Origin of the sequence: Paenibacillus sp. L3-i20, assembly GCF_022180385.2 — a bacterium.
In the GTDB taxonomy this organism is placed as follows: Bacteria; Bacillota; Bacilli; order Paenibacillales; family Paenibacillaceae; genus Pristimantibacillus.
The window spans coordinates 1,360,318-1,417,988 of record NZ_BQME02000001.1 but is presented as its reverse complement, the minus strand read 5'-3'; the positions used below and the strand labels follow the sequence as shown (position 1 = coordinate 1,417,988).

The following is a 57,671-nucleotide window of genomic DNA, read 5'->3' as shown; positions in this document are numbered from 1 at the left end:
GATACTGACAGTATCAGTTTATATCGAATTCAACCTCAGAGTTATAAATTGCGTCAATAAAGATATAGGAACAATCAAACCATGTTTTGAAATTGTGAGTTCTGGGTAAGGTGTAGTAGGCAAAGTGGAGCAGAAGCAATGTATCCGCGAACAAGTAATTAGTGCAGAAATTAGTAGGACAGTAGATGCAATTGTAGAGGAGTATCTGAGGGATGAAAATGTAACTTTTGAGAATGAAGTAGAGTTACGGTCCCAAAATGGACGTATCATGCGAAGAATATAGTTGCGTACAGTGTCTTCAGTCATTAATTTGTTCAATTTGCTTCTATGAATAATCAATTTTGCTATACCCTTTTCAATGAGAAAAAAGAAGGGAAAACGTATTCGTTAGACGAAATATTAATGAAATACGTTTAGAGGCAGAAATATAATGAGGATAAAGGGTCGTTCGATTATCGATAGAAACCAAGAGCAGCATGGGTCGCACCATCTCGAAGAATATAATGGCTGCGCAAACACGCTGCGCCTTGTGCAAGATAGTGAGCACCTCAACTTACGCAGAGGTGCTCATAGCCTTCGGCTAGCAGCGCGCGGGCAACTACGCCGCGCGCTGCTAGCGCTACTGATCGGGAGCATAGCGCTCGGGGGTCTAACAGCCCCCCTCGCTCCTGCTCCCGCAGCGAAGGCGCCTACGGCGCTAGCGTCCGCCGCATATGCGGACGCAGACGCCGCAGGCGCTTCTTCCGAGCAGCCGCAGAGCTGGCTGCTCAAATGGGCCGCCCCCGCCGAGGCGCATGAGCTGCGCGGGGTGGAAGTGCTTCACCGCCAAGACACTTCGGCGGTGGAGGTCGTGCGCCCCGCCAAGGGCTCTGGCGAGGATGCAGATGCCTGGCTGCGCAGATTGCGTAGCGAGCCAGGCATTGAATACGTACATCCCAATCGATCGGTCAGCATCTTGTCCCAGAATCCGGTAGAAGTTGTGCCGGAATCGTCTCAAGTGCCGACCGAGGAAACGGATGGAGGCTCATCGAAGGTATCATCCCATGAGTCTCCATCCGAATTATTTGTTCCGCCGTCAGCGAAATCGGCAGCCTCTACTGATATCAAATTATCTTTAGCATCCAAAGCACCTAAAGAAACTGCAAAAGCACCTAAAGAAACTGCAAAAGCACCTAAAGAAGCTGCGCAGACGAAGGCCAAAGCTGTTACTGCAAACGATCCAGAGCTAGCTAAACAAACGCACCTCGTTCAAATAGGTGCACTCAAAGCATGGAGTACTGTTCGAGAGCAGAAAGATTTAACAATTGCTCTGATAGACACTGGAGTTGATTTGGATCATCCTGATTTAAAAGATAATCTTGTGCAAGGTGCAAATCTCGTTAATCCGAAAAAAACAGCAGATGACGATAACGGTCATGGTACAAGTGTGGCCGGTGTTATTGCAGCAGCTGGCAATAATAACATCGGAGGTTCAGGCATACTATGGAATGCAAAGATAATGCCTATCAAAGCATTAGACAAGTGGGGTGACGGCACGGAGCTTGATCTCGGAGAAGCTATTTTGTACGCTATCAAACGCGGTGCTAAAATAGTTGTTATGTCTGTCGGTCTACATCGTCATTCTCCGTATATGCAAGACATTGTGAACTATGCGGAAAACAAGGGCGTTTTGCTTGTAGCTGCAACTGGCAATGATGGCGTGAAATCAGGAACAAAAGCGGCTGTAAAATTCCCGGCGGCCTATCCGACTGTACTTGCTGTTGGAGGTGTTCAACCAAACAATCGTCCTGATCGACGTTCTAATCCCGGATCGGAGCTCGATATACTCGCCCCTTGGAATGTCTATACGACAGCTATGGGAGGGACGTACAAGAAGGAAGAGGGCACGTCAATGGCGGCTCCGCAGGTCGCTGCAGCTGCTGCGCTTATAATGGCGAAGCAGCCCAAGCTCAAACCTTATCAAGTACGTGAGTTATTACGGCAAACTGCAAAAGATATCGGTGCTAAAGGTGCCGATAATACTTCTGGTTATGGAGTTCTACAGCTTGACAAGGCTGTCAGTACAGCATTGTCAATGGATGCGCATGAACCAAATGAGAGAAGCCAAGTGGCTAAACCGATCTCGCTGTTTAGTGAGATTACTGCGACGTTAGCTACAAATAGCGACAAAGACTGGTTTGTTGTAGATGTCCCGAGTGATGGAAAGTTGACTTTAAATTACAAGGGGTTCCCTACTAGCGGGAGTATGACGCCTGTCGTTCAAATTTCGCATTATGATGGGAGCGAGCCTGCGCAACTTGAGGATATAAAACTTGCTAGCAAAGTCGTTGAACTCACTGTACGAAAGGGTAAGCAGCTTATTGGTATAGAATTCAGCAGTCCAAATGTAGGGCAACAATGGACCTATTCCTTGACTAATTCTTTTGCCATACTGCCAGATGCTTATGAACCGAATGATCGTTTTAACAGTGCTGTACAACTAGATCCCAAATCACAAACCATCAAAGGAACTTTTCATCAAACGGGTGATCGTGACTGGTATATTGTCGACTTCCCTCATGATGGGAAGCTAGAGTTGTCGCTTGATACGAACTCGGTTCGGATTGATCCAGGTCTTTCGTTGCAGCGTGAAGGACATTCACTTATTCTTTATGATGAGCATGGTGAAGGTATGAATGAACAATCACCGGTCATATCTATTACGCCTGGTAAATACTATATACGTATTCACAATGCAATTGCTCTGGAGGCGAGTCCAACAATTGGCCATTACACGCTTAAGATGCACTTTACTCCTGAGTTAGATGATCCAAATGAACCAAACGATAAATCTTATGAAGCGTTATTAATGAGCCCAGGTACCGAATACCGGGGAGTTATGACCACAGCTTCTGATACGGATTGGTTTCAGTTCCGAGTATCTAGTCAAAGTATTGTCAGTTTAAGCCTGTCAGGGGTTCCGTCAGATGCTGAGCTTAAGCTAGAAGGCTTAGATAAACGAATGAAGATTATAGCTTCAGGAAATTCTGGAACGCTGGGCAATGTTCAGACTACGGAGCAGGTTCTGCAGCCAGGTCTCTATTATGTGAAACTTACAACGAACAAAGCATTTTACAATCAATATTATCGTTTAAGATTACAGGTAGAAGAACTTATTTTCGGGTTCAAGGATATAAAGGAGCATTGGGCCAAAAATGATATTGTGAGCTTATCGAAGCAACAAATCATTAATGGTGTAGGCGGGTATCGATTTGCACCTGAACGGTCGATTACACGAGCTGAAGCCGTAGCGATGATCGTAAAAGCTTACAAACCATTGATTAATCAATCCATTACTAAGCCGTTTACTGACGTTAGCAGTACACATTGGGCAAATGGGGCTATCCAGAAGGCTGTACAGCAAGGTTGGGTGAAGGGTTTCCCTAATAACACCTTCCGACCTGAACAATCGATTACAAGAGCGGAGATGGCCGTAATTATTGGCCATGCCGAAGGTGTGAAAGCGCGCTTTCCTATTTCTCGGCCGTTCACTGATGTAGCGCCAAGTGAATGGTACTCTCCTATGTTATTTGCAATGAAGGTCGATGGAAAGCTGCAAGGCATACAGGCGAATCGTTATGAGCCTTACGGTGTGGCTAGTCGTGCCGAATTTACAACACTGTTATATCGTTATTTTAAGGATTAGCCCAAAGAGGCAGTGGACGGTTTTGAGGAGGAAGTATGGATACGACGGATGCAAATGAACTTTTTAATGAAATGCAGACTTTAACCGGCTTAACCGGACTTTTCTCCATCATCGTACAAATTTTAAGCATATTTTTTGTATGGATATTAATTAAAGAAATGAAGTGGGAGGCGATATTCCGTTTTCCCCGAAGTGTGAAAGCAAGGATGTTTCAAGTTGTTCTTGCTATTTCTATAGGTCATTTGTTTGCCCAGTTCATTTTGCAGTACTGGGATTATTCATCCATGCTGAAGAGTTTTGCCGAATAACATAGTCGAAACATGTTAACAATGGGTAATACATCACTTCATATTTTGTCGAATATAGTCGATAAGTCTATATACGATTAAAATAGTTAGATGGCTTTAAGAACATTTTGAAGCGATTTAGCATAAAAAATACCATAAGGGGGAGACGAATCCACTCTTTTTCAGCCATTTTAATGTGAAAAAAGTGGAAAGAATTTACCCTTGTCGATTATTGCAGCATAATGTTAAGATGAAGTTTAGTAATGTGATCGAATTCTGTCCAGATATACACGCAATAAGAAAATAAATTAGCATGCAATAGAAATTGCTATTCGCGGAGGGAACACAAAGATGACTAAAATTATCGTCCGCGGAGGCCAGCGATTAACGGGCACAGTCCGCGTAAGCGGCGCAAAAAATGCAGTGCTCCCCATTCTTGCTGCCTCATTGTTAGCGACTGAAGGAGATAGCGTCATTTGTGACGTGCCCCTCCTAGACGACGTTATGACGATTCAGAATGTGCTCGCTTCATTAGGAGCCCAAGTAACTTATACGAATGAAACGATGCGCATATCTGCGCCAATCATTACATCTTGTGAAGCACCATACGAGCTGATTCGTAAGATGAGAGCTTCCTTCCTTGTGATGGGACCGTTGCTTGCACGTATTGGTAAGGTTAGAATTTCATTGCCAGGAGGCTGTGCGATCGGGACTCGTCCTATCGACCAGCATCTAAAAGGCTTTGAAGCTATGGGTGCTGTCATTACCCTTGGACATGGCTTCATCGAAGCAAGCACCCCTACTCGCCTGTCAGGCGCTAAAATTTATTTGGATGTAGCAAGTGTTGGCGCTACTGAAAACATAATGATGGCTGCAGCTCTTGCGAATGGTACAACAACAATTGAAAATGCGGCGAAGGAACCTGAGATCGTAGATCTAGCCAACTACATCAATGCAATGGGCGGCAAAGTTCGCGGTGCAGGTACAGGCATGATTCGCATTGAAGGTGTTGAACGACTAAGCGGAGCGAAGCATAATGTCATTCCGGATCGTGTTGAAGCGGGAACGTATATGATTGCATCCGCTATTACAGGCGGAGATGTATTCATTGAAGGGGCGATTGCCGATCATCTGACTCCGGTTATTTCTAAGCTTCAAGAGATGGGCGTTGAAATAGTGGAGAGCGACAATGGCATTCGAGTTCGATCAAGTACGACACTTCGTTCAGTCGATGTCAAAACATTGCCGCATCCAGGATTCCCTACGGATATGCAATCACAGATGATGGCACTTCTTTTGGTATCAGAAGGTACTAGCGTCGTGACGGAAACCGTTTTTGAAAATCGCTTTATGCATGTCGAAGAGTTCCAGAAGATGAATGCAAACATTAAAGTAGACGGTCGTTCTGCTATCGTTACTGGCGGAATCCCACTTACTGGCGCGAAAGTATGTGCAACAGACTTGCGTGCTGGCGCAGCGCTCATATGTGCAGCATTACGTGCAGATGGAGAAACAGAAGTAACTGGTCTTCATCATGTGGATCGTGGTTATGTGGACATTACTGGGAAACTTGCATCACTTGGTGCAATCATCTACCGTGAAGAATCGGAGAACAAAAGTAATTCGGCCGCTTCCATTGGAACGGCAAGCAAGGGTGTTGCAGCAGCAACAGTTATGAATGATTCAACAACATACAAAAGGGAAAAAGAAGTTGCTGTTATGAAAATACAGCCAACTTGGGCTTAATAACCCGGATTCCCTATACAAAGCGAGAGACTTCATTGCATCAGGATTAGCCATCAGGCAATCCCGATACAACGAAGAGCTCTCGCTTTTTTTGCTTTACTCTATGTTCGTTACTCTCTAATTAATAGCTTTATTAATTAGAGATAAGAGAATATGTATTTTGATTCTATCCTAGTAGACCTCTTCATAGACTGAACTATGACTGAATGGAAATGAGAGAGAAGGGCAAAGACCCGCTAGGAAGGGGTGTAAATACGAATTGGGATAACAAAACGGCATACTAGAATGACAGGAACAGGAGCCCTAGGGAGGCGCCGTTCGTTACTTATTTTTACTATAGGCGTCCTCCTAGGATTCATCATCTTTGGAGTAAAAATATTTTTGACAGAGGTCGATGCCAGGGCAAATAAAGAATTAACGAACAGGCTAGGGCAGGAAGCAAAACAAAAGCAAGCTTCAGTACAGCATGCACGTCCACGACAAATTATTGCGTCGCCATCCATTGAAGGAAATAAAGTAAAACCGAAGCAGAAAGTACAAACACCAGCGAAGGAGCAATCGCTCGAAAAAGTTCAGAAGCTAGGATCGGAGAAAACTTCTTCTCCAAAAGTGAAAGCAGACGGGGCGCTAGATGGGACGATGGTAAGTGTTTATTTAACGGATCAGAAAAAGGTAGAGACTGTGCCAATTGAAACCTATGTGCTGGGTGTATTAGCGGCAGAAATGCCTATCGATTTCCATCTAGAAGCACTGAAGGCGCAAGCTGTCGCAGCTAGAACCTATATCGTTCGCAGACTAATGCTAGAAAAAGGACCAGATGCGAGAGGAGGGAAGGCCGACGTGCTTAATACTACAGAGCATCAGGTTTACCTATCGCAAAGTGAGCTTGCAAAGCGATGGAAGGGTGAAGATAAGGTCGTCTTTTTGGCTAAACTTAAGCGTGCTGTTGATGAAACGAAAGGATTAATCGTCACCTATAAGGGTGAGCCGATTGAAGCAACATTTTTTTCTACAAGCAATGGCTATACCGAAAATTCAGAAGATTATTGGGAGCAATCTCTTCCCTACTTGCGGAGTGTGATAAGTCCTTGGGATAAGAAATTATCTCCGCGTTATGAGGGAGAGGTTGTCTTTAAGAGAAATGCGTTTTATCGCACCATGGGTCTATCGGGCAAGCTTGCGAGAACAAAGCTAGTAATGAAGGTAACTGAAAGAACAGACGGAAATCGGATAAAGGAGCTTACGATTAATGGAAAAGCGTTCAGTGGACGCGAAGTGAGAGAGAGGCTAGGACTAGCTTCCTCGCAATTCAAGTGGAAGATTGAGAAGGACAAAATAATCTTCACGACTTACGGATTTGGTCATGGTGTTGGGATGAGCCAGTGGGGAGCCAATGGAATGGCGCAAGAGGGGCGAAGCGCGGAAGAGATTTTGCTTCACTACTATACTGATTCTAAGCTGGAACAAGCTTCAAAGCTTCCAATCTAATTAGCCTCTTAAAAAATGATATCCTTCACGTATAAACCTAGCAGATCTGGTAACAATGGCTAGTGAGGTGATATCAATGAATGATCAAAACCAAAACAAACAGAAGCAAAGACAAGAAGAAACTCCCAAAAATTCTATGGGAGGAGCGTCTGCCGCGAACTCTAGCAGCGGACTGAAGAAACTACTCGCAAAGCGATGGGTTTCTCCAGCAATCTTCATGGCTGCAGCGGCAATTATCGTAACCTTAATGTGGATCTATCAGGGATCTGATCCGGTGAAGCCTACTGTTGGGCCGGACAACTCTACTGAAGTTTCACAAGGTGAAGAGCAGGCAGAAGGTACAATTGTTGAAAAAGAAGTTGCCCCTGTTGCAGCAAGCACACTGGGAATGAAGTGGCCGGTAGAGAAGAAGGAAGCACTTCAGGAGCAGACGAAGTTTTATGATGCAACTGCAACTGCGACAGAAAGAGAAGCAGCGCTTGTTCAGGTAGGGAATACATTCTCACCGCACACTGGCATCGATTTTGTAGATCCCGATGGACAGCCGTTTGATGTTCTTGCAGCTTTGGCGGGTAAGGTTACTTATGTGAAGCAAGAGCCTACGAATGGAACTGTTATTGAGATCAGTCACGGGGACGGTCTAGTTACCGTTTACCAAAGCTTGACGGATGTAACGGTGAAACAAGGCGATGATGTGATTCAAGGTACTGTTATTGCTAAAGCAGGCCGTAGTGAGCTAGAGAAAGATCTAGGTGTACATCTTCACTTTGAAACGCGCCTCAATGGTGAGACTGTTAATCCGGTCGACTACATCAAAGAATAATTTCACAGCGATATATAGAGCTAAAGATGTAAAGGCGAGGGATTTCCCCCTCGTCTTTTTCTCGTTTTTGAAAATTTATTCGCTTTCAAAGCTTGTCACGCTTGGACATAACGAATATATACCCACTCCACTCATATAATGTACCAAACTATCTCGAGTAAGGAGGCGGGAACGTGCACGATTACATCAAAGAGCGAACCATTAAAATAGGCCGTTGCATCGTGGAAACGAAGCATACGGTACGAACGATCGCTAAAGAGTTCGGTGTATCCAAGAGTACGGTGCACAAGGATTTGACCGAAAGGTTGCCGGAGATTAACCCGGATCTAGCTGACCAGGTTAAGCACATTCTCGAGTACCATAAGTCGATTAGACATCTTAGAGGTGGCGAGGCAACTAAGATCAAATACAAAAAAACGAGCACGAAGAAGCGCGAAGTACTCGCTGCAGGGAAGGTGTAGTTAATCTGTCTTCTATCCTGATATTTTTTACAATGCATAGAGGATTTTTGTCCTTTTTGGCGAATAATGTTCGTTAGGGGTTTTTCCTGTGTGGGAAGAACTAAATTGAGCGATTTAGCAAACATTATTTATTGGGGGACTTAAGCCTTATGCTGAGCAAGGACATCGGGATTGATCTTGGGACGGCTAATGTATCCATTCATGTAAAAGGTAGAGGCGTTGTACTTGATGAGCCTTCTGTAGTCGCTATTGAAAGCGATTCGAAGAAGGTTTTGGCAGTTGGCGAGGATGCACATCGCATGGTAGGGCGTACACCGGGCAATATTATTGCCATTCGTCCATTAAGAGACGGCGTTATCGCTGATTTTGATATTACTGAAATTATGTTAAAAGCGTTTATTGATCGTGTGGACGGACGCAAGTGGTTTAGCCGCCCGCGAATTCTTATCTGTGCGCCAACGAATATTACATCTGTTGAACAAAAGGCTATTCGCCAAGCAGCAGAACGTAGTGGTGCTAAAGAAGTGTACTTGGAAGAAGAGCCGAAGGCTGCCGCTATAGGGGCTGGAATGGATATATTCCAGCCTAGCGGCAATATGGTCGTAGACATTGGCGGTGGTACGACAGACGTGGCCGTCTTGTCTATGGGCGATATTGTTACAGCATCCTCTATTAAGGTAGCTGGCAATAAGTTCGACGATGCAATAATGAAATATATTAAAAGTAAATACAAACTTCTGATTGGTGAGCGGACAAGCGAAGATATCAAAATTAAGATAGGATCTGTTTATGATGACGGACGCAAGGAAGAGATTGATATCCGCGGAAGAGATATGGTTACGGGTCTACCGCTTACTGTTACTATTCGTTCGGGTGAAGTGAGAGAGGCGTTGCATGATCCAATTATGATGATCGTCGCAGCGGCGAAGTATGTGCTAGAGCAGACACCACCGGAATTGTCGGCCGATATTATCGATCGCGGTGTCATCTTAACTGGTGGCGGGGCGCTCCTTGGTGGACTTGATACTCTTCTTGCGGATGAGCTTAAAGTACCTGTCCTCATCGCAGAGAATCCAATGCATTGTGTCGTTAAAGGAACGGGCATTCTGCTGGATCATTTGGATAAACTAAAGAAGTAAAGAGCATATACGTTAGTGGACAAGCTTTTCGCAGGTAGGGTGCCTTAGGGGGGCATGCCGAGTCGGAAATGAGTCTAAGGTCGCAGGGACAAGCTATTCACCCCATTTCACTTCGAGCCGATAATAAACATAAAGAATATACAAACGGCAGCAGCGCCGAAAGCTTAAGAAGCGATATTTGTTTCGCAAACAGGCACATGCTTTCGAAGTAATGTTTGCTTCGCAAACAAGCTTATGCTTTCGAAGTAATGTTTGCTCCGCAAACAAGCCTACGCTTTCGAAGTGATGTTTGCTTCGCAAACATTTAAGGAGGATAACTATGCTTAGAGGTCTTTATACTGCGGCGTCTGGGATGATTGCTCAGCAACGTCGTCATGACACAGTCACAAATAATATATCCAATATTCATACACCAGGTTACAAACAGAATAATGCGGTTACTCGCTCTTTTCCAGAGATGTTGTTGTCAATGACAGGTGTTGAGAATGCAAAACATACATCTATTGGCCGTTGGACAAGTGGTGTTTTTGCAGAAGAAAGTTTATCGATTCATCTACAAGGCGATTTAACCCAGACGAATCAATCTTCAGACTTTGCACTTATTTCCAATATCGAAGTTGAAGGACTTGCATTCGATGCTTCAGGGAAAGCAATTGGCCCGGACGGAGAAGTAACTTTCCAGCCTCAAGCATTTTTTACTGTACAAGATCCAGCTGGAGAGATTAGATATACAAGAGGTGGAAAGTTTACCGTTACAGGTGATGGCTTCCTTATGACTAGTGATGGCTCCAATGTGCTAGGAACGAATGGAGCTCCAATTCAACTGCCAGCAGGTGTAGGGCTGGACAGTCTTGTACTAACAGAAGATCAGCGCTTTACAGATGCTAATGGAACCGATATTGGAGTACAACTCATGATTTCTCGCATAGAAAATCCTAACAATCTTGTTCGCCAAGGAAACGGAAACTTTCGTTTTGCTGCCGATGATGGAGAAGTGCGGCCTACTGTTGCTGGTGAGAGAATAGAAGTTAGACAGGGCTATGTCGAACGTTCAAATGTTGATCCTGCTCAAGCTTCGGTAGATTTGATGTCGGCGGTTAGAGCTTATGAAGCGAATCAGAAGGTCATTCAATTTTACGATCAAAGCTTGCAGAAGGCGGTCAATGAGGTTGGACGCATCTAATTCGATCTAAGCAAACACCCCGATGTAGGGGTGGAATGCGAACGAGCATAGGAGGATATCGCTACATGAACGCATCAATGATTAATGCAATGGTTTCGATGAACTCGCTCCAACAGAAGCTAGATTTAATATCGGATAACATTGCTAATGTAAATACAGTTGGATACAAACGAAAAGAAGCAACTTTCGAGGATCTTCTTAATAATAGTAAGAGGCAACCAGATTCGTTTGATCAACCCGGCAGACTGACCCCGCTAAACTTTAGTCAAGGCTGGGGAGCTAAGATGACGATGGTTCAGCCCAACTTATCGCAAGGTCCAATGCAAGTAACAGAGCAGTTGACGGATCTTGCAATTGAAGGAAATGCGCTTTTTGAGATACAAGTAGATGGTGCTGGTAATCGTGCATATACGCGTAACGGGGCCTTTCAGTTGACGATAGGTGCAAACGGTGATACGATTTTGGCAACGGAGGATGGTTATCCGGTAGTTGCGAACGTCCGTGATGCGAATGGGAATAGGGTAGAAGGGAACGTTGTACTGCCTGCAGGTTACACGCTTAAAGTAGAACCAGATGGTACAGCTTTAGGTGTATCTTCTGCTAATACGATTAACCTCGGAAGCATAAAGCTTCTTCAAGCTACTCGTCCTGCTGCGTTAACAGCAATAGCGGATAATTTGTTCACTATCGCAGACGGCAATTTAGTGAACGATGCAGTTCAGGAAATTGTGCCGAACGAGGATAATCGCGTAGCGTTGCGTCAAGGCTACTTAGAGCAGTCTAACGTTCAGATGACGGACGAAATGACGGAGCTTATTAATGTTCAACGTGCCTATCAACTGGCAGCAAGAGCTTTATCGTCAAGTGATACGATGATGGGACTTGCTAACACGATGCGTGCTTAGAATAGAATGAAGGTGATTGTTATGGCGGATGATCGAATGAATTCTGGTTGGAAAGAGTTCGATAATCAACCTAAAGAGGAAATCAATACCGAGGGGAAGAGGGACGCAGGTTCAATGAGCGGCCAACTTTCTCGTTCTCAGCGTCATGGAGGCAACGTCACGCAAGTGACGGGGAATAATGATCCGACTGGAAAAAGACCGGTAAAGGACACAACTTCTAAAAATGAATCATCCGATTGGGAAGAAAAAGAGCATAGATTTCCGACGTGGGTTAGGGTGATGTTTTGGGTGCTACGTAAGAGCATTGTGCCCATTATTATGCTGATCATGTTGCTTATAGGTCTGTATGTTGGGTATGTTGTTCTTGGTAAAGGTCCAAAGGGTGAGGTATTTGACTGGGCGACTTGGCGTCATCTGTATGATCTAGTATTTGCTGATTCGTAACGTAATGATTTTATTATATATTGAAGAGGCGCTGTGCCAGAAGTAGTTGTAGCTACTTTTGGCACAGCGCCTCTTTTTCGTTGTGGGTCTACTCTTTAGGAGCTACAGATCGTTTTATAAAGAAGGACATAACTAGTGCGATAATCGCAAATATCATTCCAACTGTAAAGGTGCTATTGATACCCACACTAACAGACTGTGCAATCTCAAGTTGTGAGGTTGGGTCTGCTGAATCGGTTAAGTAACGTTTTGAGCTGGATGACATGACACTCATGAAGAAGGCTATACCAAGGGCGCCGGATACTTGCTGTAACGTGTTCAAAATAGCAGAACCGTGCGGGTAGTAGCGTGGTGGAAGCTGGTTCAGCGCATTCGTTTGTGCTGGCATCATAATCATAGACATTGCAACACTCATTGTACAATGGAGCAAAATGAGAGTGGAAGTAGTTGTATCTAGCGAGATCTTAGTAAAGAACCACATGACAGCAACTAGTATAGCAGCACCTGGTATGACGAGTGCTCTTGGTCCAAATTTGTCGAATAGTTTACCTGTTACTGGAGATAAAAAACCTTGCAATATTCCACCAGGCAACAAAACAAGTCCAGCTGCAGCAGCTGTCATGAGTAAACCTTGCTGCATGAGAATAGGGAGCAACATTAGAGTAGAGAACATCGCCATCATTACAATAATAATCAGTACGGTTCCGAATGAGAACATTGGTGATTTGAAGGCTCGCAAATCCAATATCGGAGATTTAGAAACAAGCTGTCTCCAGATGAATAGTAATAAAGCTACGGTGCCCGCAATGACTGTTAAGTAAACACGTGGATTGGACCAGCCGCCATGTCCTTCACCGAGGCTGCTGAAGCCAAAGACGATGCCGCCGAAAGCGATAGTCGAGAGCAGAATCGATAGCACATCTACTTTAGGCTTGGTTACAGTCGTTACGTTTTTGAGGTACACAAAAGCAAAGAGGATGGAGAAGATAGCAAAAGGAAGCACTAGGTAAAATAGCCATCTCCAATGGAAAGATTCTAATATGAGACCGGATAATGTAGGACCGATAGCTGGTGCAAACATAATAACGAGCCCCAAGCTGCCCATCGCAGCTCCTCGCTTCTCAGGAGGATAAAGAACAAGTATTGTATTCATCATTACAGGTAGCATGAGACCAGTTCCTAATGCTTGAATGACACGTCCGATGAGAAGCATAGAAAATCCGGGTGACAATGCACAGACTAGCGTTCCAATAGAAAACAGCGTCATTGCGCCAATGAACATTTGACGAGTTGTAAACCATTGTACAAGCAGAGCGGTAACCGGTATAAGAATACCCACAACGAGCATATAGCTCGTAGAGAGCCATTGTATAGTCGTATAAGTAACGTTCAGATCATTCATAAGCTCGACGAAGGCGATGTTTAGCAATGTTTCGTTAAGAATAGCGAAAAATGCACCAATGATTAATGCAATTAAGATAGGTAGTCGTTTAATATTTCCGAGATCTTTTGATGTAGTGTCCATAGTTGCTGAGGATGGGTTCATTCCATATGCCTCCCTATCTTTTTGTATAGATGTTTTCTGTAGTATTCGTTATCTTTCTGCTGATATTCCTTTGAAAAAGGTATCTAATGCTGTGCGGTATAACAGGAGTGATTCTTCTAAGTTCATTTGTTGAGTAGACTCGTATAATCCTCGGAACAAGGATTCGAAAACTTGGCTAAGAAGTGCTGGATTTCCTGATTTGAACTCTCCTGAATCCATTCCTTCTTGCAAAATTCCAGTGTAAAACAACCGTTTTTCTTCAAAGCGGGCATTTAGCTTTTCCGTCGCCTCCCCATCTTTTCCTAAATTGTCGTCTACAAACTCCTTCATTGCTCGATTGAGCGGGTGATGAAGATTGCGTTTCAAGGAGATATCAATCATGTTGTAAAGCAAATCTGTTATCGTGTTATACTGACTCCTTTGCTCATTCCAAAGGGTTCTCCACTCAGCTTCACTTTGCTCCAGCAAGGAGAAGATTAGCCCCTCTTTGCTTTTGAAGTGATAGTAGATATTCGCTTTGCTCGTACCTGTTAAAGTAGCAATGTCTTCAATAGAGGCAGCGTGATATCCCTTGGACGAGAATAGGGTGTTGGCGGCTTCCAAAATGTTTGCTTTCGTTTCAATGCTTTTGATTTGTTTTTTGTTCAAATATAAACTCCTATTGTGGTTAAACCACTGTATTTTTTATATACTGACCGATCAGTCAGTATATTATCATAGATTTTTATAATTGGCAATTGATACTTCATTCTGCCCGCAGGGGTGTTAGTTTCCATTTTTGATTAGGTGGTTTATAATAGTTGGGAACGATGGTGGAACATTCCGGAGGACCTGGAGGAGTGTGAACGATTGAATTTACCTAATTTATTGACAATATTAAGGTTTATATTGATTCCGGTCTATGTTGGTATATTCGTTAGCGGACATATGATCCCGGCTTTTTTGATCGTTGTTGCTGCTGGAGTGACGGATATACTAGATGGTTATATTGCTCGCAGATATGGTCAAGTAACGACTGTTGGTGAGATGTTGGATCCGCTCGCGGACAAGCTGATGTTGATTACCATTATTTTATCGTTGCTGTTGTCTGGCCATATTTCCTGGTGGGCTGCTGGGGCTATGTTTTTACGTGATTTGGGTATGATAACAGGGGGATTATTGACCCATTTTCGTAAGAAGAAAAACGTTCCGGCTAATTGGATGGGGAAACTTACGACAGTCATGTTTTATGTAGCCATTATGTTTATTTTCTTTGAAGCATCTTTTGCACATCTATACTTATGGGTGGTCATCGCATTTTCGTTCCTAACTACTTTTGTATACATGATCTCTTATAAGTCACTGAATGCAGAAAGTACGCCGCCAGGACATGTCTAATATGCAAAAAGAGGCCTGACTAGGGACACTTCTGATCCGCTAGCCAAGCCCCCTTATCTTAACCTTCGCAAACTGCAGTTTTATGAAGGATAATTATAGTTTCGCTTAATTGGCGCTGTTTTATACTATGAATTGTTGAGGAGAGTTTATTTATGATGGATATTAATGAAATTCAAGAAATTATACCGCATCGCCCGCCGTTTTTGTTGATTGACCGTATTTTGGAAGTTGAGCCAGGCGTTCGTGCAGTTGGTCTGAAAAATGTAACGATGAACGAGCCGTTTTTTGTAGGACACTTCCCAGGGTATCCCGTAATGCCTGGTGTTCTTATCGTAGAAGCATTGGCTCAAGTCGGCACTGTTGCGATGTTGATGGTGGAGGCTAATCGTGGCAAGCTTGGGTTCTTCGCTGGCATTGACGGTTTCCGATTCCGCGATCAAGTAAAGCCGGGAGATACACTTATTCTGGAAGTTGAGATTACACGTTTGAAAGGCCCTATCGGTAAAGGAAAGGCTACTGCCAAAGTAGGCGACAAAGTTGTTGCCGAAGGTGAATTAATGTTCGCATTATCTGCACGTACTTAATAGCTTTTTCCATTATATAATTTTTTATTAGGAAGAGGGGTTTTTGTAGGGTGAGTGAGCTATCTACTGAATCGATCCGGGCTCGTTATGAGGGCTGGTTGAATGATCCATTAATCGATGAGGCCACAAAGGAAGAGCTTCGCGGTATTTCGTCTGAGGAAAAAGAGATTGTTGATCGTTTCTATCGTGAGCTGGAGTTTGGAACTGGTGGATTGAGAGGCGTCATGGGTGCTGGTACAAATCGATTAAACGCTTATACGGTAGGGAAAGTTACACAAGGGCTTGCTAACTGGTTGTTGTCCAAAGATTCGGCTCACAACCCTTCTGTCGTAATCGCTCATGATTCACGCAATTTCTCACCGGAATTTGCGCTCGATTCAGCGTTAGTGTTAGCTGGAAATGGCATCAAAACTTATTTGTACAAGGGGCTTAGATCGACTCCGCAATTGTCTTTTGCCGTTCGTACATTAGGTGCATCAAGCGGGATCGTCATTACAGCTAGTCATAACCCGCCTGAATACAATGGTTATAAAGCCTATGGCCCGGATGGTTGCCAGCTTATTCCTGAAGATGCGGAGCAAGTCATTTCCGCTATTAGTAACATAGCGGGATTTGATGAGGTTAAACGTATTTCCCGCGATGACGCTGAGTCACAAGGTTTACTAGTATGGCTGGACGAGGCAGCAGACCGTGCATATATCGATACAGTTGTATCCCAGAGTTTGAATGCGGATCTACTTAAGGGCGATTTAGGAGATTCCTTTAAAGTCGTATTCACGCCACTCCATGGAACGGGTAATATGCCAGTCCGCGAGGTGTTGAAACAGGCAGGATTCCGCAACGTGCATACGGTTGAGGAGCAAGAGCAGCCAGATGGTTATTTCAGCACAGTTGTTTCACCAAATCCGGAGGAGAGAGAAGCGTTCACGCTTGCGATTGAGCTAGCAAAGAAAGTGAATGCGGACATCATAATCGGTACCGACCCGGATGCAGATCGAATGGGTGCAGTAGTGAAAAACAATACAGGTGATTACGTTGTACTCACGGGTAACCAATCAGGTGCGCTAATGGTGCACTATAAGCTCAGCATGCTAAAGGAGCGAGGTTTGCTGCCTGCTAACGGCATTGTTATTAAAACAATTGTAACGAGTGAGATGGGAGCCGATATCGCACGTGCTCACGGTGTTACTGTCGAAAATACATTAACAGGATTTAAATATATTGGTGAGAAGATGACTCGGTACGAGGAGACAGGCGAGCATTCCTTCTTGTTCGGGTACGAAGAAAGCTACGGTTATTTAACTGGTACGTATGCAAGAGACAAGGATGCTGTTGTTGCGGCGTTGCTAATTAGCGAAGCTGCGGCATACTATAGCAGCCAAGGTAAAACAATTTACGATATTTTGCAACAATTGTATGTAGAATATGGTTTCTATTTAGAGGGGCTGGAATCTCGCACACTTAAAGGTTTTGACGGGGTACAGCAGATTCAAGGTATTATGAATGATTGGCGGAGCAATCCACCTTCTGAGATTGGTGGAGTGAAAATTACAGAGGTGCTGGATTACAGCATTGGTCTAAGCGGACTTCGCCCGGAAAATGTATTGAAATATATTTGTGAGGATGGATCATGGTTCTGCCTTCGTCCTTCCGGCACGGAGCCGAAGATTAAGGTTTATTTTGCCGTGAAACAACAATCTCATAAAGCTTCGACAGACGCGCTGCAATCTATGATATCGGCGGTTATGTCACTTGTTGATCGTACATAAAAGATGAAAGCTTGGAATGGAGGATTTATTTGTTAATTCGATGGCAGCGTTGGAATAGACAAGCGAAAGTTTGTCTTTGGGTTATTACGTTAATCGGTGTTCTTGCGGCATTGCCGCTAGGCGTTCAAAGAATGACGATGGAGAAATCTTCGAACAACATCGAATACGTGTTTGATTATCGGGATCTTGTTGAAGTTTCTGAGCTACAGTCGAGTCCGCAGCAATTTCTGGATAAGCAGCTTAAGCTGCTAAAAGATTCGGGCGTTACAACGATGGCTGTCTACGAGAGTTCTCTCAGAGAACTGATGCAAGCGGGACGTCTGACGTACTATAACGAAAAAGATGCAGCACTTTTGCAAGGGAAGTTGCCTGATAAACGTTCCAATAACACGTACATTTTGTTCCATGGTGCAGAGGAATATGAGCGTATTGCGCCTATCGTGCGTGATGCATACGATCGAATGGGTGTTGCTCATCGCGAGTGGTCGTACCAAGATCGTAAGGGTATGATTATCGAGCAGTCTCTAAGTGCAGCGATCCTTAAGACGATGGATTTCGACCCAATGTCGCTTGAAGCCATTAAGAACGCGGGCTTCCGTATTTTGCCTCGTTTCTCTGATCGTGTAGTACCATTTGATGGAGTTAGAACAGATGCGCAGCTCGCACGTCTGAAGGAATATGGTGTTACAAGATTGTTGTTTGACGGTGATCAAGCAAAGGGAACAGCTAATCAATCAGATTTACAAAGTTTGGACAGCTTTGGTGCGTTATTAAATAAATATGATATTGGCTTAACAACAATCGAAAATTTAAAAGAACCTCAAAAAGGTATAAATAAATTAGCTTATTTGACTAATTATAATGTAGCAAGGCTATATTCCCTTTCAGCAGAAGATAGCGAGAAGATGACACAAGCAGGTATTGCTGATCGTTTCTTATTAGCTGCGAAGGATCGGAATATCCGGATGTTTTTCTTAAATACTCAATTACTTGCGAGTACAGATACAGGACTGTTAACTAACTCCATTGAAAAGCTTGCTTTTGCTATGGGTGGGGAAAACGGAGTTGTATCTAAGCTTACTGAAGGTGGCTTCCCTTCTGGTGAAGTTAAGCCGTTTGTATCCGAAAATGCTTCTTGGGAAAAGCCGCTTCGCGGTATTGTAGCACTTGGTGCTATCGCACTTATTACATTGCTCGTAGCGGCATTTATACCGCATGTAGCTCTACTAGTGTTTGCAATTGGACTAGTCGGTTCTGCCGGCTTGTATGTGCTTAACAGTTCACTCATGGAGCAGGCGCTAGCACTTGGTGCTGCTGTGAGTGCCCCAACTTTAGGGATTATTTGGGTCATGAATCGCATTTACTCCCGAACGATTGGGGAACGCCGTATGGTTGGCGGCGACCAGTGGAATGTTGGCGGTGCTACACTTGAGCAAGAAGGCAGCACACAGTGGATATTCCCGAATGTATCTATCGGACGTCGTATCGGTATTACACTTAACTGGTTTATTGTAGCAACTTGTATTACTTTTATAGCCGTACCTCTTGTATTTGGCTTGCTAAACAATATTACGTATAGCCTTGTATTAGAACAATTCCGCGGAGTAAGCGTGCTTCATCTTGCACCAATTTTACTTGTCGCGATCTATGTATTCCTTTATGAGGGCAGCGATGGTCGTGGTGTTATTGGAAGAGCTATCAGGCTTTTGAAGCAGCCAATTACACTGCTATGGGTTCTAGCAGTAGCGGTACTGGGAGCAGTTGGGTACTATTACTTGTCCCGTACAGGCAACACTGGGCAAGTATCAGGGATTGAGCTTCTTATTCGAAACTGGCTGGAATCGACGGTTGGTGTTCGTCCGCGCTTTAAAGAATTTATGTTAGGACATCCACCGCTTATACTTGGCTTGTTCCTTGCGATTCGTTATCGCGCAGCGTGGGTACTCATTATCGTTGGTACTCTCGGACAATTGACTATGGTAAGTACATTCACGCATATTCATACTCCGCTTTACATTTCTATTATCCGTGTGCTGCTGGGTCTTGGCATAGGACTTGTTATCGGAGCAATCTTCATTGGTGCTTGGATTGTGTTGGAAGGAGCTTGGCGTAAATGGGTTTTACCGAACATAAGGAAATATTCCGCTTAGCGATTTCTGGCTACTACGGCTTTCGAAATAGCGGCGATGAAGCGGTACTGCGTTCAATATTGCTCGCTCTTGAAGATGAGGGAGCTTCGCAAGGTGTGAAAATTCAGCCGATTGTTTTGAGTGCTGATCCTGCTTGGACAACTTCGATGTACAGCGTAGAATCGGTACATCGGATGCGTCCTGCTGAGGTGCTTCGAGCACTGCGAGGCAGCGATGGATTGATCAGCGGCGGTGGAAGCCTGCTGCAAGATGCAACGAGTGCAAAGACGATTCCGTATTATACGGGAGTTATGAAGCTGGCCCAATTGCTCGGCAAGCCAACCTTCGCTTATTCGCAAGGCATCGGTCCAGTTAATCGTCGCTTCATGGACCCTTTGATCCGTGGCGTGATGCGCGGGAGCAAATATGTGTCTGTGCGTGATGCGGAATCCGCCGCCCTTCTTGGGCGGATGGGCGTGGATGCGAACCGGATCGATATCGTTCCCGATCCGGTTATGGGCCTGCCGCTGCCAGATGAAATGGCAGCTAATGTGCGAAGCGGCGAGCTAGGCGCCGCCGCTTCTGTCAGCGCTGGTCATACGCCGCCGATTGTCGGCGTATCACTGCGCAGCTGGCGCGCGGACGGCGCCGATATGGCGCGCGCCGCAGAGGCGCTAGTCGCGCTGTCGAAGCGCAGGCCGGTTCGGCTGCGCTTCCTGCCGTTCCACACGCCCTCCGACCGAGTAACGTCGGAGGCAGTGATGGAACGGCTAAGCGGCAAACTCGGCGTAGGAAGTTCCGCCGAGCTTGCCGCCCCTGGCGATGACCCGCAGCGCATGCTGCTTGAGGTCAGCCAGTGTGATGCTTTGTTCGGCATGCGCCTTCACGCGCTCATCTATGCAGCCAATCGCCATGTACCTATGCTCGGCTTGTCTTACGACCCCAAAATCGATCAATTTCTCAATCGATTAGGAATGAAGGCAATCGGCTCGACAGAGGTGCTGGATGCGGAAGCTTTCGCAGATGCAGCCTGCGCTTTGCTCGACTCACCTGATGTTTGGCGAGCACAGCATTGTGAAGTAATTGATCAATTAAAAGGGCAAGCCAAAAAACCTGCGCAACAAATTATACAATTGTTGCGTCAATATAAGTCGAGGTGATTTCCTCATGTCGAAACAACTACCAACCGTGCCGATCTTTGGCATACCGTTCTCGAAACTAGGCATGGACGAGACGGTAACATATATTACAACGGCTATTGAGGAAGGGCGTCAAACGCATGTCATAACGGCTAATCCGATTATGGTAATGGCGGCTTTGAACAACCCTGAATTTGCTAACGTTATGAATAAAGCTGATATCATCGTACCGGATGGTGCGGGAGTCGTATGGGCTGCTAATTATGTAGGGGAACCCGTGTCAGAGCGTGTCGCTGGCTTTGATCTCATGCACCGACTAATGGAGCAAGGGGAGAAGCATAAGTGGACGGCATATCTGCTTGGTACTTCTCAAGAGATTATCGAAGCAGCAGCCGAGAAACTGCAACTTCAATATCCGCAGGTTCGAATTGTAGGCTACCGAAACGGATTTTTTGGACCTGATGAAGATGCTGTGATCGTCGATGAAATTAGTAAGCTTCGTCCCAATCTTTTGTTCATTGCTCGCGGAATGGAGAAGGAAGGTTGGACAATCCAATATAAGGAACGTCTTGGCGCATCCTTTATGATGGGTGTGGGGGGAAGCTTTGATATTGTTTCTGGTCAGTTAAAGCGCGCTCCTGTTGTGTTCCAGAAACTTCGTATCGAATGGCTGTATCGTCTGCTTCAGGAACCAAAACGGTACAAAAGAATGCTTGATTTGCCGAAATTCGTAGTGAAAGTGGTTCGTAACAAAGAAAACGTGACAAAAACTCGTCCTTTAGCGTAAAAATGTCGATTTTTTCAAGGAAAATGGATGAAAACGGGGTTGGTGTTTCTTTTTCGATCGGAGTATAATTCACTTCGGTAGCTAACGGAATGAGCAATGCGTGATTTTCAAAATATAAGGGTATATAAGTCTAAGGGCTTATAGGTGCTTATATTTCATCGCGAAACGTACGTTGGGCCCCCGAAGATGCCGGGATTCATCCGTTTACACTAGATCGCATAAGCAAACGTTTCGATGTGAAATATAAGCAGAGTATAGCTCTAATGTAATGACTGCTTGTGTTTTCAGAAAAGGAGAGTAGTACGCATGCCAATAGTTTTATTGTATGCCATTGGATTTATAATCGCTCTTGTATTAGCACTTTTAATGACACCACTTGTGAGGAAATTTGCTTTCAAGGTTGGTGCAATAGATAAACCGAACCACCGGAAGGTACATACGCGTATAATGCCGCGTCTCGGAGGTCTTGCTATTTATATCGCATTTGTAGGGGCATTTTTGTTGGTTTCGCCATTCATTCCGGATGGACTGTTGCGTCCAAGAGATGTCAATATGATCAACGCTCTACTTGTCGGCGGTACAATAATTATTATTATCGGTGCACTTGACGACCGTTTCGAGTTGTCTGCGAAGATTAAGCTTTTAGGTCAAATTGCTGCGGCTTGCGTAGTCGTTTTCGGTTTCGAAGTGCGAATTGATTTGGTCAATATCCCATTTGGTGAGACGATGCAGCCGATTGCAAGCTGGATCGGTATTCCAATCACGATTTTGTGGATTGTAGGCGTGACAAATGCAATTAATCTTATTGATGGTTTAGATGGATTGGCAGCAGGTGTGTCCGGCATTGCAATCTCAACGATCGTTGTAATGGCATCACTTATGGGCTTCCAGCCAGTTATTCTACTCGGTACATTGCTGCTCGGCGGTATTGTAGGTTTCCTTGTGTTTAACTTTCATCCGGCCAAGATCTTTATGGGCGATTCAGGCTCCTTATTCCTTGGCTTTAGCTTAGCAACATTGTCTATGCTTGGTTTCAAGCAAGTGACGTTAGTATCATTCGTAATACCTTTGTTGATTATCGGTGTGCCGCTTTCTGATACATTCTTTGCAATCGTGCGTCGGTGGGTCAATAAAAAACCAATCTTCGCACCGGACAAAGATCATCTGCATCACCGTCTGCAAGATTTAGGCTACAGCCACCGTCGTACAGTTTTAATTATTTGGGGCGTAGCAGCAATATTCGGCGTGTTAGCTATTATTCAATCAGCTGTTGTGCAATCGAGCGCAGCCAATTGGATTACCTTTGGTGTAATCTGTCTGCTCCTATTCTTCCTGCAAATTGGAGCTGAACTGATCGGCATCGTCGATAAGACGCGCCGCCCACTCATTAATTTCTTAGCGAGACTTGCGAAAGTAGATACACAACAGTCACGCGGCAAGTAACGGACTTATTTTACAAAGAGGCCCTGTATCCATTATGGATGCGGGGCTTTTATTCGTTCTGCAATTTTCCAATCCTACTAAACTTATCCCATCTAATGACCGATAAATAGATATAGATTACTCTAGTTCAGATGTCTTAATAGCTTGTTCGTGCAAGCGAGAAGAGAAAGACGCGCAAGGAGGAGTGTATATTTTTAAGAAACAATCCAAGAAGCAAGTAGGAACCTACCTTCATGATCAAAGAATTAATCAATATCAGTCATCCAAACAAAAAGGAGATCATACTTTGAAGAAGCTCATTTCGACAATACTTTCGATTGCACTAATTGTCACAATGTTACCGCTAACCGCTGGTACACAAGTTGCTAAGGCAGCCTCACAATTTTTTACGTTCGCAGATTTTAGTACAGTAGCGACATCCCCAACAACTGTTAACTCCAACAGAGTGAACTTGGCTGGTACGTTCTCAGATGTGTCAGCACAATCGATCACGTATTCCGTTCAACGTATGGTGAATGGCAAGCCAGTAGGCGAGCCTTCGAATGGAAGCGCGGCACCATTAGTGACAAGCAACAATTTTTTATTTACTTCTATTGAACTTTTTGAAGGTTTGAATGAAATTACAGTAAGCGGTATTAGCAACAATAATAGCGGTATCGTTAAAGCAACTAGTTATGTTGCATTCAACAATGTACCAGTTATTACGGATATTGAGCTTGCTGGTGGAATTAAGTTGCGTGAAGGGATTGAAGAAGTGGTTTCTATCCAGAAACCGACTATTTTAATTAAAGCTGCGAATGCAACTGAAGTATCGATTAATGGTTCGATTGCTTTTAACGGAGCTGGTGGAACATACATCCACTCAGGCCTTTCCTTGGCGATCGGATTGAATACGATTGATATCGTAGCAAGGAACGCGGGCAAATCCTATACGGTTACTCGCAAAATTATTTATTTCCCGAGCAATGCAGCGACTGCACACAATGTAACGGCTGTAGGACCTGCGCCTGCGAATAATGCCATTCAACTGGATACAAGAGGTATCATTGAACCATTTTCTAATCACACATTAAAAGGTAAGTTGGTCGTACGTTTGCCTAATGCTGGTGAAGTAGATGGAGTACCGCAAATATCGCTAGAGTTTAATAAAGATTCGGGAACTACTCCCGTTGTTATACCGGCTAACCAGGTTACAGTCACTCAAGTAAGACAGACTGCTACATTCAGAGAGTATTCTTTTTCGACGACAAGTACGGTTTCGACCACTGGCAACGGTCTTTATTCACTTAAAGTTAATACGAATTACTTAGGGCAAAATTATAGTCCTCTTATTCCATTTACAGTACGAGACAGTAACTCCCCTTACATTAGTGATGTTCGTCAAATGTATAGTGTTCTAGGCGGGGAAGGGGCTCCTGACTCATTAGTTACGTATGCATCAGATACAAAATTCTCTAATAATTCCACAGTTTATCAAATGCCGTTTTGGCTTGTACTTGATGCTAACAATTTTAATTTAGACGCTGGTGGTACGACGAAAATATCCGCTCGTTTGAACAATGTGCCGATTACAGGCTCCTCATTCAAATATACGCCATTTACAACGATGGCGGGCAGCATTAAGCGCCAAGTGTATCGAATTGAGGCATTGCCAGAAGGAGAAATTACATTAGAGTTCACGGTTAAAGTGGGTACTAATGAATTTACGGAAACGCGAACATTCATCAATTCACCAATCTCATCAATTCAATTATCCAATGTGTACGATGGACAAATCTTCTACAATGATGGAAGTCCTCTTACTCAACTTAATGGTAGGCTTGTAAACTTTAACTTGCCCAATGATTTGAATTCTCTTGAGTTTACGATGAATGGGCGTACAGTTAAGATGGGATTGACTGCTACGACAGGCGTGCCTACGCTCGGTCAAATAAATACAATTACAGGTGAGTTCGTCTATGCATTGCCTGGGCAACTAACGTTTGGTTCAAACGAAATTGGTATATCTGGTAGGGCGAACGGTATTCAGGTCTCTTCTAGACTTATGTTGTATTACTTCTCAAAGACACAACCTGCAATTACATTGATTGAGCCCGTGCCGTATCTGAAGGATCCTCGTTATGATTCTTTAAATGAAAGATTTATGACGGATAGTGTGTCAAAGAAGTTTAAACAAATTACACCTACTAGCTATACGACAACAGAAAAGAAAGTAGACTTAATTTTTACTGCATCAAACTTGCAAAACTTATTAATTAAAATAGACGGCAAAGATTTGTTGGCAACGTCAGTGGATAACAACAATAATATTATCCTTACTCCAGATCAGCAAAATGTTCTCTACGCTGAAAGAAATGATGGAGCTAACAAAGAGTATAAGCTGCGCCTCTTTGGATTGAACCTGCCTGAATCTGGTCCAATGAGTGTTACGATTTCCGCTAAGGTGGGATCAGAAAGCTTCACTCAAACCGTTACGATTTCCAGAGAAATAGCGCCTTTTCAGATCTTATCGCCAATGCTGCCACAGGAGAAAGTAGTTAACCAAAACTTCCTCAATGTAAGTATTCGAGCTGAAGGCGCGGATCGCATTCTAATAGGTAAAACTGAGATGGTTAAAAAAGCGTCCGAAGACCTGTTCCGCTATCAAGTGAAGAACTTGAAGGCAGGGAACAACACAATTAAATTTACGGTTTATAGAGGTACAGAAAAGTTAGATGGTCAGTTCTCTGTAAACTATGCTGCCGACAACACGGTAGGCGCGCAGTACAAAACACTACTATCAGGTTCAGGTAAAATATCTGCCTTCAAAGGTGAAATAGCAATGGCCTTCCCGAAAAACACATTCCTTCGTCAAGCAAATATTAATCCGGGACAGCCAATTGAGAACCCTGATTTATTTGATTCACAGGAAATTTTGTTCGGAATTGCAGATCGTAAAGACGGCAGAAGTGTAAAAATATATAACGATGTTTCTGATAACCAAGCTGGTGTTGCACAAGATGGTACATTCAAGACAGTAAGCTACGATGAAATTGGTGCAGCTGTTATTACACCACTCCTGCACTTTGGATATGCTTCCAATCTGTTCTGGGTTGATCCAGGCTACAAAACAGGTACTTATATGGAAGGATATCAATTTAAGAAGGGCTCACATCCTTACGAAACCGGCAATCACTTCTTTTCAAGATCGCTTGATAAGTGGTTGGAGCCTTCTAATAAAGGAACGATAACGTTGAAATATGACGCTTCTATCCGTGACATTATGTCCAACACGCTTAGCATTTGGCGTTACTATAATGGTATTTGGACTAATGTAGGTGGAGTTATCAATACACAAAAAAATACGATCACAGCTCCAATTGATGGATTTGGTTTCTATGCAGTCAAGATGATGAGATTCAGCTACCCTGATGTCATTGGGCATGCCTATGCGCGTAACTCGATAGAGCTCATGTACGCTAGAGGAATGATGAGCAATAAGGATTTCAATGAATTTGGCGTGTATGACAACATTACACGTGGAGAGTTTGCACAACTGCTAGTTAAGATGTTCCAAATTCCACTTGATTACGATAACAATATGACCTTTACAGATGTACCGCCGATCCCTGGTTTAAGTAATCTATGGGATTATCGTTATATTGAAACAGCAGCAAGAAAAGGGATAATTCGTGGAAGCGGGGCACAAGTGTTTTTGCCAAACGAGAATCTGACTCGTGAAGAAGCGGCTGTTATGATCGCTAGAGCGGGCGAGCTATTAAAAAATTCAGGCGATAATTTCGAAAAGGATAGAGCAACTTTGCAGAAAAAGTTTACCGATGCTAACGTCATGGAAAACTATTCGCTTGCTTCTATAATAGCTATTACAAATGCAAAATTCATAGAAGGCTTGCCCAATACACAACTTGAAGGGAAGCCGACGTTCAGATTTGATCCGAAGTCTCCGCTAAAGCGTGCGGATGCGGCTATTATCGCAGAACGTGTAATGCGTAAGAAGAAGTTTATCTAGCTGGTCGTTCCGTTTTAATGAGGAGCTGCTTAATGCGGCTCCTTTTCATTCATTCATTAATAGGTGTAACATTATCCATGGAAAATGTTTAGCATCGACTTCACGTATAAATACAGGATATACTTAGAAAGTTCCAGTGAAAATCGAGGAATTAAAAAATCCTCAGAAACTTTTTCGAAACATAACGCAACTTTTCTCTCCAACATACGTTTAAATACATGACGTTATCAACAAGCGGGCATTACATTACCGAAAAACATGGAAAAAGAGAAGCGAATGGAATGAATTCTCAACTTCCTCTTTACGGTAAGGGTAGCCCATTGTATAATGTTATAGTGATGCAGCTAATCTAGCATCTATTCTTTCATGGTTTACAAGTTTCTACTACATGAGATTACATAGGGTTGATCATGTGTGTAGACATCATTTATACAAATTACTGCTCTACTCTGGGAAGGGGGTGAATCGGCTATGAGGGAAACGAGCTATTTATTATCCAAACAAAACTCTCAACAACCGAAGCAATTTAGAGGAGGAGAAAAAAAGGTTATGAAGAAAAGTTTATCCTTGTTAGTTGCGATTGCAATGGTATTTTCCATGTTCGCAACTGTTGTATCTGCAGCAGAAGAAACAAAATCTGCTGGTGAATTCCTGAAAGAACTAGGTGTTATCAAAGGTAATGCAGAGGGCGATCTTAAAGAAGATCAAACTTGGAAACGTCAAGATATCATCGTTCTATTGTCCCGTCTTCTTGGTAAAGAAGAAGTTGCAAAAGCAACTAAAAAATCCCACACTTTCACTGACGTAACTGACAAAGGTTACGACGGTTACATCTCTTGGGCAGTTGAAAACAAACTGACTGAGGGTAAAGGCAACAACAAGTTCGGTTTCGGAAGCGAACTTAAGAACCAAGAGTTCTTCGCATTCGTAATTCGCGCTTTCGGTGCAGAAGTAGCTTATGCTGACATTCCTGCAGCTGCAATCAAATACGGTTTTGCAACTGACAAAACTGACATGGCTGGTATTCCACTTCGTGGCGCTACTTACGATGTAATCGTAACAGCACTTAACACTGAAGTTCCAGGCAAAGGTCAAACTCTAGGTGAGGTTCTTGGCCTTATCGTTTCAAAAGAAGTTACAGCTTCTGTAACTCAAACTGGTGTTAAACAAGCAACAGTACAATTCAACAAAGCTGTTGACACTACAAAAGTTAAGTTCGTAGTTAAAAACGGTATTGCTACTCGTGATGTAGTGAAAACTACTTTCGCTGAAGACAAGAAATCCGTTGTTTTGGATCTTGCTTCCAAATTGTTGAAAGGTGATTCCACTGTTACTGTTACAGGCGCTAACGAAAAAGAAATCGTTGCTAAGTTTGAAACAGCTGATGAGAAAATCACTGAAATTCAATTCACTAACGATAAAGTAGCACTAGTTGCTGGTAACGACTACAAAAAAGTAGCAGTTGGTTACAAAGTTGTTAACCAATTCAACGAAAATGTAACAAAAACTGCTGGTGGAAGCCTTTCTTTCCAAGTAGGTAAAGCTGGTACTACTGCTTCTCATTCTGCAAAAGATGGTATTGTTACATTGACTAGCACTGGAACTTTTGTTCTTGGTGAGTCTGTATATGTAAGTGCAATTCTAAACCTTAACACTTATGGCGTAACTGCAACAAAAACATTTACTGTTGGTCCAGAAGCTATGGTTGACAGCGTAGATGTATTGTCTGTATACCATGCTACTAACAAAGAATTGATGACTAACTCTGCATTTGCTGATTTCTACCTTCTTGTAGATGCTAAAGATCAATACGGCAATGCTGTAACGCTTGCACAATTCAAAGCTGGTGTATTTGCAGTAGCTAACAACGCATCTTTGTTCACAGTTAACAAAGATCACGCAGTATCTGGTGTAGGTCCGAATAACGACAAAATCGGTATTCCACTTACAGCACCTGCAACTGGCGTTCTAACTTTCGATGGAACAAACACTGTACGTGTAACGACGTTGTTTGGTCAAAAGTCTGATTCCCTTGATGTAGTAGTTAAGAAAGCATCTGTTCTTACTAACTTCACTTTGGAGCAACCAGAAGCAGTTTCCATTAACAAAACTGTAAAAATTCCTTTCACAGCACTTGACCAAAACGGTAATGCAGTGAAAAAATATAGCGAAATCAATGGTAAAATCACATTGTACGCTAGCAATGGTAACGATAAAATTTCTTTGAAACAAAACTACAGCACTAAAGAAGCTTACATCGAGTGGGTTGCTCCATCTGTTGAAGGTGCAAACTTCGTTGGCGCTACTGTTGTTGGTACTCCAAACAACTCCCAACTACAAATCAATGTTGTTGCAGCTGGTAACCCAGAAGCAGTAGTTGGTCTAAAAGATATCGGTACTAACGTTCACGTTGGTGGAACTGTTAAGATCGAAGCAAAACATATCATTGTTAAAGATCAATTTGGTCGCGACGTGAAACTTAATGACGTTATTTCTACTCACAAAGTTGTAATTTCTGCTGCTGACGGTACTGCTAACGTACTTGGTGGTTTTGGCGAAATTACTACTAAAGACGGCTTTATTACTTTGACTGGAACTGCAAAAGGTAATGAGCGTATCAAGCTTTCATTGGTTAAGCTTGCAGCTGGTACTGTTGCAGAAGCTGTAATCTCTGAATACGATGGTCATGTAATTGCTGTAATCGACAATGATTCTATCGAATCATATGAAGTTACAACATCTGCAAAAATCAGCAAACAAACTGCTGATAGCCATAACGTTGCTGTTGAAGTTAAAGGTAAACGTACAGATGGATCAACTGTTACACTTCCTACAAGTGCGTACACTGTAACTCCAGCTACTGCTGGTTTGAAATATGACGGTGCTAAACTTAATGCTGGAGATGTAGTTGTTGGCAACGACGGTACTGCAAAAGCTAAGTATGTTGTATTTGTTACAGCTACTTCAACATCATTGGAAAAAGAAATCATTGTTACAAATGAAGCTCTAATTCCTACTACAATCGAACAACAAAACTACAGCGAAAATGGTACAGTTGTACTTACTGCTGAAGATCTAGTTGTTAAAGGCGACAAAGCTAAAGTTAATGTTGCAACTGTATTTAATACACTAAAAATCAAAGATCAGTTCGGAGTTGAAATGAACTCAGTTACTGCTGGCGAATTTACAGCTAGTATCTCTGATCTTGACGATGTAGCAAAAGGTACTGGTTCACTTCTTCTAGAAGTTGTTAACCAAGGTGGAGTTGTTGGATCCGCTGCAGTTAATAACATTGAAGCTGGTGACAGCTACTCTGTTACATTTACTTCTAAACTAAGTGGTAAACCATACAAAGTTAAAGTAGTTGCTACTTCATAGTAGTTAATTACAACTTGGTTTCCAAAAAAGAGCCTTCCGATTATTTCGGAAGGCTCTTTTTCTTTTATGTTGCTAATGATAATTACTATTGTATGAAACAATTTTTTTCTAAAAAAATGAAACAAATCTCTCTAATATACGTCTATTTATGTAAGGACTAAATACTAAGGAGAAATGTGCGATGAAAAAAGTAATATTATTCTCAGCTTCTGTTCTTGTTGCTACTAGCTTAGCAGTATCAACAGTACAAGTACCCGTAACTTTTGCTGCAGCTAAACCAAAACCGACCAACACAGCTAAACCAGCTGGCTTGGTACCATTTAAGGGCGCAGACTTTAAGAAGTTTATGATTTCATCAAAAAGTTATATCCAAATTAAAGACATTTACTTTTTGTACGGCGGTAAAGAGAAGCAAGTATTTTATACACTATCTGTATATAATGGTGATAATTCAACTATCGACTTTATGGATTATTGGGTGGAATTGCAATCTACTGCGGGCGCAACCTATACAACTAAACCTCATGCGAGTAATAGTAAATCGGGTAAAGTACCTTCAAAAACAAAAAAAGACTTTGTTTTCTACTCACAGGTTGATTCAACAGTGAATTATAATAATTTAATTTTTAATGTTGTAAAATGGGATTTTTCACTCCCGAACTATACCAAAAAAATTGGTAAAGCTAATGTAACGTCTGCATATAAAAATGCAGTCCCTGCAAATGCATACTCTATTAGTGCGGATGATAATAGTAAAGTTAAAACATCACTTAACGCAGGAACTGTATTTACAATGGGTGCAACTAGTCAAATTCAAGTTGATCTGAACATGGAGAATATAGGTTCATTTGAATACAAGCTTCCTAACTATCAGTTTTACATACGGACAAAGTCAGGCTTAGTTTTAAAGATGGCGTCAGAACCAATTGATACAGAATCAATTGCAGTTGGAGAAAAAGTGAAATATACATTAAGAACTTCTGCTAAAAAAGGTATAAACTTAACTGGGGCTCAAATTTTAGTCACAGATTTAGATGCTGAAGCTAAAATTGAAACGCCAAGATCTATTTTTGAAATAGGTTGGGGTAAGGACAATAAGATATTGGTAGGAGAAAACAAAACGGCCTCGATCTCCATTGCAGGAAATAATGTAAACTCTTCAATTGTTAATGTATATGCAGATCAAAACGGTACACAGAATGAAATCATACTAACAACAAAATGGTTGAATAAAGGTGCAGAAGCAGTTATATTGCCAAAATATAAATACGAAATATTAGCTTCCAATGGTGTTAAATACCCGGTTACACTTAGTGAAGCAGAGGGTGATCAAACACTAGTTCCAGGTGTGGAGAAGGAAGTAATGTTTCAGGCGGTTCTACCTGTAACTCTTAGTGATGGATTAACTTTGGTGGTTAAACAGCCAAAAGATGAAAAAAATAAACTAGAGTATGTATCAGCAGCGTTTAAACTATCTAAAATACAAGAACTTAAGGGAGTATCTACTAAAACGTACACAAGTACAAAGGGACTCTACGAGATCAAAATTAAACAGGCTGAACGACTTCCATGGGGCAGTCAAGATATTATTAACTTGTTTATAGATATTGAGAATAAAGGTAAAAAGTCACAAGCTATTCCTGACATAGCTGCAATATTGCGCTTAAATGGCTTGTTAGTTAAGGAAGATAAGACTAGTCTAATTAAATTAGACAGCGCAGGAATCATCGAACCAGGACAATCAACTCGTTACGTCCTTACAACAAAAGTTCCATATATGTTCGACTTTAATGAAATTACTTTAAGCTTATCGGATAAAATTAATGAAAAAAGCAAACAAACGATAGGATTATTTAAATTAGATGAAATTAACAAATCACCAGAACTTAGCTATGGAAGCACGTATAAAATTGATTCTGTCGGAAGGCGTGCGACAGTAGAGTTTTTAAATACGTTCTTATTCACTGGAAAAGACAGGGATATGTTATATGCTGAGTTTAAGTATACGAATAAGGAAAGCAGACAAGCTAAACTACCTGTCCTTAAAGCATACTTTAAAACAAGTGATGGACAATTTATTGAAGCTAACCTACCGCTTATCAAAACAAGCGTGAAGCCGGATGGTACTGCAATTATGACTGCAACTGCACCAGTACCAAAAACTTTCAATAAAGATGAATCAGTGCAATTAATTATTGGAGAAGCGTTAAATGGTGCTGTTTATAGTGGACAAGATGGAATAAGTGATAGCTATATTTCTGCGCAAGCGTTCAAGTTGCCGAAGATGCAACAAGATCATGAAATTTCATTAACTAATCTAAAATTAGAGCCTTATACTTTCACATTAGATAAATTAAATACGATGCTAAATGACGTATCCAATGTGAAGTTAGAGATGGATTACACGTTGTTAAAACCTTCTATTTATGATGTTGTTGAAAAGGAGACTAAGCTGTATTTCGAAATTAGTAATGGAAAACATTCATATGGTACTTCTGTGAAAGTTGAGCCTGTCGAAGGCGAAGGATTACAAGCAGGAGAAAAGAAAAAAATTATAGTACCAATTCAAGGAAATCAGCTAGGGGATTTCGTGTACAATGGATATATCATTAATATCTATGAAGATATTGATGGGTATAAGCGTTTGCTAGGAACGAAGAAATTCGGATCGTTCCAAGTCATGTCGCCTACCCCAGCGGCAAAATGATTTAAGTGAAAGGGTAGATCCCCCCCTCAAAATCTAGTATTCTATGAATTAGCAATCTTTTTAAGCAATGATTTGATAGGGGAGAACGAATGAAAAACAAATTTTTGAAACTAGCAGTGGTGGTTGCTGTCGTTGGCGCAGGTGTATGGGGCAGTACATTATGGACTTCAAACGCCAATAGTGGTGCTACTCACACGGCAGGAACGATAGAAGACCCAGTAGTAACGAAGAGCTATGTAGATGAGCAGATTGCTAAGTTAAGTGCAGGGGGCTCATCTGGCGGCACTACAGGTGGTACTAATGGTTCCGATGCAGGAACGAGTACGAAGCTAGAAGTTGTTGAAGTTCCTGTCGGAAAGACGTTGATGGCAGCAGCAGGCTCGGAAGTTGTTGTTCGTGTTGGCAAGGCCGTTGCATTCAGCTCAGACACTAACGGAATTTCAGATCTTACTGATGGCATTGATATTAAGAACGGCAAGAATGTACCAACTAACCATTTAATATGGTTCCCTCGTGATGGTCGTGGCATTAAAGGACACTCGGATGAGAGTATTCCTCTCACACTGTTAGTGAAGGGCAATTACACAATAAAGTAATTATTATTTCAAGCTGTCACAGTTCTCCAAGAGCTGTGACAGCTTGATTCCGTTATGGGCAAGCATTAATGATCAGGTTGGGACTTGTGCTATATTTTTCTCCAAATGACAATAGATTATACGCTTGAGTCCGATGATGTGAGCACACACTACGGTTGTGTACTTATCTTCCTCGGAGGTGTTTATAATGAGTCGATCTAATAAAATTGTGGTCCCAAACAGTAAGGCCGCATTAAATCAATTAAAGTATGAAATTGCTGCTGAGTTTGGGTTAATGTCCGGTGGGTTTACTGGAGCTGGAGAAGATACTGAATTTGCTGGAGAGCTTGGATCCGTAAGTGGTGGCGGAGGTCAAAAAGTTCATTGGTCCGAAATTTCAACACGCCAGGCAGGGTCCGTTGGAGGAGAGATAACTCGTCGTCTTATTGCTCAAGCAGAGCAAGTGATTGGTGGAGGCTTTACACTTTAATTGGCAGGTACAGAGTCCATTGACACCATGCGACATTTTCGGTAATATAATTTTTTAGAAGAACAGTTGTCAAACAACCTTTTCCTTCGCGGAAAAGGTTCGTTTTTTTGTGTAGAAAGTTCGCATTTATTGAATACTATTAGTTGTAGGAGGTTGATACGGATGTCGGTAAAAGGACGCCACTTATTCACATCGGAATCAGTTACGGAAGGTCACCCGGATAAAATATGCGATCAGATTTCTGATGCAGTTCTGGATGCATTCTTAGAAGCAGACCCTAATGCTCGCGTAGCTTGCGAAGTTTCAGTAGCAACAGGCCTTGTGCTTGTTATTGGTGAGATTAGCAGCCAAGCGGATTTCATTGATATTTCGTCGATTGCTCGTCGCACAATCAAGGAAATTGGTTACACGCGCGCGAAGTATGGTTTCGACTCAAGCACATGTGCAGTACTAACATCACTTAATGAGCAATCTGCAGATATCGCACAAGGCGTTAATGCAGCACTTGAAACTCGTGATGGCAAGGACATGAAGCAAGAAAACGAAGATATCGGTGCAGGTGATCAAGGTCTAATGTTCGGTTTCGCAACTAACGAAACGCCTGAACTTATGCCTCTTCCAATCGCGTTGTCACACCGCATTGCTCGCCGTTTGGCAGAAGTGCGTAAGAATGGTACGCTTAACTACCTTCGTCCTGATGGAAAAACTCAAGTTACGATTGAATACGTGGACGGCAAGCCTGTTCGCGTAGATACAATCGTAGTATCAACACAACATGCTGAAGAAGTATCTTTGGAGCAAATCCAACAAGATATTATGGAGCATGTTATTAAACCAGTTGTTCCTGTTGAATGGCTTGATGAAGCAACAAAATACTTCATTAACCCAACTGGTCGTTTCGTAATTGGCGGACCACAAGGTGACGCTGGACTAACTGGTCGTAAAATCATCGTTGACACATACGGCGGTTACGCTCGTCATGGCGGCGGTGCATTCTCCGGCAAGGATCCTACAAAAGTTGACCGTTCCGCTGCTTATGCGGCTCGTTATGTAGCGAAAAACATCGTTGCAGCAGGTCTTGCTGACAAATGTGAAATCCAATTGGCATATGCGATTGGTGTTGCAAAGCCAGTTTCCATTAACGTGGATACGTATGGCACAGGTAAGATTTCCGAAGAAACGCTTGTTGAACTAATCGTTAACAACTTCGATCTTCGTCCTGCTGGCATTATTAAGATGCTTGATCTTCGTCGCCCGATCTACGCACAGACTGCTGCATACGGTCACTTTGGCCGTACAGACATCGATCTTCCGTGGGAGCGCGTTGACAAGGCTGATCTATTAAAAGCAGGCGCAGGTCTGTAAGATTTTTCACAATCACACTCTTTAAATGCAACCTAAACATCGATTTGACCGTCATTTCTAATGATGGTCGAGTCGATGTTTTTTTGTTGATATCGTACTTAAAATATAAAAAAGTAACATAACCTAAAATTTTCATGCTTAAAAGCCGAAAAATAAGGTACAAGTGTATTATTTTGAGGAGTGAATGAAATGTATCGTACTCGCAAGCTATCCTTATTCATTGCTATTGTCATGATTCTTCAACTTAGCTTGCCCGGTTGGTCTGATTCCATGAGCGTATCCGCTGCTCCAGCTGGTCCTGTTGGTATTAGCTTCTACCCTGCGGATAATTTGACTAATGTTCCGCTTGGGGCAAATTTAAAAATAACGTTTGATGAAAATGTGAAGTTAGGCCCATCTACCGCCAATATATATATTTACAAAACGGCAAATAATGAACTTATCGAAACAATCGGGGTTACTAGCGGAAGAGTATCCATTTCAGGCGGCCGTGATGTTTATATTGATCCTGTGCTTAGTGCATCATCAGGCAAGTTTGCGCTGGATACGGACTATCATGTCTTGATGGATGCTAGCGCCTTTTTAAATACGTCTAATGAGGCGAACTACTCGGGCATTAATAATGCAACAACTTGGAACTTCCGCACAGTTGCAGTCGAAGACGCAATAAAGCCTCTACATACAAACCGGACTCCCGAAGGCGGAGCTCATTCGATTACAAGTGCCATAACGATAACATTTAATGAAATCGTGTATGCTGCGGGCGGTTTTATCACCTTGTCATCTGATGATGATACTCGTAATATCCCGGTTACTTCCAGTAACGTTACTGGAAGCGGTACGAGAAAAATTACTATTCGACCTGAGGGTTCTCTACTGCCTACAATGACTTACAAGGTCACCATTGCCAATGACAACTTTCAAGACTCATCAGGCAATGGTTTTGATTCAATCTCATGGAGCTTTAAAACAACAACTGCGCCTATAAATTTGGCTGATTCTGTACCCTTTGTTCCTGCTGATAACGCGACTCTGGTACCAATTGATTCTAATTTGCTTCTAAAACTTGATCAACAAGTACAAGCAAATGCCAATAAGTATGTAGAAATTAGACGAGTAAGCGACAATGCAGTTATTGAGCGAATTCAAGCAACTAATACGTCATACATTACAGTAAACAAAAATATGGTCACTATTAATCCTGCATCAAACTTAACTGCTAACACAGCATATTATGTCATTATTGAACCTGGCGCTTTCTCTGAGCCGGCCCCGTACACGGACCAATGGTTTTATGGCATATCAGCAGCGACGATCTGGAATTTCAGTACTGGTTATGGCAATGACACAGCGGCTCCATCGTACACTGCTTTAACACCAATAAGGAATGGATCGAGTGTTGGTGTGAACACACCGCTTACAATAACGTTCAGTGAAGAGGTATTCCCGAATAGCGGCAATATTGAGATCAGACAATCGGTTGGAGGATCATTGTTCCGCTCGATTCCTGTAACATCGGCTCGCGTAAAAGGCGGAGGTACGAAACAAATTACAATTGATGCTACTAGCTACCTTTCAGCATCAGATCCTGCTAAGTCATTTGTGAATAATACGAAGTACTACGTTACGATTGGAGACCGTGCGCTTCGCGATGGTGCAGGCAATTTCTTTACGGGGATATCCAATACATATGGCTGGGAATTTACGATCACGCAAGACGGTATCCGCCCAACAGTAAACGTATTATCTCCAGCTAGCGGAGCTACAGCTGTTGATCTAAAACCTAAATTAACGATCAGTTTCAATAAACCGATAACTAAAGGTACTGATCCGACAAAGGGAATCAATTTTATACCAGTTAATGAAGGCGCTACACTCCCAGCCACCTTCTATGTAGATACAACAGATAATAAAAGAATGATTATTGAGCCCGCAGCAAATGCTGCGCTTTCGGCAAATACAAACTATTATATCAATATCGATGAAGGTGCGATTACGGATTTGGTAGGGAATGCGTTCATTGGGATACTGAATCAATATCAGTGGTCGTTTTTGACAAAAGGCGGAGATATTACGGCTCCGACGGTGACGAAGTCCGAGGTGAGCGGTTCTGTTATTCGACTCATTTATAATGAGCCGCTCAACACAACGCTAAAGCCAACTCCTGCGAGTTATTACGTAACAGTAGCCGGAGTGCCCCGCAATGTCACAGACGCGAAGATAGAGGGCAATATGGTGCTTCTCACATTGTCCAGCTCAGTAGGCTATAACCAGAAGGTAGAGTTGTCTTATACGAAGCCGACTACGGGACTCGTACAAGATGCATCGGGCAATCAAGCAGCTACTTTAACTAAAATTAATATAGCAAACGGTTTTACAAGCACGAATCCCGTCGTTTCTAGCGGTTCGGCTTCTGGGAACACGGTGACGCTTAATTTCAATGAGACGTTAATGACGGTTAGCCCGTACGCCTATACACAGTTCACAGTCAACGTTGGCGGAACCAATTATAGTACGGCTTCATTGTGGCACAACGGAAGTACTGTACAACTGACGCTTAGTGGCACGATTCCAAGCGGGCAAGCAGTGAACGTAACATATACACAGGGAAGCTACCCGTTGTATGGAATGTCAGGCAGCCAAGTTAACGCATTCAGCAACTATAATGTAAATGGCGGCAGCAATAATGGCGGTGGCAACAATGGAGGCGGCGGAGTAGACAGCAGTGCTCCAGTTGCCCAATATATTTTATACTCAGGCAATACGGTTTCAATTAAATACAACGAAAATTTGAATACATCAACTAATCCAACCAATCAACAATATGTCGTTTTGGCAGACAACCAAATACGGACAGTTAATAGTGCGGTTATATCTGGAGATACTGTTGTGTTGACATTAGGTACGTCAATATCCGCTGGGCAGATTGTTAAAGTATCCTACACCGGTAACTGGAGTTCTATTAAAGATTACAGCGGAAATGTTGCTGCATCATTTACACAGATGATGGCAAGCAATGGGGCTGGAATTATTGGAACTGCAATTATGCAGGGGGCGACTATTAAGGGCTCTGTATTAACGATGACATTCAATACGTACCTTGATCCAACGTATATACCTGCGGTCAGTTCTTTTCTTGTACGTGCCAATCAAACGATTCGAACTGTGGCTTATGTACAAGTAGCGGGCAATACCGTCATTTTGACGCTCAGTTCTCCGGTGAAATCTGGCGAGCAGGCGGATGTGTCCTATTTGAACAATACGAATGGACTTAGATCCCTGCAAGGGCAGTCTGTAGCAGTATTTGCTAACACAAATATTTTGAATGAGACGTCATTTTTAGATAGTTTGACGGGGGACTATGAAGCTGCAATTGGCGGAGGAATAGGCATTAAACCTTCAGCCGCTAATTCTACTACAGATGTATCACCTGCTGGCGTTACGGCAAATCGTTATACTTTGCAAACCGATAAGTTTATTGCTGCGCTAACGACGTATAAAGCGTCAGGGCTTGCTAGTCCGCGCATCGTGTTTAAAGTACCGGACCATGAACGAGCAGCAATCGTAGCTGTACCTATATTAGCGCTTGAATTAGCTCTTAGAAGCACAAACGATATTACGTTCGTTGTACAGCAAGGAGATGCGACATTTGAGCTTCCACTGCGGTCAATCGATATCTCTGGTCTTGGGAGAGCGCTAGGAGGCAATAATGCATCAAATCATTTGTTAATTGCTATTGACCAAGGTGCTTCATCTGTAACGAACCCATTGCTGTCGGCGCTCAATAGTTCGAAGGCGACGGTTATTGGCGGGCCTGTACATTATGAGGTCATGGTCGTTAATGGGTCAAATAAGCAAAAAGTAGAAAATTTTAGCGGTTATGTTTCTCGCAGCTTGAAAGCACCAACTGATGTTCATATGAGTCAAACAGCTGCTGTCTGGTTGGATCCAGTAACGGGTACGCTTTCCTACGTACCGACTACATTCAAGACGGAGAGCGGCGTAACGAGAGCAATATTCAAACGTAAGGGAAACAGTGCGTACGCACTTGTAAAAAATACAGCGACTTTCTCCGACATCGGCAATCATTGGTCAGTTGATTCGGTACAGATGATGGCTCGCAAGTTTATTGTTGAAGGGCATTCAGCAACGAAGTTTGATCCGAACATGTCCATTACAAGAGGCGAGTTTGCTACTTATATAGCAAAGGGACTCGGCCTATCCGGTGATCGAGCGGCTGCAACTAAATTTACAGATGTGAGCACGAATACTGCGATGGGTGCTTATATCGGTGCCGCAGCAAAAGCGGGGATTGTCAACGGCATTAGCGGCAACAGCTTCAAACCTAATAGCTATATTACGAGACAAGATATGGCTGCTATGATGATGCGTGCTGCCAAAGCTGCTGGATTGACGGTAAACATGCCTAATTCCGCAGATTATTATGTTGCAGCATTTACAGATCGCAAGAAGATAAGCAATTACGCCAAAACGAATGTAGCTGAAGCTATTTACTTAGGGATCATTAATGGCAAAACATCATACACATTAAGTCCAACTTCAAATGCTACGAGAGCGGAAGGCACTGTCATGATTATGCGTTTGCTAGAGAAGGCGGAACTGTTAACACGATAATTGCAGAAGGAAAACTATCTCATTTGCTCATCCAAGAGCAAGTGGGATAGTTCTTTTTTCGTATAGGAAAAATATTTCAAAAATTAAATTGTGATAGTAGTCTTTTATTAACGTAACTTTTCCTTTACTCTAGTAGTCTATAATAGGTAGATACATAGAGATGGGAGAGTTGCAAAAATAATGCACAAGGTTACTAACATCAGAGGTTTGCAGAAGAGAAGACTAGGGAGACGTGTGGTGGTTATAGCAGTGAGCGGTGCTCTACTTGTGCAACCAATAGCAACGATTATGCCGGAAAAATGGCAATCATACATAGTGTCACAAGCAGATGCACAGGCAGCACCTATTTTGAAACTTAAGAAGCAATCGATTATAACAGCTGGTGCTAAACGTAGTGACTATGTATGGCACACGACAAGGAAAAATAAATCGGTACAAACCGACGTTCATGTCATCGAAGTAGATTTAAACAATCCGTACGTATCATTAAATGCAATGAGTGGAAAAAGTAACAGCATCGGACAACGAAATAACATTCTGAACATGACAAAGGAAAACGGAGCAGTTGGTGGAATCAACGGCGATGTATTTGTTATGACAAACGAGGGTGCGCCACTAGGAGCACAAGTGACGAGCGGTACATTAGTAACAAGCCCATCGAAGCTAAAGGGAATGTACGCTTTCGCTGTAACGAAAGATCGTAAGGCTACGATTGATTCATATTCTTTCTCAGGCGTTGTAACGGCTGAGAACGGCGCAACGTTCCAGCTCGAGGGTTTAAATCAATCCACTTATTATCCAGAAGTAGAAGGCGTTACATACAGTCATGTTGACAATATGTTTATTTATACAAGTGCTTGGGGTGGAGCTGAGCGTCCAAAAAATTCGGCAACGAAGCCAACTGAAGTTCTTGTACGTGATGGTATCATAGAGCAAATGACATTCGATACAGCTATACAAGGTGCAATACCTGAAAATGGATATATTCTCAGGGCCCATGGTAAAGCAGCTAAGTTTATAAAAGACAACTTGAAAGTCGGACAGCCAGTTACTTCAACGTATTCACTTGTCTCAAAAACGAAAGGTACGGCGGTCGATCCTTCATCGTTCCAAATGCTCATTGGTGGGCACACGCTGCTCGTTGATAACGGAGCGGCAGCGGCCTTTTCAAGGGATATAAGTGGTGTAAGTGGTTCTTCCTATACATCCCGTTCAGCAATCGGTTATTCTGCCGACGGCAAGAAGGTATATATGATCACTAGTGAAAAAGCCGGGGGCAACACAGGTTTAAGTCTGAAAGAATTGCAAGATGTTATGGTGCAACTAGGCGTACATAAAGGTGTTAATCTTGATGGTGGCGGCTCAACAACGATGACAGAGCGTCCACTTGGCAGTACTTCAATAAAGCTATCTCATCGAACGCAAGAGAGCTCGCAACGTAGTGTATCCAACGGGATAGGTGTGTTCACGACAGCCCCTCAGGGAGCGCTAAAAGGAATGATCGTTGGCGGTTCTAACGTTATGGTGCTTGGAGGAACGGCACAATTTACTGTAAGCGGCTATGACACGTACTATAACCCTATTGCTGTTGACCCTACCACGCTGAAATGGAGCAGTACAGACGAAACCGGTAGCTTCAAGGATAATGTATTTACTGCTTCCAAAATCGGCAAGTCCAAAGTTACAGTATCGTCTGGAGCTGTTAAGGCACAATATGACATAGAAGTAATTGGGCAAGAATCGATCGCTTCTATGAAGATCAATAACTCTGCAGGTATGTTAACGAAAGGTTCAACATTAAACGTGCCAATTACAGTGAAATTAAAAAATGGAAACACATACAATATATCTGGAAATTCGTTAGCGTGGGAGTTTGTTGGCTTCGAAGGCACATACAAAGATGGAGTAGTTACAGTTGGTTCAATAGAGGAAGGTGTCTCAACTGGTTATGCAATTGCCCGTTATGATGGTTATGGAGCGACGATTCCATTTGTAAAAGGTGAACAAGCTGTATCAGTTGAAGATTTCGAAGTATCGCGTTATGCAATTACATCTGAAGTAACACCAGCGAATGTAACTAAAGGCTCAGTTAAGCTTGTCAGTGATCTTCCTGATCAGAAGAGTGGACGAGCACTCCAAGTTTCTTATGATTTCTCAGCTGGTACTGGGACAAGAGCTGCTTATGCTGTATTCGGTGCTGATGGCAGAGTGATTACGGGATCACCAACATCTATGACAATGGACGTATACAGTGACAATAGTAAAAACTGGGTACGCGCTGAAATATTAGATGCGAATGGTAAGGCACATTTGATCGATGTCGCTAAGGAACTAAACTGGAGTGGCTGGAAAAATGTCAAACTGAATTTGGCCTCTTCGGGTATTGCTTTCCCTGCCAAGCTTAAACGTATTTACGTAGTTACAATTGATAAAGGCAGTGAGCAGAAGGCAGCTGCAGGCTCCTTCGCAATCGATAATATTATGTTGAGTGCAACAGCTGAAGTCAGCGATCCTGCGAGAGCTTCCATTGTTATGAATATTGGAAATACTAAAGCAACAGTTAACGGAAGTCCGATGAAGCTTGATACTGCTCCGATCTTACAGAATGGCTCAACATATGTTCCACTCCGCTTTGTGACTGAAGCGATGGGTTCAGAAGTGCTTTATGATGATAAGACTAGACGAGTGACTGTACTCAGGGGTAGCCAAGTTATCGAGATGACGATCGGGAAGAAAGAATATATACTCAATGGCGTTCGATACACATCCGAAGTAGCTCCATTTACTCGTAATGGAAGAACACTTATTCCAGTACGTTTGTTCACTGAAAAGCTAGGTTTCGAAGTGGGTTACGAAGAGAAGTCGAAAAAGATTACCATAGATTAAGCTTTACGGGATATGGTAAAAGTGTGGTATGATAGAGTGTAGTATCCTTTTTTATGAAGGAGTGCCTTTACGTAGTGAACCACCTGACAGTCGATATAAATAGAGTCATAACTAATGCGATTCAAGTCATGGAAGATAGCAAATATCAAATCTATGAAATATGTGAATCGGCGCGCACGGAGCTTGAAGCATTGGAGCAGGAGCTTGAGCAAGTGTTGCAAGAGACGGTCCGAACGATCGAAAAAGTTGATCAATTGGAGCAAGAATACCGACGCGCCCGTATGCGACTGACTGAGGTCAGTCGCGACTTTGTGCGTTACAAGGAAGAGGATATTAAATCCGCTTATGAGAAAGCGACGCAGATTCAACTCGATCTAATGGTTTATCGCGAGAAGGAAAATTATTTAAAATCTCGTCGTGATGATCTTCAGAAGCGTGTGCGGAATGTGGAAAAGTCCATTGAACGTGCAGAGATGATCGATTCTCAGATTAATGTTGTGCTTCAGTATTTATCTGGTGATTTGAATCAAGTAACACGTATTATTGAATCAGCCAAGACCAGACAACTTCTGGGTTTGAAAATAATATTAGCACAAGAGGAAGAGCGTAAACGCATTGCCAGGGAAATTCATGACGGGCCAGCACAGTCACTGGCCAATATCGTGCTGCGGACTGAGATTGCTGAGCGTATGCTCATCAAGCAACAATTTGAATTGGTGCAAGATGAGCTGGTTGATTTGAAGAGCCAGGTAAGATCAGGTCTCGAGGAGATTCGTAAAATCATATTTAACTTGCGTCCAATGGCACTTGATGATTTAGGTCTTGTTCCTGCATTGCGAAAGTTTGCGCAAGACTTCGAAGAGAAGTCTAGAATTCGTACTAAATTCGACTTGCTAGGTAAAGAAGTTAGAATGCCATCAGCTATGGAAGCGGCAATTTATCGTATGGTTCAGGAAGCATTCTCGAACGTGCTCAAGCATGCAAACGCATCCTATGTATCACTGGAGATTAGTTACAGTTCTCAAATTATTTCAATAACGATACAAGATAACGGTATCGGATTTCTGGTTGGATCCGTTGATCAGCCGACAAGTCGCCACTCGCATTTTGGCTTAGTCGGTATGAGAGAACGTGTAGAGCTAATTGAAGGAAGGATGGATATAGACTCAAAAACAGGACAAGGAACGAAGATTGTAATAGACATTCCAACGACTTCCGAACAAAGAAAGGAGAATGAGAGTAATGAACCAGATATCGGCTAGCGCTTCAGGGAAAATAAAAATTCTTTTGGCTGACGACCACCAGCTTTTCCGTGAAGGGTTAAAGCGCATTCTAAATATGGAAAATGATATCGAAGTGATCGGGGAATGTGGAGACGGCATTCAAGTGCTTGAGTTCTGTAACCATACGATGCCGGAGATCGTGTTGATGGATATTAATATGCCGATAGAGACTGGCGTTGTTACGACAGAGCGACTGAAGGGTATGTTCCCTGATGTAAAGGTCATTATCTTATCCATTCATGATGACGAGAGCTATGTGTTTGAGACACTCCGTAAAGGAGCAACCGGCTATTTGCTCAAGGATATGGAAGCGGAATCTCTCATTAATGCAATTCGTTCCGTACATCAAGGACATTCATATATACATCCAAAGGTGACTGGCAAGTTGATTAACCAACTGCGTCGTATGACCTATCTCGATGAGATGGGTGTTACATCAGGTGCAGCAGCAACGAAGGAGCCTGGTGTAAAGTATATTGCAACAAATGAAAGTCCACTTACTCGGCGTGAAGCAGAGGTATTGAGGTTGATGGCTGAAGGTAAAAGCAACAAAATGATTGGTGAGTATTTGTTCATTAGCGAAAAAACCGTTAAAAACCATGTAAGCAGTATTTTGCAGAAGATGGAGGTTGACGATCGGACACAGGCTGTTATTAGCTCCATAAAGTTCGGTTGGGTAACCTTATAAATGATAGTGCTATCGAAAATAGTAGAGGCTGCCGCTAAGTCATTTAGACTTAGCGGCAGCCTCTATTCATTTGTATAGGATGTTGTTACTGTTCATTAACTGTCACTACGGCGACGTTTTTTAAGTGAGACTAAGCCTGTTAAGGTAATAAATGATCCTAATAAGTAATAAGGGGTCGCGCTTGATTGACCAGTCTTTGGAAGGGTATCGACAGGCGGGTTATGTTCTTCAGTTGTCTCGTCGACAATGACTTCATTTTCGACTCCCTTTGGAATCTCTTCTTCTTCCACTTCAATGAGAGGGGCTTCAGAAGGACTTGGCAAAGGAGACGGTTCTAGAGATGGTTCAAAAGATGGTTCAATAGATGGTTCAAGAGATGGTGGTGGTTCTGCTACCGGAACATCTGACAGCGGAGTAATTGTTGGTATAGTCGATGGTGTAGGTGCAGTAGAAGCTACTGGTGTAGGATTACTAGAAGTCGACGGTGTTGGGTCACTAGTAGTCGATGGTGTTGGGTCACTAGTAGTCGTTGGTGTAGGTACGGTAGAAGTCGTTGGTGTCGGCACAGTAGAAGTCGTTGGTGTAGGTACAGTAGAAGTCGTTGGTGTAGGTACAGTAGAAGTCGTTGGTGTAGGTACGGTAGAAGTCGTTGGTGTCGGCACAGTAGAAGTCGTTGGTGTAGGTACAGTAGAAGTCGTTGGTGTAGGTACAGTAGAAGTCGTTGGTGTAGGTACGGTAGAAGTCGTTGGTGTCGGCACAGTAGAAGTCGTTGGTGTAGGTACAGTAGAAGTCGTTGGTGTAGGTACAGTAGAAGTCGTTGGTGTAGGTACGGTAGAAGTCGTTGGTGTCGGCACAGTAGAAGTCGTTGGTGTAGGTACGGTAGAAGTCGTTGGTGTAGGTACGGTAGAAGTCGTTGGTGTCGGCACGGTAGAAGTCGTTGGTGTAGGTACGGTAGAAGTCGTTGGTGTAGGCTCGTTAGATGTTGAAGGTGTTGGTGTCGATGTCTCAGTAGGTGTCGGTGTTGGCGTCTCAATAGGGCAGGCGCTTCCATAGACTAATAAGTATTTGACCAATGTGGCATGGTCGTGTCCAATTTCAGGTTTCAGATTAATTTGAATAGGCCCTGCATACAAATCAATTTGGCTAAGTCCACAGCCTGGAATGTCAATTTCAAGTTCGTAATTGCCTGCTTTATCGAATTTCTGAGATGAGCTGTTGATATGCTTTTGATCTTCGTAGGGCTTAGGTGTTACCTTAAAAGAATAAACAGAAAAAGATACCTCTACACAATCTTCCGTTGTTTTGAATTTCGCAGTTGCGGTACCATTACTATTGACCTTAATGAATGGAACGCCCTCTTCTTGGGGAATCACTTTACCCCATAGCTTAGAGTATTGTTTACATACTGAAGTTGTGATGGTTGTATCTACAGCATGAGTCTCCACTTGTTGTCCTTCCGCAAAAACTAGCGAGCTCAGAGGGAAAGTTAATATTAGTACTAAGACTAAAAGGTAGATCATTTGAACTTTAACTTTCTTCATCAATTCACTCTCCTCTTATTTAATGTTTTAGAGACTTTAAACTAGCATGAAATTAAAGGGTTCACCCTTTCTTAGAATATGTAGACCATCATAATGTATATATGTTTGAAGACGTACAAAAATGATAGCACATATTGGTGTTTCATCAAGAGTGTATTTTTGTCGATTCATAAGAAATAAGTACATTATAATCGCCTTGTCCTCGAATACCGTAACCGATAGGCAGGAAACGGCATATAGTGTTCCAAAGAGGAGGTGGCCGACATGTTTGAACTTCTGCTGCTGATCGCTGGTTGTTATTTACTGGCAGCATTGTTGGTGCATCTGGCTTTCTGGACCTATCGGGGGCGTAGACGCGCGAGCAATCATTATGTGCTGATAGCGGATAAAGGACAAAAAAATATGGAATGGTATTTAAGATCATTGTTTTCCTTCTCTAGCTTGATTGGCAGGGATATTCGGCTGACAGTGGTCGATCATGGTGTAACGGAGGAAACGAAGGCAATCGTGGAACGCTGGAGGAGAAGCGGTAAAGATGTGCAAATTCATGTACATCAAGAGCATACGGATAATAATTTGAAAACGCATAGCGGAAAGCGCTCACAATTGGATAGTGTTGCCCATCAAATGTTATGGTTGTTGCAGGCCGAAGGGATTGTTTCGGAAGCAGAGCATGCTATCCTTGTAGATTTGCAAAACCCTGACGACTTGTCGAAAATTCCATTTTAGCCTATAATTTGAACCATATAAGAACAAAGAGTGAAGCGCACTCGATTTTGCCGTCTTTTGGCATCGTCGAGTGCGCTTTTTTATTTTAAGTTGGGATGAGGTGTAAAGAGGGTGAAAGCACACGTTTATCTGATCAAACATAATAAACAGTGGAGAGCAGTAATGACTATTGAACCATCTGTAGATTATTTATATTGGTTTGGTGGGGGGAGTAGCGTTGCAAATGCAGAGATTGGATTGCTGTGGGGCGAGCTGTTCCCTCTTGGGCAGGCATGCTGGATTATAGAGCAGTGGAATAGTAAGAAACAAAATGAAAATCAGAAAAGAATAAGTGTAAACCGAGTGATGAATAATTGCGATCTTGAGGGTAATGGAGTAAAGCGTCAAGAGGTTGAAATGAAACTAATGGAACTGTCGGTAATGATCGAACAGTGTAAGGAGAAAGAGGTGAAAAATAGCTTTCGTCAAGGAGGGAAGCAACTGACTTCTAATAAGTCGCAAAGACCTCGATCACATTTTGAAGAACAGAGGGGGAGAGATAATACCAAGGTTGATAATTTGCTTCATCTAACCGAATTATGGACAGTAGAGGGTATAAGGATCGTGGAAAGCGATATTAACATGGGTAGACCTTATGAGGGAGGGAGATGTGATAGTAAGGCTGGTATGAGTAGAACATATGAGGGAGGGAAGTATGATAGCGAGACGTATATTAGCAGACCGATTGGGACGATAGGATATGGGAGCGAAGCAGTTGGTGACGCGGAGCGCCTGGGGTTGCTTGCGGCAAAGGCGAAGCTTGCTGCTGGCCTATTGCAGGGACGTGCGCTGCTAAGCGGCGAAGCGCGCGCCCTGCTTGAGGGCGCAACTGTGCCCGATACCAAGGAGAGCTGGAACGGAGTAATCCAGCTCGCATCGCTGCTCGGGCATGTGTGCCTTAGCGGATCGGTCGCCGCCGATTGGGGCGGGCGACCGGGCACTTTGCGCTGCCTGCGGTGCGGCAGCGGGGAGGAGCATATGCGGCGCACGCGCTGTGCGTCGTGCGGGCGGATGTGTGCGTATTGCGAGGCATGCTTGACGATGGGGAGAAGCCGGGAATGCGAGCTCTTGATTAGAGGGCTGCACAATAGTGAGCACACAATGAACGGGATAAGTGCAAAAGGCGATCTAAGTGGATACAACGCCTCGATTAATGAAAGATTGGGAAAGTGGGGGCTTAGCCCTGCGCAGCAATTTGCTGCGGCTGTAGCTCTGCAATTTGTCGAAACGGCTCCTAAGTATAGAAATGTAGGCGGAAGGGAGAGCGTCAAAGGCACTAGAGCCCCCCTTCAAGGCGAGCATTGTCGAATGCCGGAGGAAGTTCATTTGCATGTGCAACAAGAAGTGCAGAGACAAACATGCAAGCGTTTGAAAGGGAAACGAGAACTATTTTATAACCCCATTAGATCAAATCATTTTCTGCAACAACTTCACTTATTAACTCACTACGGAAAAAGAATATGGCGTGGAGCAAACAAACTCCTTGACACTTTATCTCACGGCATCAAACGCATTGGCGGGCGGAAGGGACATTTTGGAGAAAGGTCAGATATTCGAAGCTTTTTGTTATGGGCGGTGACGGGAGCAGGGAAGACCGAGATGATATTTCCGCTTGTAGATTCAGTCATTAGTAAGGGAGGTAGAGTGCTCATTGCTTCACCTAGACGTGACGTCGTTATTGAGCTTGATCCGCGCATTCGACGTGCTTTTCCCAAGAAGAGCGTTGTTACTCTATATGGAGGAAGTGACCAGAGGTGGGAGCGGGGAGACATTACATTGTCAACGACACACCAACTGTTTCGTTTCCATGAAGCCTTTGATTTAGTCATTGTGGACGAAATCGATGCATTCCCATTCCATCCACAATGCACCCTATTAACCGTATTAGTTGTATGTCACAGCCTTAATTTGAAAAGGAAGAGACCTACCTTTCCCTGAAACACCCTTGCCACTCTGAACATCACAATCCACGTAAATATACTCGAATATCGTTTGAATCATTTCTTTCTTGCTAGCATCGTCTATTTCTTCCCATATGGTAGGTAAGTCAATGAGTAAAGATGCATTCTGTGCACTGAATCCAATTGAGTTTGCTTTGGTCTCATTTATTTGTGTTCGTATTATGCGTTCGATATCATCGTCTTCCCGTTTTCGATTTCTAAAGTCAGATTCACTAATTAGATCCTCCGCCAGCATGTATTGCCATTTTTTCTTACGTTCTAAAATGGCATTTAATTTCTTCTGCAATTCCTTTAATTGATCCTCGACAGATTCGTTCTTTTCCCTAATTGTTTCTTTGGAAGCAGCGACTTCTTCATATGTTAGTTTTATTGATCTTACGTAACCCATGATTAGACTCTCAGCAACATTTTGTCTTAATAGTGGCATATCACAGCCCATTGACTGCGTACGATTACTACACATATAAATAGTAAATACACCGTTAGCCTTTTTTCTCGTTCTCCCAAACATTGCATTACCACATCGAGAGCAACGTAATACGCCGGTAAACCAGTATTCATATTTTTTACTTGTACCATAAAATTGCCTACGTCTTATTCGTTCTGTATGTTCTTCGTATTCTTCCCATGTGTATATAGTTGGATAGTTTGTATCAGCCCAAATAACATCAACTGATTGTTCCTTTTTCTTACTTGGGTACTTACCTTTTTTATTTTTCCCACCATATTTAATTTTTCCGGCATTGAAAGGGTTTGAAAGAATATACTCTACACCAAATGCGGACCACGGTTTACCTCCACGTCGAAATAGCCCTCTAGAATTAAGAGAACTTGCAGTTGCTCCGAATCCATTACCAGCCATGTACACTTGTCTAAGTTCTAGCATTACTTTCACTTCACTGACAACAAGATGCATTGTCTCTCCATCCCAATGGAATCCTTCGGGTACAGGTCCTCCATGCCATTTTCCATCCATAACAAGAGTCTCCATACCAAATCGCACACGTTCAGCGAGATTTCCACGTTCCCACTCTGCTAGAGCTGCTACTATTGTGATAAATAGTTTACCCATTGCTGTAGTCGTGTCATATACTTCGGTAGCTGAACGAAACTTAATCCCTAGTTTCTCAAAACGGTCTAGGATTGCATGTAAGTCACGCACAGATCGAGTAAGTCTATCTAACTTATATACAAGTAAAATGTCAAATAGACCATCCTCAGCGGCTTGCATGAGCCTTGACAGTTCGGGTCTATCTAAATCTTTAGCAGACTCTCCTTCTTCAACGAAAACCTCAATTACTTCCCATCCTTGAGATACGCAATAGGCTTTACATCGCTCTATTTGCCCTTCTAGTGAGTAGCCTTCTTCTGCTTGCATATCTGTAGATACCCTTACATATATAACTACTCTCATAGTGAACCTCCAGTTAAATCATGTTGCTTCTATTATAGTGACTATATGGGTAAATAGAAAATCCCTTTGGTTAAGTGGATTTGGTACGACTTACCTTGTAATATTTTGTTGGATGCGCAACTGATATCCATGTCTTATCATGGTAGGCAACAACATCAGGGAGCTGACACATTGAGGATATTAGGGGTTAAGATGCATAATCGCACAGGAGATATTACAGATTTTGTAAATTATGATTTAGATGAAGTTAATTACATTGATCTTTGGGAACACAATTCAGTAGAAGTTCCTGCTTACCACACTTCATATGGATCATTTATAGCTTTAAGTACCTTAAAAGACATATCCTCTGCTTATGCCAAGTTCGGGTTTGAGTCATATGGTCGTTCTGAAGTTGTAAACGTGAGCAGAATAAAAGATTTAAAACGTGCAAAGGGAGGAACAAAGGTCACTTTTATTGATGATACTTATGTAATAGTTAGAAAAAACGTATAAATATCATTTGTCAATACCTTAAACCCCATTTTAGCGTAGTAAAGCGGCGACATAATTCGACAGACAAGTAGTGATATGTTGTATATTATCAAATCAAGGCCTAATGTATCATTGAATGTTAGCAATTTGTGGCGTACAATGTCGTTGTAATCGCTTTATTTATTTATACCGAAAGTACAACAAAAGTAGTACCTAACCCGTGAAGTAGCATTGCTACTTCTCCTGCTGCTGAATGTCCCAATCGTAAATATCATCTATCTTGCACTTGAGAAAATGAGATATTAGTGCTGCTGTTCTAAAATTCATTGTCTTTCGCATAGTGCAATAATCTGATATCTGAGTTTTGCTCTTTTTGGTAACTCCAGCAAGCCACTGCTGGTCTTTACCAATCTTTAAAAGCAATTCGGGAATTCGACAGCGGACGGGATTAGGATCCATGTCCGTGCCACCTTTTCAGTTTTTACTTTCTAAAATACGAACATACGTTCCTTTTTATCGGATGATATGCTATCATGACTGTAGAAAACACAGTAAAAGGGAGTTGCATCTATGGATGAAACGTTATGTGATTTGGCTACATATCTGATCGATACTAAAAAAATTGCCGATACAAATACTGGACTTATAGACTTTATTGCTTCGACTTTGCGATCCCCAGTATCAACTCACGTAACGTTGCATTCACAACAGGATCGTCCCTCAGGTTAACCCCGTATTTTGCTTCTGCTTCTTTTATAACATGATCATATACACTTTCAGGGAGCGTGAATTCGCTCTCTTTTACATTTCCAGTTAACAACCAATCTAATGATACTTCATATAACTCAGATAGTTTATTTAATGTATCTATATCAGGTTCTGTCCCACCGTTCTCATACCTTGATAACGTTTTATTATTAACAAATATCCTCTTGAATACTTCAGTTTGCGATAATTTTTTAGCTTCTCTTGCTTTTCTTAAACGATGGCCTAACTCACTCAATATTTCCACCTCCTAAAGAATTATTTTAACACATACTTAGAAACTAAGAAAAAAACTCTCTGAAATTATGAAAATATGTATTGACTTCTCACTAAATGAGATATATATTTAATGCAAGGGTTCTCAATAAATGAGAAAAGAGGTGATAGCAAATGGAAATGTTTAGACGTATTAGATCGCATATCGATGACAATGGCATATTACTAAAAAAGGTAGCTGAACGTTCAGCTATCGAACAAAAAAAATTCTATCGCTTGGTTAATGGTAAGACTGAAATGAGTATTGATGAATACGAAGTTATTTGCCGCAAGGGACTTGGAATCGAACCTAGTTATTTTTTTGCTCGCAAGTTCTCAGAAAACGAGAAAACAGCTTAACTTCTAGTATTTTACGACAATAAATAAAGATTTGAAAGGTGGAAGGGAAATGAATCAATTGAAGGTTATCGAAAAGAACGACCAAAGAGTTTTGACGAGTGCTCAACTGGCGGAGGTATTTGGAACAGATTTGAAACGAATTAATTACAACTTCAACTACAACAAATCTAGGTACCAAGAAGGCGTTCATTACATCGTTCTAACAGGAGATGAAAGAAAAGACTTTGTATACGAGCATGAAATTCATGCTTCCTTAAAAACGGCACACACATTGTACCTCTGGACAGAAAAGGGAGCATTCCTTCATGCCAAGTCATTGAACACTGATCAAGCATGGGACGCATACACGAAGTTAGTTGATGACTACTACAAAAAAGTAGAACAACTCAAACAAGCCGCTCCCAATCTTTCCGGATTAAGCCCAACGCTTCAAGTGTTGATTAGCTTAGAACAACGTCAAAACGCATATGAAGCCAAGCAACAGCAACTTGAGGAAAAGTTAAAGGGCATGGATGACGTGAAGGAAGCTGTCGAAACAATAACGGAAAATATGACCGCAGCACCTAATCACACAAAAGTTATTTCCACGGTGAATGAGTTCGCCAGATGGACGAGGTTGGGACATAACGAAGTTTATAACAAGGTTTACGAACTACTAAAGAGTGCCCACGGTATAGATGTTAGACAGCGCGTAGAGAACGAAAGAGCCAAGATCCAAGAAGAATACAACAAGAAAACGGGAAAATGGTACTCCGAATCCACATTGAAGTCAAAGGTTAACGGAATCGACGTAATGGTTCGGATCGATTGCTTGGACAAATTCAACAATATATTAGTAGGTCTGCTGGCAAAAGAAAAAGGAAAGAGCAATCTTAGATTAGTCCAATAAAGGGGGATAAACGGTGCACAAAGATGTCATTGACTCAGTTTACAGTTTTCAACTCACGGATCTTCTTGAAAGGGTTCAGCGTGGAGAAGAGGTAACTGCGAATGAGGTAGCGGAAACACTTGTTTGCGGCCTTCAATCTACACATAACTCCTTTGTTGATATGGCCAAAACGTGCAGAGAGTACACAGACATTATTCTGCGGTTACAGAAAGAACAGTCAAGGGAAAGAAGAATTGTCCAACTCTTCCTCAGTAATCACGGATTGGAGTACAAATTCGATAATTTTGAAGCACGTATCCTTGAACGAATATTTCATTCGAAATAGAAGGAGGCTACACCATGAGACCAATAGGTACAAACGGAAAGCCAATGAGCGAACAAGCATGGAAGAACTTAAATAACTTTATCGCTCGAGTGAATCTCAATCGATCATCAAAACGGGATACAGCATAAGGAGGATGAGAAAATGATCAGCAGTAAAAAACTACTGGATTACATCTGCTCACAGAGCAAAGATACATCGTCGGAAAAGGACTTATTCATTCGAGAACTTTGTACCAAAATCGAGTTTGGTCACTTTGATCCTGATGAAGAGGACACTTCCAATTATGAATACGAAAATTTCAGATAAGGAGGACTAATCATGGATAACACTGCAATACAAGCCCAAGAACGCCACAATAACCGCATCCCGTACCGCCGCCCGATTGATCTATTCAACCCATGCGAATGCGGTCAGAGAGAAGCAGTTGCACGTTACAAAGGCAAACAGAATCTATGTGACCCATGTCTTAACGGAATCTGCGAGGTGGTAATCCTATGATGAAGGTACATCCAATCGATAGAACAAACCCAGTCAGAAACCCAATAAAAGGTGATCCATGGTCACAGAGAGGTGGAATAAGAATATGAAAGTAGGAGACATGGCAAAGCCCAAAGGATCACCGTTTCCCTTCCAACGAATCAAGGAAGAGGATGAAGGGATGTACGCTATACAGTGGTCATTGCGGAACGGCGTTCGACATACGACATGGTATGAGTTGGACGAGCTGGAGGGTGAAAAGTGATGGAAATCGATAGTGCACCATTTTGGGTGCGAGTGGATGCAACGAAAGGTGAGTATCTATCAGCCTTGCGATCACAGATCAGAACATATGTGGATCATGAGGAAGAGATGGGTAATGAACTGGATTGGAGGCATTTTGTTGAGAGGTATAGCGAATGGAATCATGAACATTTGTACGAAACAGTGGTTGAGGAAATCATGATTTATGTGAGGGAGAAAGTAGATGGATTATCTTCAGCTAGCCAAACGCTTCAAGGGGCATAAGAGTGGACGAAAGATAGCTCTTGTATTGCTTAAGAATGCAAAAAGAAAAGGAGCCATCGCAGCGGCTCCAATTAGGTAAAGAAAAAAAGTTATGAACCCATTGTACAGCACAAGGAGCTGATAGGGCAATGAATATATATGAAAAGTTAATTGAGGTGCGTAAAGCTGTTCCGTTTCTGCAAAAGGATGCATCAGGACAACAATACAAATACAACTCAAGCAGCCAAGTTATAGCGGCGGTACGTGCAAAACTGGACGAAATGGGACTATTGCTGATTACCGAATTAGTTAGTCATAACTTGTTAAGCGAAACAATTGAATTAGTGGATAAGGACAAACCTAAGAAAACAACTACTTATTTTACCGAGATAGATTTGATTATGACCTGGGTAAATGCAGAGAATCCTGACGAACTAATTAGAATCCCATGGTATGCACAAGGCGTTGATATAGCTGGTGAGAAGGGCGTAGGTAAGGCACTTACTTACGGGGAGAAGACTTTCATGCTAAAGCAATTCAACATTGCCACGGATCAGATGGACGTTGATGCATTCCAACAGCGCATGGAAAGAACTGTAGGTAAGATCAATTCTAATGCGATAGCGCAGCTAAAATCAGCATGGATCGGTGCAGGATACAACATTAATTTGTTATCAACTCGAATAAAAGAACTTTACAACTGCGGTATTAATGATCTTTCAGAAATACAAGTTGATGATCTACTTGCAAAGATCAAAGGGAAACGGAGTGAATCAGCTTGAGATTGACGGAAGAAAATTATTATTCAAAAGAAGCAAATCAATATTATATGAGTGTCAGCCAGTTCAAAGATTTTGATAAATGCGAAGCCTCAGCACTTGCTAAGATAAACGGATTATATGAAGAGCCCAAGATAGATTGTTTCTTGATCGGTTCATATGTAGGAGCTTCAATTGAAGGGAAATATGCCCTAGATAAGTTTATTGCAGAACATCCGGAGATCATTTCATCTCAAGGTAAAACAAAAGGTGAACTGAAAACGGAATATAAACATGGTGACCGAATGGTTAAGACTCTTCTAGACGATCCAGTTTGCAGTCAGATGCTTGAGGGAGACAAAGAGGTAATTGTAACAGCGGAGCTATTAGGAGTGTTGTGGAAGGCTAAATTAGACGTCTATAACCCCAATGAAGGTAGAATTGTTGATCTTAAGACTGTGAAAGGTTTGCATGAACGGTACTGGAAAAATGGTAAGTGGGTATCTTTCGTTGAAAACTTTGGTTATGTGCTTCAAATGGCAGTTTATACAGAGTTAGAAAGGATCGAGAGCAGTCGTATATCAATGCTTGAACCTTTAATAGTAGCTGTAAGTAAAGAAGAAACACCTGATAAAGCAGTCATTTGTTTTGATGAGGAATCTCTCAACTATGAATTATTGATGGTAAGTGAAAAGCTACCCAGAATCATTTCAGTTAAAGAAGGTATTGAAGAAGCTAAGCGTTGCGAAAAGTGTCGTTATTGTCGTCAAACTAAGAAAGTAAGCGGACTTATTCATTTTCTCGAATTAACAATGGGGAGATGACACTATGAATCTAGCAAACCAACCCGCTAGAAGCGTCCCAAAGCCCCAGCATAGACGTAACAAGCCAACTGCAAAGCAACGGGGAGATATATCGGTAAAGGTACGAAGAGAGCTAAGAGAGCGTTCAGGTGGCATATGCGAGAGATGCAAGAGTCACCTTGCTAGGGAAGCAGCTCACAGCGTACGGAGATGGAAGGTTGAGAATCGCACAACAGTAAAAGAACTCGTTCACCTTTGCAATGAGTGTCACCTATGGGCTGATGGATGCAAGGAAGGTCGCAATTGGTTGATAGAGTTCAGAAATAAACTATTGGAGGAATCGGCATAATGGATAAAATCCCAGTAATGGTAATGAGAAATAAAACGAATGCAGAGAGGTACTTAGCTGCAAACATGGATGTTGGTGATTGGGACGATGAGAATTTAGATGTAACCATGAAGGACATCCAAAACGCTTACATGATTGTACGTAAAGATTTAGCAATTCCGACAATTGAGGATTTTAAAGAACATAAGGAATTTCACGCTGAATATAAACGCCTGTTAACAGAGCGATACGGAAAATCGGCATTTATATCGATGGATTTTGAAGGTGTATGTGAAGCGTATGAACCTGTAAACATCGAGATTACTCAGGAACAGTATGACTATTCTAAAGAATTGATAGAGGAATAAAAGTAACTACTAGGCCGAAGGCCCTCAAATCGACTGAATCACCTAGCGAAGCGATGGCCGCATAATCAATTAGGAGGTAACGATATGAACGGGGATATCCAGCAAGTGTTAGGACAAGTAAAAGAGGCGTTAGGGAAGGCAACTGCGGGACCGTGGAAAGTTTACCGTAAGCAAAATGAGAATGAAACGCTAATTGGTACGGCATATGATCACCCACAATTAAAAGGACCTGATGGGATCGTAAATCATGCATACGGTGTAACTGGTGAATTTGTTTATATAAAGGACGAAAATGCGCACCTTATCGCCAACTCTCCCACATGGCTCCAAGCACTCGTAACTGAGCTAGAAGAAGCCCAAACGGAGATAGCCAACAAGGAAGAGACAAACAGTCATTTGCATCTAGAAGTGAATTATTGGCAGGACGAATACCAATCTCTTAAGGGCAGATTCGAAGAATTGGATAAATCGGCTGATGAAGCACTTGATCTCTTGAAAGATTTCTCACGAACTATTGCTGACAAGGATAGGGAGAATGAGAAGCTGCGGAAAGCATTACGCATCTACGCAGACGAAAATCACTATGTATCCACTATTGGATCAATGGAAATCACTCCTACATCAATGATCGATAAAGGACAAATTGCACGTATGGCGCTATCCCCCAAGGAGGAGGTAAACCAAGATGTCTAATTTGGTAGATTGCCCTTATTGTGAGTATGAGAAT

49 protein-coding genes and 1 pseudogene (1 of these 50 running past the window's edge) are annotated in these 57,671 nt (G+C 42.5%); 44 read left to right on the top strand and 6 right to left on the bottom strand.

Features of this window, described 5'->3' with window-relative positions; translation table 11 throughout:
* Positions 1-124 precede the first annotated feature (124 nt).
* The 11 genes from MFF31_RS06785 (at position 125) to MFF31_RS06735 (ending at position 12,161) form a co-directional block, all read left to right on the top strand.
* Positions 125-283 carry a hypothetical protein gene (locus MFF31_RS06785; RefSeq protein ID WP_238187307.1) on the top strand — a complete coding sequence of 53 codons (159 nt, stop codon included), beginning with the start codon at positions 125-127 and terminating at the stop codon, positions 281-283.
* 147 nt (positions 284-430) lie between these two features.
* Positions 431-3,685, top strand: a complete 3,255-nt coding sequence (locus MFF31_RS06780; RefSeq protein WP_238187306.1) for a S8 family peptidase — start codon at positions 431-433, stop codon at positions 3,683-3,685.
* A gap of 35 nt (positions 3,686-3,720) precedes the next feature.
* Complete coding sequence (locus MFF31_RS06775; protein WP_238187305.1) at positions 3,721-3,993, top strand: DUF1146 domain-containing protein; 273 nt, start codon at positions 3,721-3,723, stop codon at positions 3,991-3,993.
* Between the two features lie 330 nt (positions 3,994-4,323).
* The gene (murA, locus tag MFF31_RS06770; protein ID WP_238187304.1) at positions 4,324-5,718 is read left to right on the top strand and encodes a UDP-N-acetylglucosamine 1-carboxyvinyltransferase; all 1,395 of its coding nucleotides are present in this window, start codon (positions 4,324-4,326) and stop codon (positions 5,716-5,718) included.
* 381 nt (positions 5,719-6,099) lie between these two features.
* Positions 6,100-7,206 carry a stage II sporulation protein D gene (gene spoIID / locus MFF31_RS06765; RefSeq protein WP_238187303.1) on the top strand — a complete coding sequence of 369 codons (1,107 nt, stop codon included), beginning with the start codon at positions 6,100-6,102 and terminating at the stop codon, positions 7,204-7,206.
* 76 nt (positions 7,207-7,282) lie between these two features.
* Positions 7,283-8,029 (top strand): M23 family metallopeptidase, encoded by a 747-nt coding sequence (locus MFF31_RS06760; RefSeq protein WP_238187302.1) that lies wholly within the window; start codon positions 7,283-7,285, stop codon positions 8,027-8,029.
* Positions 8,030-8,202: 173 nt separating this feature from the next.
* Positions 8,203-8,490, top strand: coding sequence for a sporulation transcriptional regulator SpoIIID (gene spoIIID, locus MFF31_RS06755; RefSeq protein ID WP_238187301.1), 288 nt, complete (start codon positions 8,203-8,205; stop codon positions 8,488-8,490).
* A gap of 149 nt (positions 8,491-8,639) precedes the next feature.
* Positions 8,640-9,629, top strand: a complete 990-nt coding sequence (gene mreB, locus MFF31_RS06750; RefSeq protein WP_238187300.1) for a rod shape-determining protein MreB — start codon at positions 8,640-8,642, stop codon at positions 9,627-9,629.
* A gap of 319 nt (positions 9,630-9,948) precedes the next feature.
* Positions 9,949-10,812: a flagellar hook-basal body protein gene (locus MFF31_RS06745; RefSeq protein ID WP_238187299.1), complete on the top strand. Its 864-nt coding sequence runs from the start codon at positions 9,949-9,951 to the stop codon at positions 10,810-10,812.
* Between the two features lie 65 nt (positions 10,813-10,877).
* A complete protein-coding gene (locus MFF31_RS06740) occupies positions 10,878-11,717 on the top strand; it encodes a flagellar hook-basal body protein (protein WP_238187298.1) in 840 nt (279 codons plus the stop codon).
* A gap of 21 nt (positions 11,718-11,738) precedes the next feature.
* The gene (locus MFF31_RS06735) at positions 11,739-12,161 is read left to right on the top strand and encodes a DNA-directed RNA polymerase subunit beta (protein ID WP_238187297.1); all 423 of its coding nucleotides are present in this window, start codon (positions 11,739-11,741) and stop codon (positions 12,159-12,161) included.
* 88 nt (positions 12,162-12,249) lie between these two features.
* Here the strand turns inward: MFF31_RS06735 and MFF31_RS06730 are convergent, their stop codons facing one another.
* A complete protein-coding gene (locus MFF31_RS06730) occupies positions 12,250-13,707 on the bottom strand; it encodes an MDR family MFS transporter (RefSeq protein WP_238187296.1) in 1,458 nt (485 codons plus the stop codon).
* A 48-nt stretch (positions 13,708-13,755) separates the two neighbouring features.
* Positions 13,756-14,355, bottom strand: a complete 600-nt coding sequence (locus MFF31_RS06725) for a TetR/AcrR family transcriptional regulator (RefSeq protein WP_238187295.1) — start codon at positions 14,353-14,355, stop codon at positions 13,756-13,758.
* Positions 14,356-14,556: 201 nt separating this feature from the next.
* On the opposite strand from MFF31_RS06725, the gene pgsA reads away from it, so the two are divergent.
* From pgsA to MFF31_RS06640, 17 genes are all read left to right on the top strand, one after another.
* Positions 14,557-15,084 (top strand): CDP-diacylglycerol--glycerol-3-phosphate 3-phosphatidyltransferase, encoded by a 528-nt coding sequence (gene pgsA, locus MFF31_RS06720; protein WP_238187294.1) that lies wholly within the window; start codon positions 14,557-14,559, stop codon positions 15,082-15,084.
* 152 nt (positions 15,085-15,236) lie between these two features.
* On the top strand, positions 15,237-15,668 hold the full coding sequence (fabZ, locus tag MFF31_RS06715; protein ID WP_238187293.1) for a 3-hydroxyacyl-ACP dehydratase FabZ: 432 nt from the start codon (positions 15,237-15,239) through the stop codon (positions 15,666-15,668).
* Between the two features lie 50 nt (positions 15,669-15,718).
* Entirely contained in the window at positions 15,719-17,437 is a 1,719-nt protein-coding gene (locus tag MFF31_RS06710) for a phospho-sugar mutase (protein WP_238187292.1), read from the top strand.
* A 29-nt stretch (positions 17,438-17,466) separates the two neighbouring features.
* A complete protein-coding gene (locus MFF31_RS06705) occupies positions 17,467-19,587 on the top strand; it encodes a DUF5693 family protein (RefSeq protein ID WP_238187291.1) in 2,121 nt (706 codons plus the stop codon).
* Entirely contained in the window at positions 19,551-20,726 is a 1,176-nt protein-coding gene (csaB, locus tag MFF31_RS06700) for a polysaccharide pyruvyl transferase CsaB (RefSeq protein ID WP_238187290.1), read from the top strand. Before MFF31_RS06705 ends, csaB begins: the two co-directional genes overlap by 37 nt.
* A 7-nt stretch (positions 20,727-20,733) precedes the next feature.
* Positions 20,734-21,492, top strand: a complete 759-nt coding sequence (locus MFF31_RS06695) for a WecB/TagA/CpsF family glycosyltransferase (protein ID WP_238187289.1) — start codon at positions 20,734-20,736, stop codon at positions 21,490-21,492.
* Positions 21,493-21,804: 312 nt separating this feature from the next.
* A complete protein-coding gene (locus MFF31_RS06690; RefSeq protein WP_238188508.1) occupies positions 21,805-22,935 on the top strand; it encodes a glycosyltransferase family 4 protein in 1,131 nt (376 codons plus the stop codon).
* Positions 22,936-23,119: 184 nt separating this feature from the next.
* Positions 23,120-26,944, top strand: a complete 3,825-nt coding sequence (locus MFF31_RS06685; RefSeq protein WP_248565415.1) for an S-layer homology domain-containing protein — start codon at positions 23,120-23,122, stop codon at positions 26,942-26,944.
* 471 nt (positions 26,945-27,415) lie between these two features.
* The gene (locus tag MFF31_RS06680) at positions 27,416-30,322 is read left to right on the top strand and encodes a hypothetical protein (RefSeq protein ID WP_238187287.1); all 2,907 of its coding nucleotides are present in this window, start codon (positions 27,416-27,418) and stop codon (positions 30,320-30,322) included.
* 181 nt (positions 30,323-30,503) lie between these two features.
* A complete protein-coding gene (locus MFF31_RS06675) occupies positions 30,504-33,029 on the top strand; it encodes a hypothetical protein (RefSeq protein WP_238187286.1) in 2,526 nt (841 codons plus the stop codon).
* An 89-nt stretch (positions 33,030-33,118) separates the two neighbouring features.
* Positions 33,119-33,625, top strand: a complete 507-nt coding sequence (locus MFF31_RS06670; RefSeq protein WP_238187285.1) for a hypothetical protein — start codon at positions 33,119-33,121, stop codon at positions 33,623-33,625.
* Positions 33,626-33,812: 187 nt separating this feature from the next.
* Positions 33,813-34,094, top strand: a complete 282-nt coding sequence (locus tag MFF31_RS06665; protein WP_238187284.1) for an alpha/beta-type small acid-soluble spore protein — start codon at positions 33,813-33,815, stop codon at positions 34,092-34,094.
* Positions 34,095-34,256: 162 nt separating this feature from the next.
* Entirely contained in the window at positions 34,257-35,459 is a 1,203-nt protein-coding gene (metK, locus tag MFF31_RS06660; protein ID WP_238187283.1) for a methionine adenosyltransferase, read from the top strand.
* A 189-nt stretch (positions 35,460-35,648) separates the two neighbouring features.
* The gene (locus MFF31_RS06655; RefSeq protein WP_238187282.1) at positions 35,649-40,094 is read left to right on the top strand and encodes an Ig-like domain-containing protein; all 4,446 of its coding nucleotides are present in this window, start codon (positions 35,649-35,651) and stop codon (positions 40,092-40,094) included.
* Positions 40,095-40,274: 180 nt separating this feature from the next.
* Positions 40,275-42,980 carry a stalk domain-containing protein gene (locus tag MFF31_RS06650; RefSeq protein ID WP_248565414.1) on the top strand — a complete coding sequence of 902 codons (2,706 nt, stop codon included), beginning with the start codon at positions 40,275-40,277 and terminating at the stop codon, positions 42,978-42,980.
* An 83-nt stretch (positions 42,981-43,063) separates the two neighbouring features.
* Entirely contained in the window at positions 43,064-44,242 is a 1,179-nt protein-coding gene (locus MFF31_RS06645) for a sensor histidine kinase (RefSeq protein WP_375541303.1), read from the top strand.
* Entirely contained in the window at positions 44,223-44,951 is a 729-nt protein-coding gene (locus MFF31_RS06640) for a response regulator (RefSeq protein WP_238187280.1), read from the top strand. Before MFF31_RS06645 ends, MFF31_RS06640 begins: the two co-directional genes overlap by 20 nt.
* Before the next feature lie 95 nt (positions 44,952-45,046).
* Here MFF31_RS06640 and MFF31_RS06635 read toward each other — a convergent pair whose 3' ends face one another.
* The gene (locus MFF31_RS06635) at positions 45,047-45,241 is read right to left on the bottom strand and encodes an LPXTG cell wall anchor domain-containing protein (RefSeq protein ID WP_248565413.1); all 195 of its coding nucleotides are present in this window, start codon (positions 45,239-45,241) and stop codon (positions 45,047-45,049) included.
* A gap of 4 nt (positions 45,242-45,245) precedes the next feature.
* On the opposite strand from MFF31_RS06635, the gene MFF31_RS06630 reads away from it, so the two are divergent.
* The 3 genes and pseudogenes from MFF31_RS06630 to MFF31_RS25375 all read left to right on the top strand — a co-directional run.
* Positions 45,246-46,004 carry a hypothetical protein gene (locus MFF31_RS06630; protein WP_248565412.1) on the top strand — a complete coding sequence of 253 codons (759 nt, stop codon included), beginning with the start codon at positions 45,246-45,248 and terminating at the stop codon, positions 46,002-46,004.
* A gap of 752 nt (positions 46,005-46,756) precedes the next feature.
* Positions 46,757-47,221 (top strand): hypothetical protein, encoded by a 465-nt coding sequence (locus MFF31_RS06625; RefSeq protein WP_238187278.1) that lies wholly within the window; start codon positions 46,757-46,759, stop codon positions 47,219-47,221.
* Between the two features lie 1,593 nt (positions 47,222-48,814).
* Positions 48,815-49,120 (top strand): annotated as a pseudogene (locus MFF31_RS25375) (DEAD/DEAH box helicase family protein); the annotation flags it as partial.
* 24 nt (positions 49,121-49,144) lie between these two features.
* Here the strand turns inward: MFF31_RS25375 and MFF31_RS06615 are convergent.
* A complete protein-coding gene (locus tag MFF31_RS06615; RefSeq protein ID WP_238187277.1) occupies positions 49,145-50,635 on the bottom strand; it encodes a recombinase family protein in 1,491 nt (496 codons plus the stop codon).
* A 105-nt stretch (positions 50,636-50,740) separates the two neighbouring features.
* Between MFF31_RS06615 and MFF31_RS06610 the strand changes: the two genes are divergently transcribed.
* A complete protein-coding gene (locus tag MFF31_RS06610; RefSeq protein WP_248565411.1) occupies positions 50,741-51,130 on the top strand; it encodes a LytTR family transcriptional regulator DNA-binding domain-containing protein in 390 nt (129 codons plus the stop codon).
* A 213-nt stretch (positions 51,131-51,343) separates the two neighbouring features.
* Here the strand turns inward: MFF31_RS06610 and MFF31_RS06605 are convergent, their stop codons facing one another.
* Positions 51,344-51,568, bottom strand: coding sequence for a helix-turn-helix domain-containing protein (locus MFF31_RS06605; RefSeq protein ID WP_238187275.1), 225 nt, complete (start codon positions 51,566-51,568; stop codon positions 51,344-51,346).
* Between the two features lie 193 nt (positions 51,569-51,761).
* Entirely contained in the window at positions 51,762-52,112 is a 351-nt protein-coding gene (locus MFF31_RS06600; protein WP_238187274.1) for a helix-turn-helix domain-containing protein, read from the bottom strand.
* A 152-nt stretch (positions 52,113-52,264) separates the two neighbouring features.
* Between MFF31_RS06600 and MFF31_RS06595 the strand changes: the two genes are divergently transcribed.
* The 12 genes from MFF31_RS06595 to MFF31_RS06540 all read left to right on the top strand — a co-directional run.
* Entirely contained in the window at positions 52,265-52,489 is a 225-nt protein-coding gene (locus MFF31_RS06595; protein WP_238187273.1) for a helix-turn-helix domain-containing protein, read from the top strand.
* Between the two features lie 49 nt (positions 52,490-52,538).
* Positions 52,539-53,378, top strand: coding sequence for an ORF6N domain-containing protein (locus tag MFF31_RS06590; RefSeq protein ID WP_238187272.1), 840 nt, complete (start codon positions 52,539-52,541; stop codon positions 53,376-53,378).
* Positions 53,379-53,391: 13 nt separating this feature from the next.
* Positions 53,392-53,703 carry a hypothetical protein gene (locus MFF31_RS06585; protein ID WP_238187271.1) on the top strand — a complete coding sequence of 104 codons (312 nt, stop codon included), beginning with the start codon at positions 53,392-53,394 and terminating at the stop codon, positions 53,701-53,703.
* 141 nt (positions 53,704-53,844) lie between these two features.
* Positions 53,845-54,009, top strand: a complete 165-nt coding sequence (locus MFF31_RS06580) for a hypothetical protein (protein ID WP_238187270.1) — start codon at positions 53,845-53,847, stop codon at positions 54,007-54,009.
* 277 nt (positions 54,010-54,286) lie between these two features.
* Positions 54,287-54,445 (top strand): hypothetical protein, encoded by a 159-nt coding sequence (locus MFF31_RS06575; protein ID WP_238187269.1) that lies wholly within the window; start codon positions 54,287-54,289, stop codon positions 54,443-54,445.
* A complete protein-coding gene (locus MFF31_RS06570) occupies positions 54,442-54,708 on the top strand; it encodes a hypothetical protein (protein ID WP_238187268.1) in 267 nt (88 codons plus the stop codon). The genes MFF31_RS06575 and MFF31_RS06570 overlap by 4 nt, the downstream gene beginning before the upstream one ends.
* Positions 54,709-54,836: 128 nt before the next feature.
* A complete protein-coding gene (locus MFF31_RS06565; RefSeq protein ID WP_238187267.1) occupies positions 54,837-55,469 on the top strand; it encodes an ERF family protein in 633 nt (210 codons plus the stop codon).
* On the top strand, positions 55,466-56,269 hold the full coding sequence (locus tag MFF31_RS06560) for a PD-(D/E)XK nuclease-like domain-containing protein (protein WP_238187266.1): 804 nt from the start codon (positions 55,466-55,468) through the stop codon (positions 56,267-56,269). Before MFF31_RS06565 ends, MFF31_RS06560 begins: the two co-directional genes overlap by 4 nt.
* 4 nt (positions 56,270-56,273) lie before the next feature.
* A complete protein-coding gene (locus tag MFF31_RS06555) occupies positions 56,274-56,597 on the top strand; it encodes a hypothetical protein (protein WP_238187265.1) in 324 nt (107 codons plus the stop codon).
* Positions 56,597-56,944: a hypothetical protein gene (locus MFF31_RS06550; RefSeq protein WP_238187264.1), complete on the top strand. Its 348-nt coding sequence runs from the start codon at positions 56,597-56,599 to the stop codon at positions 56,942-56,944. The genes MFF31_RS06555 and MFF31_RS06550 overlap by 1 nt, the downstream gene beginning before the upstream one ends.
* A gap of 84 nt (positions 56,945-57,028) precedes the next feature.
* Positions 57,029-57,637, top strand: a complete 609-nt coding sequence (locus MFF31_RS06545) for a hypothetical protein (RefSeq protein ID WP_238187263.1) — start codon at positions 57,029-57,031, stop codon at positions 57,635-57,637.
* On the top strand, positions 57,630-57,671 hold the beginning of the coding sequence (locus tag MFF31_RS06540; protein ID WP_238187262.1) for a hypothetical protein. Its footprint extends 291 nt past the window's final position; the window shows 42 of its 333 coding nt (coding positions 1-42); it begins with the start codon at positions 57,630-57,632; its stop codon lies off the right edge, out of view. The genes MFF31_RS06545 and MFF31_RS06540 overlap by 8 nt, the downstream gene beginning before the upstream one ends.

Excerpts from the sequence above, each read along its gene's own strand:
- MFF31_RS06780 (WP_238187306.1), top strand. The coding sequence starts at position 431 with ATGAGGATAAAGGGTCGTTCGATTATCGATAGAAACCAAGAGCAGCAT.
- MFF31_RS06775 (WP_238187305.1), top strand. The coding sequence starts at position 3,721 with ATGGATACGACGGATGCAAATGAACTTTTTAATGAAATGCAGACTTTA.
- murA (WP_238187304.1), top strand. The coding sequence starts at position 4,324 with ATGACTAAAATTATCGTCCGCGGAGGCCAGCGATTAACGGGCACAGTC.
- MFF31_RS06760 (WP_238187302.1), top strand. The coding sequence starts at position 7,283 with ATGAATGATCAAAACCAAAACAAACAGAAGCAAAGACAAGAAGAAACT.
- mreB (WP_238187300.1), top strand. The coding sequence starts at position 8,640 with ATGCTGAGCAAGGACATCGGGATTGATCTTGGGACGGCTAATGTATCC.
- MFF31_RS06745 (WP_238187299.1), top strand. The coding sequence starts at position 9,949 with ATGCTTAGAGGTCTTTATACTGCGGCGTCTGGGATGATTGCTCAGCAA.
- MFF31_RS06740 (WP_238187298.1), top strand. The coding sequence starts at position 10,878 with ATGAACGCATCAATGATTAATGCAATGGTTTCGATGAACTCGCTCCAA.
- MFF31_RS06735 (WP_238187297.1), top strand. The coding sequence starts at position 11,739 with ATGGCGGATGATCGAATGAATTCTGGTTGGAAAGAGTTCGATAATCAA.
- MFF31_RS06730 (WP_238187296.1), bottom strand. The coding sequence starts at position 13,707 with ATGAACCCATCCTCAGCAACTATGGACACTACATCAAAAGATCTCGGA.
- fabZ (WP_238187293.1), top strand. The coding sequence starts at position 15,237 with ATGATGGATATTAATGAAATTCAAGAAATTATACCGCATCGCCCGCCG.
- csaB (WP_238187290.1), top strand. The coding sequence starts at position 19,551 with ATGGGTTTTACCGAACATAAGGAAATATTCCGCTTAGCGATTTCTGGC.
- MFF31_RS06695 (WP_238187289.1), top strand. The coding sequence starts at position 20,734 with ATGTCGAAACAACTACCAACCGTGCCGATCTTTGGCATACCGTTCTCG.
- MFF31_RS06680 (WP_238187287.1), top strand. The coding sequence starts at position 27,416 with ATGAGGGAAACGAGCTATTTATTATCCAAACAAAACTCTCAACAACCG.
- MFF31_RS06675 (WP_238187286.1), top strand. The coding sequence starts at position 30,504 with ATGAAAAAAGTAATATTATTCTCAGCTTCTGTTCTTGTTGCTACTAGC.
- MFF31_RS06670 (WP_238187285.1), top strand. The coding sequence starts at position 33,119 with ATGAAAAACAAATTTTTGAAACTAGCAGTGGTGGTTGCTGTCGTTGGC.
- MFF31_RS06665 (WP_238187284.1), top strand. The coding sequence starts at position 33,813 with ATGAGTCGATCTAATAAAATTGTGGTCCCAAACAGTAAGGCCGCATTA.
- metK (WP_238187283.1), top strand. The coding sequence starts at position 34,257 with ATGTCGGTAAAAGGACGCCACTTATTCACATCGGAATCAGTTACGGAA.
- MFF31_RS06655 (WP_238187282.1), top strand. The coding sequence starts at position 35,649 with ATGTATCGTACTCGCAAGCTATCCTTATTCATTGCTATTGTCATGATT.
- MFF31_RS06650 (WP_248565414.1), top strand. The coding sequence starts at position 40,275 with ATGCACAAGGTTACTAACATCAGAGGTTTGCAGAAGAGAAGACTAGGG.
- MFF31_RS06640 (WP_238187280.1), top strand. The coding sequence starts at position 44,223 with ATGAACCAGATATCGGCTAGCGCTTCAGGGAAAATAAAAATTCTTTTG.
- MFF31_RS06630 (WP_248565412.1), top strand. The coding sequence starts at position 45,246 with ATGAGAGGGGCTTCAGAAGGACTTGGCAAAGGAGACGGTTCTAGAGAT.
- MFF31_RS06625 (WP_238187278.1), top strand. The coding sequence starts at position 46,757 with ATGTTTGAACTTCTGCTGCTGATCGCTGGTTGTTATTTACTGGCAGCA.
- MFF31_RS06615 (WP_238187277.1), bottom strand. The coding sequence starts at position 50,635 with ATGAGAGTAGTTATATATGTAAGGGTATCTACAGATATGCAAGCAGAA.
- MFF31_RS06605 (WP_238187275.1), bottom strand. The coding sequence starts at position 51,568 with ATGGATCCTAATCCCGTCCGCTGTCGAATTCCCGAATTGCTTTTAAAG.
- MFF31_RS06595 (WP_238187273.1), top strand. The coding sequence starts at position 52,265 with ATGGAAATGTTTAGACGTATTAGATCGCATATCGATGACAATGGCATA.
- MFF31_RS06590 (WP_238187272.1), top strand. The coding sequence starts at position 52,539 with ATGAATCAATTGAAGGTTATCGAAAAGAACGACCAAAGAGTTTTGACG.
- MFF31_RS06580 (WP_238187270.1), top strand. The coding sequence starts at position 53,845 with ATGATCAGCAGTAAAAAACTACTGGATTACATCTGCTCACAGAGCAAA.
- MFF31_RS06575 (WP_238187269.1), top strand. The coding sequence starts at position 54,287 with ATGAAAGTAGGAGACATGGCAAAGCCCAAAGGATCACCGTTTCCCTTC.
- MFF31_RS06565 (WP_238187267.1), top strand. The coding sequence starts at position 54,837 with ATGAATATATATGAAAAGTTAATTGAGGTGCGTAAAGCTGTTCCGTTT.
- MFF31_RS06555 (WP_238187265.1), top strand. The coding sequence starts at position 56,274 with ATGAATCTAGCAAACCAACCCGCTAGAAGCGTCCCAAAGCCCCAGCAT.
- MFF31_RS06550 (WP_238187264.1), top strand. The coding sequence starts at position 56,597 with ATGGATAAAATCCCAGTAATGGTAATGAGAAATAAAACGAATGCAGAG.
- MFF31_RS06545 (WP_238187263.1), top strand. The coding sequence starts at position 57,029 with ATGAACGGGGATATCCAGCAAGTGTTAGGACAAGTAAAAGAGGCGTTA.